Source organism: Tenacibaculum sp. SG-28 (assembly GCF_002954385.1).
Taxonomy (GTDB): Bacteria; Bacteroidota; Bacteroidia; order Flavobacteriales; family Flavobacteriaceae; genus Polaribacter.
The window spans coordinates 154,234-211,904 of sequence record NZ_MQVY01000001.1; the positions used below are offsets into that span (position 1 = coordinate 154,234).

The 57,671-nt window shown below is 35.1% G+C and carries 49 protein-coding genes, 1 tRNA gene, 6 pseudogenes and 2 riboswitches (2 of these 58 only partly in view); of the genes and pseudogenes, 39 read left to right on the plus strand and 17 right to left on the minus strand.

The genetic code is table 11. The features are described from left to right. The 7 genes from topA to BSU00_RS00730 all read left to right on the plus strand — a co-directional run. Positions 1-121 carry the final stretch of a type I DNA topoisomerase gene (gene topA / locus BSU00_RS00700; protein ID WP_105002689.1) on the plus strand. Its footprint begins 2,354 nt before the window's first position, so 121 of the gene's 2,475 nt are visible here — the last part of the coding sequence; the start codon falls outside the window, past its left edge; its stop codon occupies positions 119-121. Between the two features lie 61 nt (positions 122-182). Continuing rightward, positions 183-1,337 (plus strand): formimidoylglutamase, encoded by a 1,155-nt coding sequence (locus BSU00_RS00705; RefSeq protein WP_105002690.1) that lies wholly within the window; start codon positions 183-185, stop codon positions 1,335-1,337. Positions 1,338-1,438: 101 nt separating this feature from the next. Further along, positions 1,439-2,812 carry a gliding motility lipoprotein GldK gene (gldK, locus tag BSU00_RS00710; RefSeq protein ID WP_105002691.1) on the plus strand — a complete coding sequence of 458 codons (1,374 nt, stop codon included), beginning with the start codon at positions 1,439-1,441 and terminating at the stop codon, positions 2,810-2,812. A 57-nt stretch (positions 2,813-2,869) separates the two neighbouring features. Continuing rightward, positions 2,870-3,517 (plus strand): gliding motility protein GldL, encoded by a 648-nt coding sequence (gldL, locus tag BSU00_RS00715; RefSeq protein WP_105002692.1) that lies wholly within the window; start codon positions 2,870-2,872, stop codon positions 3,515-3,517. Positions 3,518-3,558: 41 nt separating this feature from the next. Then, complete coding sequence (gene gldM / locus BSU00_RS00720) at positions 3,559-5,103, plus strand: gliding motility protein GldM (protein ID WP_105002693.1); 1,545 nt, start codon at positions 3,559-3,561, stop codon at positions 5,101-5,103. Between the two features lie 19 nt (positions 5,104-5,122). Beyond that, entirely contained in the window at positions 5,123-5,986 is an 864-nt protein-coding gene (gldN, locus tag BSU00_RS00725; protein WP_105002694.1) for a gliding motility protein GldN, read from the plus strand. Positions 5,987-6,073: 87 nt separating this feature from the next. After that, complete coding sequence (locus tag BSU00_RS00730; RefSeq protein ID WP_105002695.1) at positions 6,074-7,117, plus strand: FAD-binding oxidoreductase; 1,044 nt, start codon at positions 6,074-6,076, stop codon at positions 7,115-7,117. Here BSU00_RS00730 and BSU00_RS00735 read toward each other — a convergent pair. After that, the gene (locus tag BSU00_RS00735; protein ID WP_105002696.1) at positions 7,104-7,508 is read right to left on the minus strand and encodes a DUF983 domain-containing protein; all 405 of its coding nucleotides are present in this window, start codon (positions 7,506-7,508) and stop codon (positions 7,104-7,106) included. The genes BSU00_RS00730 and BSU00_RS00735 overlap by 14 nt on opposite strands. A 120-nt stretch (positions 7,509-7,628) precedes the next feature. Between BSU00_RS00735 and BSU00_RS00740 the strand changes: the two are divergent. From BSU00_RS00740 to BSU00_RS00755, 4 genes and pseudogenes are all read left to right on the plus strand, one after another. Next, a pseudogene (locus BSU00_RS00740) lies at positions 7,629-9,546 on the plus strand (ABC-F family ATP-binding cassette domain-containing protein). Between the two features lie 7 nt (positions 9,547-9,553). Beyond that, positions 9,554-10,498: a 1-aminocyclopropane-1-carboxylate deaminase/D-cysteine desulfhydrase gene (locus BSU00_RS00745; protein WP_105002697.1), complete on the plus strand. Its 945-nt coding sequence runs from the start codon at positions 9,554-9,556 to the stop codon at positions 10,496-10,498. Between the two features lie 231 nt (positions 10,499-10,729). Continuing rightward, positions 10,730-11,296 carry a glucosaminidase domain-containing protein gene (locus tag BSU00_RS00750; protein ID WP_233188529.1) on the plus strand — a complete coding sequence of 189 codons (567 nt, stop codon included), beginning with the start codon at positions 10,730-10,732 and terminating at the stop codon, positions 11,294-11,296. Positions 11,297-11,327: 31 nt separating this feature from the next. Next, the gene (locus BSU00_RS00755; protein ID WP_105002698.1) at positions 11,328-11,843 is read left to right on the plus strand and encodes a gamma carbonic anhydrase family protein; all 516 of its coding nucleotides are present in this window, start codon (positions 11,328-11,330) and stop codon (positions 11,841-11,843) included. Between the two features lie 143 nt (positions 11,844-11,986). On the opposite strand, the gene BSU00_RS00760 is transcribed toward BSU00_RS00755, so the two are convergent. Then, complete coding sequence (locus tag BSU00_RS00760) at positions 11,987-12,427, minus strand: hypothetical protein (RefSeq protein ID WP_105002699.1); 441 nt, start codon at positions 12,425-12,427, stop codon at positions 11,987-11,989. A 153-nt stretch (positions 12,428-12,580) separates the two neighbouring features. On the opposite strand from BSU00_RS00760, the gene BSU00_RS00765 reads away from it, so the two are divergent. From BSU00_RS00765 to BSU00_RS00870, 21 genes and pseudogenes are all read left to right on the plus strand, one after another. After that, positions 12,581-13,558: an endonuclease/exonuclease/phosphatase family protein gene (locus BSU00_RS00765; protein WP_105002700.1), complete on the plus strand. Its 978-nt coding sequence runs from the start codon at positions 12,581-12,583 to the stop codon at positions 13,556-13,558. Positions 13,559-13,660: 102 nt separating this feature from the next. Then, a riboswitch (SAM riboswitch) is annotated at positions 13,661-13,777 on the plus strand. Positions 13,778-13,904: 127 nt separating this feature from the next. Beyond that, positions 13,905-15,197, plus strand: coding sequence for an O-acetylhomoserine aminocarboxypropyltransferase/cysteine synthase family protein (locus BSU00_RS00770; RefSeq protein ID WP_105002701.1), 1,293 nt, complete (start codon positions 13,905-13,907; stop codon positions 15,195-15,197). Positions 15,198-15,230: 33 nt separating this feature from the next. After that, a pseudogene (thrA, locus tag BSU00_RS00775) lies at positions 15,231-18,628 on the plus strand (bifunctional aspartate kinase/homoserine dehydrogenase I). 55 nt (positions 18,629-18,683) lie between these two features. Continuing rightward, positions 18,684-19,850: a PLP-dependent aspartate aminotransferase family protein gene (locus BSU00_RS00780; RefSeq protein WP_105002702.1), complete on the plus strand. Its 1,167-nt coding sequence runs from the start codon at positions 18,684-18,686 to the stop codon at positions 19,848-19,850. A gap of 27 nt (positions 19,851-19,877) precedes the next feature. Further along, positions 19,878-20,285 carry an Rrf2 family transcriptional regulator gene (locus tag BSU00_RS00785; RefSeq protein WP_105002703.1) on the plus strand — a complete coding sequence of 136 codons (408 nt, stop codon included), beginning with the start codon at positions 19,878-19,880 and terminating at the stop codon, positions 20,283-20,285. 177 nt (positions 20,286-20,462) lie between these two features. Then, positions 20,463-20,717 carry a DUF2061 domain-containing protein gene (locus BSU00_RS00790; RefSeq protein WP_105002704.1) on the plus strand — a complete coding sequence of 85 codons (255 nt, stop codon included), beginning with the start codon at positions 20,463-20,465 and terminating at the stop codon, positions 20,715-20,717. An 11-nt stretch (positions 20,718-20,728) separates the two neighbouring features. Further along, on the plus strand, positions 20,729-21,337 hold the full coding sequence (locus BSU00_RS00795; RefSeq protein WP_105002705.1) for a phosphoadenosine phosphosulfate reductase family protein: 609 nt from the start codon (positions 20,729-20,731) through the stop codon (positions 21,335-21,337). Between the two features lie 11 nt (positions 21,338-21,348). Continuing rightward, complete coding sequence (gene cysD, locus BSU00_RS00800; RefSeq protein ID WP_105003377.1) at positions 21,349-22,254, plus strand: sulfate adenylyltransferase subunit CysD; 906 nt, start codon at positions 21,349-21,351, stop codon at positions 22,252-22,254. A gap of 75 nt (positions 22,255-22,329) precedes the next feature. Further along, the gene (locus BSU00_RS00805; protein ID WP_105002706.1) at positions 22,330-23,577 is read left to right on the plus strand and encodes a sulfate adenylyltransferase subunit 1; all 1,248 of its coding nucleotides are present in this window, start codon (positions 22,330-22,332) and stop codon (positions 23,575-23,577) included. A 5-nt stretch (positions 23,578-23,582) separates the two neighbouring features. Continuing rightward, positions 23,583-23,930 (plus strand): 4Fe-4S dicluster domain-containing protein, encoded by a 348-nt coding sequence (locus BSU00_RS00810; RefSeq protein WP_105002707.1) that lies wholly within the window; start codon positions 23,583-23,585, stop codon positions 23,928-23,930. Positions 23,931-23,959: 29 nt separating this feature from the next. Continuing rightward, the gene (locus tag BSU00_RS00815) at positions 23,960-26,062 is read left to right on the plus strand and encodes a HEPN domain-containing protein (RefSeq protein ID WP_105002708.1); all 2,103 of its coding nucleotides are present in this window, start codon (positions 23,960-23,962) and stop codon (positions 26,060-26,062) included. 9 nt (positions 26,063-26,071) lie between these two features. Beyond that, positions 26,072-26,842 carry a uroporphyrinogen-III C-methyltransferase gene (gene cobA / locus BSU00_RS00820; protein WP_105002709.1) on the plus strand — a complete coding sequence of 257 codons (771 nt, stop codon included), beginning with the start codon at positions 26,072-26,074 and terminating at the stop codon, positions 26,840-26,842. Further along, entirely contained in the window at positions 26,842-27,423 is a 582-nt protein-coding gene (locus BSU00_RS00825) for a bifunctional precorrin-2 dehydrogenase/sirohydrochlorin ferrochelatase (RefSeq protein WP_105002710.1), read from the plus strand. Before cobA ends, BSU00_RS00825 begins: the two co-directional genes overlap by 1 nt. Before the next feature lie 4 nt (positions 27,424-27,427). Next, positions 27,428-28,482 (plus strand): annotated as a pseudogene (locus BSU00_RS00830) (NAD(P)/FAD-dependent oxidoreductase). Further along, positions 28,482-28,814 (plus strand): 2Fe-2S iron-sulfur cluster-binding protein, encoded by a 333-nt coding sequence (locus BSU00_RS00835; RefSeq protein WP_105002711.1) that lies wholly within the window; start codon positions 28,482-28,484, stop codon positions 28,812-28,814. The pseudogene BSU00_RS00830 and the gene BSU00_RS00835 overlap by 1 nt, the downstream one beginning before the upstream one ends. Before the next feature lie 6 nt (positions 28,815-28,820). Then, a complete protein-coding gene (gene epsC, locus BSU00_RS00840) occupies positions 28,821-29,564 on the plus strand; it encodes a serine O-acetyltransferase EpsC (RefSeq protein WP_105002712.1) in 744 nt (247 codons plus the stop codon). Between the two features lie 20 nt (positions 29,565-29,584). Next, positions 29,585-30,471: pseudogene (gene cysM, locus BSU00_RS00845) on the plus strand (cysteine synthase CysM). Between the two features lie 74 nt (positions 30,472-30,545). Next, positions 30,546-30,649: riboswitch (SAM riboswitch) on the plus strand. Positions 30,650-30,701: 52 nt separating this feature from the next. Beyond that, the gene (locus BSU00_RS00850; protein ID WP_105003378.1) at positions 30,702-31,718 is read left to right on the plus strand and encodes a homocysteine S-methyltransferase family protein; all 1,017 of its coding nucleotides are present in this window, start codon (positions 30,702-30,704) and stop codon (positions 31,716-31,718) included. A gap of 2 nt (positions 31,719-31,720) precedes the next feature. Further along, positions 31,721-34,395 (plus strand): annotated as a pseudogene (gene metH, locus BSU00_RS00855) (methionine synthase). Between the two features lie 267 nt (positions 34,396-34,662). Next, the gene (metF, locus tag BSU00_RS00860; RefSeq protein ID WP_105002713.1) at positions 34,663-35,619 is read left to right on the plus strand and encodes a methylenetetrahydrofolate reductase [NAD(P)H]; all 957 of its coding nucleotides are present in this window, start codon (positions 34,663-34,665) and stop codon (positions 35,617-35,619) included. A 400-nt stretch (positions 35,620-36,019) separates the two neighbouring features. Further along, positions 36,020-37,099 (plus strand): DUF1254 domain-containing protein, encoded by a 1,080-nt coding sequence (locus tag BSU00_RS00870; RefSeq protein WP_105002715.1) that lies wholly within the window; start codon positions 36,020-36,022, stop codon positions 37,097-37,099. A 171-nt stretch (positions 37,100-37,270) separates the two neighbouring features. On the opposite strand, the gene BSU00_RS00875 is transcribed toward BSU00_RS00870, so the two are convergent. The 3 genes from BSU00_RS00875 to BSU00_RS00885 form a co-directional block, all read right to left on the minus strand. Beyond that, on the minus strand, positions 37,271-37,690 hold the full coding sequence (locus BSU00_RS00875) for a hypothetical protein (RefSeq protein WP_105002716.1): 420 nt from the start codon (positions 37,688-37,690) through the stop codon (positions 37,271-37,273). A 233-nt stretch (positions 37,691-37,923) separates the two neighbouring features. Then, positions 37,924-37,997: transfer RNA gene (locus BSU00_RS00880), tRNA-Arg, on the minus strand. Between the two features lie 47 nt (positions 37,998-38,044). Beyond that, positions 38,045-38,272: a putative signal transducing protein gene (locus BSU00_RS00885; RefSeq protein WP_105002717.1), complete on the minus strand. Its 228-nt coding sequence runs from the start codon at positions 38,270-38,272 to the stop codon at positions 38,045-38,047. Between the two features lie 1,000 nt (positions 38,273-39,272). On the opposite strand from BSU00_RS00885, the gene BSU00_RS00900 reads away from it, so the two are divergent. Beyond that, the gene (locus tag BSU00_RS00900) at positions 39,273-40,214 is read left to right on the plus strand and encodes a calcium/sodium antiporter (RefSeq protein WP_105002720.1); all 942 of its coding nucleotides are present in this window, start codon (positions 39,273-39,275) and stop codon (positions 40,212-40,214) included. 94 nt (positions 40,215-40,308) lie between these two features. On the opposite strand, the gene BSU00_RS00905 is transcribed toward BSU00_RS00900, so the two are convergent. Beyond that, positions 40,309-41,328 (minus strand): glutamine synthetase beta-grasp domain-containing protein, encoded by a 1,020-nt coding sequence (locus BSU00_RS00905; protein WP_105003379.1) that lies wholly within the window; start codon positions 41,326-41,328, stop codon positions 40,309-40,311. A gap of 182 nt (positions 41,329-41,510) precedes the next feature. Between BSU00_RS00905 and BSU00_RS00910 the strand changes: the two are divergent. The 3 genes and pseudogenes from BSU00_RS00910 (at position 41,511) to BSU00_RS12850 (ending at position 45,393) form a co-directional block, all read left to right on the plus strand. Continuing rightward, positions 41,511-43,693, plus strand: a pseudogene (locus tag BSU00_RS00910) (glutamine synthetase III). 313 nt (positions 43,694-44,006) lie between these two features. Beyond that, positions 44,007-44,825, plus strand: a complete 819-nt coding sequence (locus BSU00_RS00915; protein ID WP_105002721.1) for an OmpA family protein — start codon at positions 44,007-44,009, stop codon at positions 44,823-44,825. 430 nt (positions 44,826-45,255) lie between these two features. Next, positions 45,256-45,393, plus strand: coding sequence for a hypothetical protein (locus BSU00_RS12850; RefSeq protein WP_158254372.1), 138 nt, complete (start codon positions 45,256-45,258; stop codon positions 45,391-45,393). A 227-nt stretch (positions 45,394-45,620) separates the two neighbouring features. On the opposite strand, the gene BSU00_RS00920 is transcribed toward BSU00_RS12850, so the two are convergent. The 10 genes from BSU00_RS00920 to BSU00_RS00960 form a co-directional block, all read right to left on the minus strand. Then, a complete protein-coding gene (locus tag BSU00_RS00920; protein WP_105002722.1) occupies positions 45,621-46,325 on the minus strand; it encodes a DUF4369 domain-containing protein in 705 nt (234 codons plus the stop codon). Positions 46,326-46,400: 75 nt separating this feature from the next. Then, entirely contained in the window at positions 46,401-47,711 is a 1,311-nt protein-coding gene (locus tag BSU00_RS00925; protein WP_105002723.1) for a DUF819 domain-containing protein, read from the minus strand. Between the two features lie 36 nt (positions 47,712-47,747). Beyond that, complete coding sequence (locus tag BSU00_RS00930; RefSeq protein ID WP_105002724.1) at positions 47,748-48,431, minus strand: DUF2490 domain-containing protein; 684 nt, start codon at positions 48,429-48,431, stop codon at positions 47,748-47,750. An 89-nt stretch (positions 48,432-48,520) separates the two neighbouring features. Continuing rightward, positions 48,521-51,694: a hypothetical protein gene (locus BSU00_RS00935; protein ID WP_105002725.1), complete on the minus strand. Its 3,174-nt coding sequence runs from the start codon at positions 51,692-51,694 to the stop codon at positions 48,521-48,523. 159 nt (positions 51,695-51,853) lie between these two features. After that, complete coding sequence (locus BSU00_RS00940) at positions 51,854-52,012, minus strand: Arc family DNA-binding protein (RefSeq protein ID WP_105002726.1); 159 nt, start codon at positions 52,010-52,012, stop codon at positions 51,854-51,856. Position 52,013: 1 nt separating this feature from the next. Next, complete coding sequence (locus tag BSU00_RS00945; RefSeq protein WP_105002727.1) at positions 52,014-52,928, minus strand: S9 family peptidase; 915 nt, start codon at positions 52,926-52,928, stop codon at positions 52,014-52,016. Beyond that, a complete protein-coding gene (locus BSU00_RS13620; RefSeq protein WP_255402249.1) occupies positions 52,921-53,049 on the minus strand; it encodes a hypothetical protein in 129 nt (42 codons plus the stop codon). The genes BSU00_RS00945 and BSU00_RS13620 overlap by 8 nt, the downstream gene beginning before the upstream one ends. 44 nt (positions 53,050-53,093) lie before the next feature. Next, entirely contained in the window at positions 53,094-53,429 is a 336-nt protein-coding gene (locus BSU00_RS12855) for a hypothetical protein (protein WP_158254373.1), read from the minus strand. A gap of 649 nt (positions 53,430-54,078) precedes the next feature. Then, positions 54,079-54,534, minus strand: coding sequence for a hypothetical protein (locus BSU00_RS00955; RefSeq protein WP_105002729.1), 456 nt, complete (start codon positions 54,532-54,534; stop codon positions 54,079-54,081). Between the two features lie 12 nt (positions 54,535-54,546). Next, a complete protein-coding gene (locus tag BSU00_RS00960) occupies positions 54,547-55,407 on the minus strand; it encodes an SPFH domain-containing protein (protein WP_105002730.1) in 861 nt (286 codons plus the stop codon). Between the two features lie 163 nt (positions 55,408-55,570). Here BSU00_RS00960 and BSU00_RS00965 point away from each other — a divergent pair, with 163 nt between their 5' ends. The 3 genes from BSU00_RS00965 (at position 55,571) to BSU00_RS00975 (ending at position 57,589) form a co-directional block, all read left to right on the plus strand. Next, complete coding sequence (locus tag BSU00_RS00965; RefSeq protein ID WP_105002731.1) at positions 55,571-56,356, plus strand: S1/P1 nuclease; 786 nt, start codon at positions 55,571-55,573, stop codon at positions 56,354-56,356. A gap of 84 nt (positions 56,357-56,440) precedes the next feature. Then, complete coding sequence (locus tag BSU00_RS00970; RefSeq protein WP_105002732.1) at positions 56,441-56,965, plus strand: TlpA disulfide reductase family protein; 525 nt, start codon at positions 56,441-56,443, stop codon at positions 56,963-56,965. Between the two features lie 6 nt (positions 56,966-56,971). Then, positions 56,972-57,589: a thioredoxin family protein gene (locus tag BSU00_RS00975; protein WP_105002733.1), complete on the plus strand. Its 618-nt coding sequence runs from the start codon at positions 56,972-56,974 to the stop codon at positions 57,587-57,589. 60 nt (positions 57,590-57,649) lie between these two features. Here BSU00_RS00975 and tsaD read toward each other — a convergent pair whose 3' ends face one another. Further along, a protein-coding gene (gene tsaD, locus BSU00_RS00980) for a tRNA (adenosine(37)-N6)-threonylcarbamoyltransferase complex transferase subunit TsaD (protein WP_105003380.1) crosses the window boundary here: on the minus strand, positions 57,650-57,671 show its end. It continues 992 nt past the right edge of the window; only the last 22 of its 1,014 coding nucleotides appear in the window; its start codon lies off the right edge, out of view; the stop codon is at positions 57,650-57,652.

Genomic DNA, 57,671 nt, shown 5'->3' on the forward strand with positions numbered 1-57,671 from the left:
GGGAAAAATTAAAGTAGAACTCCCAAAAACAACCGATATAGAAAAACTTACCCAAGAGGAGGCGGAAAAAATGATTGCAGCAAAAACACCAAAGAAAAAGGTTCGAAAAAAAAAGAAATAAAGAATTGTAACTAAAACATAGTTTTTTATATATTGCATGTTCCAAATAATCCCCTAATAAAATGAATATCGATTTCTTTTCCCCAGTAAGCGATTCGATAGTTGCGTGTATTGATGCGCAGCCATCTTCTTCATTAGGGCATGCTATCAAAATTTATTTTACCGACAGTCCCTTTCCTGATTTATCAGAAGTGCAATTAGCCATTTTAGGTGTTGAGGACGCACGCGGCGGTTCTGGTGACTCTGTCAGGGAAGGATTAGTTGATGTTCGTAAGGAACTGTATCAATTGTTTGGTGGAAATTGGAAAGCTGGTATAGCAGATTTAGGAAATATTAAAGCAGGACATACTATTGAAGATACGTATTTTGCAGTTTCTAGTGTGCTTACTTCTTTACTCAAACAAAATATTGTACCAGTAATTTTAGGGGGGAGTCAAGATATTACCTATGCCGTGTACAGAGCCTATGATGCTATGGAGCAAACCGTAAATATCGCTGCAGTAGATAGTCGTTTTGATATTGGACCCGAAGAAATGCCTCTTTCTCGATCTTTTCTGAGTAAAATCATTTTAGAAAAACCGAATAATTTATTTAACTACAGTAATATAGGTTATCAAACTTATTTGAACAGCCAAGAAGAAATTACATTGTTAGACAGCTTGTATTTTGATGCTTTCCGTTTGGGAGAGGTACAAGATATTACCCAAGTAGAGCCAATTTTACGAGATGCAGATATAGTAAGTTTAGATCTCAGTTCTATACGACAAACTGATGCTCCAGGTAATCGGAATGCTTCACCAAATGGTTTTTTTGGAAATGATGCATGTGCAATAGCAAGGTATGCTGGTATTAGTGATAAAGTTTCTTCTTTTGGTGTTTTTGAGTACTGCAGTTTTCTCGACAGTAACAAGCAAACAGCTAAACTAATAGCACAGATGCTTTGGTACTTTGTGGAAGGTTTTAATCAAAGAGCTAAAGACTATCCGTATGCAACAAAAGAAAGTTATGAAAAATACACCGTGCTGCTTGAAGATGATGATCCTTTAAATTTTTATAAAAGTGATAAGAGTGGTCGCTGGTGGATGGAAATAAATGTAATATCGAATAATAAACATAAAAGACATGCGTTAATACCATGTAGCTATCACGATTATGAGCAAGCTTTACAAAGAAAGATGCCGAATAGATGGTTCAAGGCTATGCAAAAGCTTGTGTAGAAGAATGTTGTATAAATGACATCTATTTTTTGTGACGCGAAATTGTTTTTTAATAAAAAAAATAATAGGTTTACACCTCTTTTTATAAGAAAGATTATAGTATGAAGAAAATAGCAATATTTGCATTATTAGTATCTATCCTTTATGGTTGTGGTTCCAATGGAGATAGAGGAGAATTGGTAGGAGCTCCATCAAAGCGTAAATGGTTTGCTGAAAAACCGTATGGCATGGCCAAAATACCAGGAGGTTCTTTTACCATGGGTAAGCAAGATGAAGATCCTTTAGGTGTAATGAATGCTCCCACTAAAACTGTTACTGTACAACCTTTTTACATGGATGAAACCGAGGTTACCAATAGCGAATATAAGCAGTTTGTAAACTGGGTTAGAGATTCCATTACAAGAACTAAATTGGCCAACCAAGCAGAGTTTGCTGCTTATGGAGAAGAGTCTGAAGCAGGCGCAAATGCTACAGGAATTCAATTGTACGCTTTTGCTACAAAAGATACGGTAAACGAGAGTCCTTACGATAAATACATGCGTGAAAATTATTACGAGTTAGGCGAGGGTATCGATTCCTTAAAACCTTTAAACTGGGAGGAAGAATTAATATGGGACCAGCAAGAATATCCAGATATGGATTATGTAGAGGTGATGGACTCTTTATTCATTAAAAAAGAAGAAGCGCTAAACGGTATACGAACTTTTAATACAAAGTTGTTACAATACAGATATTACTATTTCGATAACGAGAAGGCGGCACGCTCTGGTAAAGACAGAAAAGAGTTTCTTATCAATCAAGTAATTCCTATTTATCCAGATACTACTGTTTGGATAAAAGATTTTAACTACTCGTATAACGACCCAATGCATCAAGAGTATTTTGCACACAAGGCCTATGAAAATTATCCGGTAGTTGGTGTGAATTGGAACCAAGCAAAAGCATTTTGTCATTGGAGAACGCAGAATAAAAATAGATACCAAAGGTCTAAAAAGAAGTTAGGTTTAGTTCCTGCCTTTAGACTTCCAACGGAAGCAGAGTGGGAATATGCCGCACGTGGTGGATTGAATTATGCAAAGTATCCTTGGGGTGGTCCTAATACCACAAGTGATAGAGGTTGTTTCTTGGCCAATTTTAAACCAGTTCGTGGTGATTATGCTGCCGATGGTGCATTGTATACGGTTGAGGCAAATTCGTATAACGCCAACGAATACGGTTTGTACAATATGGCAGGTAATGTCGCAGAATGGACGAATACTGCCTATAACCAAATGTCATATTACATGGGCTCAACGATGAATCCAAACGTAGAAAACCGAGAAAACAGAAGAAAAATTATACGCGGCGGATCTTGGAAAGACGTAGCTTATTTTCTAGAGGTAAGTTCTAGAGATTGGGAGTACGCAGATACCGCAAGAAGTTATATTGGCTTTCGAACGGTTCAAGATTATCTAGGAACGAATAAAAGCCAATAAAGAATTAATTAAATTAATCAATAACATAAATTAAATTCCCTTAAAAAATTAAAAATTATGGCACAGTCAAAATCAACAAAGAAATTATTTAACATGGCCTATGGTCTTGGTGCAGCTATTGTAATCGTTGGAGCTTTATTTAAAATTCAGCACTATAGTATTGGATTCCTTACCGGAGGAGTTATGCTTACCATTGGAATGGCAGTAGAAGCACTTGTATTTGCAATGTCTGCATTCGAACCGGTAGAAGAAGATTTAGATTGGACAAAAGTGTATCCTGAATTAGGTGGTGGTTCTGCTCTAACAAGTAATAAAGATGCTTCTCCAGAAGAAGCGCAAAGCATGTTATCTCAAAAGTTAGACAACATCCTTAAAGAAGCGAGATTAGATGCTAATTTAATTGGTAGTTTAGGCGATAGTATTAAAAATTTCCAAGGTGCTGCAGAAGGATTAACCTCAACTGCAGAAACAGTATCTTCTACGAACCAATACAACGAACAAATGTCTATGGCGGCAGCGAAATTAGAATCTTTGAATTCTGTTTATACTACACAGGTTGAAAATGCTACCAAACAAGCAGATCTTAATTCTTCTTTAGTAGAAAACTCACAAAGATTGCAAGAACAAATGGACTCATTGGCATCAAACCTATCTTCTTTAAATGGAGTATACGGTGGAATGTTAACTGCTATGTCTAATAAATAATTAACTGTTATAGTTACTTTTAATACAAAAAAATAGAGAACATGGCAGGAGGAAAATTATCACCAAGGCAGAAGATGATTAACCTGATGTATCTAGTATTCTTAGCAATGCTAGCGATGCAAATGGATAAAAAAGTATTGTCTTCGTTTGGTTTCATGAAAGAAAAAATAGAAGATGCGAATCTAGTAGCATCCTCTAACAACAGCAACGCACTGAACAGTCTTAAAACAAAAGCTGGGGAACAACCAGAAAAGTTTGGAGAGCTCAATAAGAAAGCCCAAGAGGTAAACGCTGCTTCTAACCAACTTTTTGATTATTTAGAAAGTTTAAAGGCGAAGATGTCAGCGGATATCAAAGAGGAAGATAAAGCCAACTACGAGTCACAAAAAAGTCCAGATGTAGTAGATGAATTACTATTCAACGGAGATAAATTAACTCCAGAAGGTACTAAGTTTGTTGCAGAAATCAATACTTATAATAGCACCTTAAAGTCTATATTAGGCGATAAGGCCTCTGCGGAATTAATCACCAATATCGATAAGCGTTTTAATACCAATCCGGATATCGCAGAAGACGGTGGTCAAAAAATTGAATGGATACGCAGTAGGTACGAAGGTATGCCTTTAATTACTTCCATAGCTAACGTAAGTCAAATTCAAGGCGATGTAAAAACAACGGAAGCAGAAATTTATTCAAAGTTAGTTGGAGGTCAACTAGAATCGGAAGTTTCGATGAGCAACTACAATGGTATTGTTGCTTTAGATAAAAATGCTTTCTACCCTGGTGAAAAAGTTACCGGTTCGGTAGTTTTAGGTCGTTATGATGCTACTTTAAAACCTACACGTGTAGAGTTCAATGGTAATAAAGACTACAAAAACTTTAAAGATGGTAGTGTTGTGGTAGATATGCCTGCAGGTGCAGTAGGGGATAAGAAAATAAAAGGAACGATTTACTTCACCGAAAACGGCGAAGAAATACCAGTACCTTTTGAAAGTACGTATTCGGTAATACCAAAGCCAAACGAAGCGGTTATCTCTGCCGATAAGATGAATGTGGTATACCGCGGGTTAGACAATCCAATTACGATTTCAATGCCTGGTGTTCCAGGGAATAAAGTAACGGCGAAAGCCGCAGGTTTAAAAAGAATCAAAGGCGACAGTTACGTAATGCGTCCTGGTTCTGGAAACCAAGTAAATATTAAAGTTACCGGTATGCTAGATGGAAAACCAGTTACCTCAAGCAAGCCGTTTCGTATTAAAGATATTCCACCAGCTGTGGGAATGGTAAGAAATCAATATGGTACTGTAAAAATGCCAAAATCTAGTGTTGCAAAAATTGTAGTAGCTGCTGGTTTACCAGATTTCTTATTTGATTTAAAACTAAATGTATCTAGCTTTAAAATTAAAGTTCCAGGTCAGGTTGCAATACCTGTTACAGGTACTCGATTAAATGCTAGGGCAAAGAAAGCATTGCAAAGAGCTAGACGTAATGATGTAATCACCATTTTTGATATTAAAGCCGCAGTTTCAGGTTCTAATTACAAATTGAAAAAGGTATTACCCGTAAGTATCGAAGTTACAAACTAACAAGTAAAATAGGAATAGTATGAATTGGAAGCGTTTTTATTTGGTTGCCGTATCTCTTGTAATTACAAGCTATACAAGTGCGCAATCGAACCTTTTAAATGCTAAAAAGGTAAGTGAAGTTGGGTATAAGTCGGAGGCACAAATTGCTTCTGAAGATGATAAGCCCTTGCCTTATGGTAGAATTAGCAGCAGAGACGTATTGTGGTCTAAAGTGGTATGGGAATATATAGATCTTAACCAAAAGATAAACCTACCGTATTATTATCCTATTGATACTATTAGTGCAGGAAACAAACGAAGATCGTTGTACGATACGCTACTCAAGGGTATTCGTAACGGACAGATAACCGAAGTGTATGATGATTCTTATTTTACCACTAAAATAGGTATTGACGAGATCAAAAGCGCCACCGAAAACGAAAGAGATGATGGATATGGAAATGTAGATACCTATACCATTAACTCTAGCTTGATTAAGGGCTATATGGTAAAAGGTATTTGGTATTTTGACAAACGTCAAGGAGAGCTAAAGTATCGTATGTTTGGTATTGCGCCAATGGGACCGGATGTTCAGGTTTTAGGGGTAGACGAAATTGACGATAAAGATAATGTATATCCATTGTTTTGGGTTTTCTTCCCGGATGCCCGTGAAGTGTTACACGATTCTAAAGTTTTCAATCCTTTAAATTCGACGAATCCTATCTCTTACGATAATCTCTTAAATGCAAGAAGATTTAATGCGACCATACAAAGAGAAGAAAACTTGTATGGAGATCGAAAAATTGAAGATTATATTCGTGGTAATTCCTTGTTTCAATTGTTAGAAGCGAATAGAATTAAAGAAAGTATCCGCAACCGTGAAATGGACATGTGGAACTATTAATTCTCCTACTTTATAATAAAGAAGCGTTTGCACCTGCAAACGCTTTTTTTATGCATTACTATTTCCTTTCTTAGTACCTTTGTTGCGATGAAACAGATTGATTATATAATTGTTGGTTTGGGTTTGGCTGGTTTAGCATTTGCAGAGCAGTTACAAGCGCACAATAAAAGCTTTGTGGTTTTTGAAGACGACTCTCAAACCTCTTCTTTAGTTGCAGGTGGGGTGTATAATCCTGTCATATTGAAACGATTCACTCCAGCTTGGAACGGACACCAACAGTTGCAGTTAGCGATGCCTTTTTATGCTGCTTTAGAAGATAAATTAGCAGTCACTTTTGATACAAAGTTTTCTACAAGGAAAATTTTTACCTCTGTAAAAGATCAAAATAATTGGTTTGCTGCACTCGATAAGCCCTTTCTAGGAAATTATATGTTACCTAATATATCTACTTCCAGTATAGATGGGGTAATTGGTGAATTAGGTTTTGGAGAATTGCAAGGTACCGGACGTATTGATACCCTTTCTTTATTGGATTCCTATAAGTCTTATTTGCGAAAAGAAGGACTTTTAATTGAAAACGGTTTTGATTATGATGCTCTTAGTATTTCAGATGTAGGTCTTCACTATTTGTCATATAGTGCTAATTACATTGTTTTTAGTGAAGGTTATGGATTGAAAAGAAATCCCTTTTTTAACAATTTGCCCTTAACGGGAACCAAAGGAGAAATTATCAATATTCACGCTCCTGATTTGGCTATTGACTTTTTACTTAAGTCTTCCGTATTTGTTATGCCTTTGGGCAACCATTACTACAAGGTTGGGGCTACTTTTAATTGGACGGATAAGACCTCTACACCCACAGTAGAAGGTTTAGAAGAACTAACTAGTAAGTTAGATAAAGTGATTGCAGTACCGTATACTATCGTTAATCACTATGGTGGAATTCGTCCAACGGTAAAAGATCGTAGACCTTTGGTTGGCCTACACCCTAAATATCCAAACATGGCTGTTTTGAATGGTCTTGGTACTCGTGGTGTTATGATTGCTCCGACGGTAGCACAGCAATTATTTCAGCATATCGAAAATAAAGTAGCGCTCGATCCTGAAATTGATATTGCTAGATTTCTTTAGATTTTTTAAATTTACTTATAGCTTCCTTGTCATAACCCACGAATAGATTAATCCAAATAATTCGTGACAATCGCAAACTTACCGGTGTAAGTAATAAGGATACTATTACAATAGAAATAAAACTATGTAAAATAGATAGGTGTAAAAACACTTTACAGATGATAAATATACCTACAAACAATGCTACTGCAATTGCATAATTAACGTACATGGCCCCAAAGAAAAAAGATGGTTCCATCATGTATTTTAAATCGCATTTAGGACAGTGTTCATGGAGTTCGGTAACCTTTTTCGGATTCCATGAAATCTTATACTTAAAAAAAGCACCTTCTTGGCATCTCGGACATTTATTGTTTATAATACTGTATATTTTACTTCCCTTTCCTAACATATCTTTGTGGTATAGTCTGTAATTACTATTTCGTTTTTGTAATTTTGTGCAAAGTTCTAAGGGTAACCAATTAATTTCCTTAAAACCGTAATTACAAATTTAAGTAATTCTATACTAACTATGTTAAACGTACACAATTTAACGGTTTCCTTTATGGGAACTGATTTATTTTCGGGCATCACTTTTAAATTAAATAAAGGAGACCGAATAGGATTGATCGGTAAAAATGGAGCAGGAAAATCTACTTTATTAAAAGTGCTCTCTAAAGATATAGAAAGTAGTGGAGGTACGATGGCTTTTGACAAAGACATACGTATGGGATTTTTGCGACAAGATATTGATTTTGTACACGGAAGAACTATTCTAGAGGAGGCATACCAGGCCTTTACAGAAATTAAGGAAATTGAAGCGACACTTGATGCTATCAATACCCAACTGGCCGAAAGAACCGATTACGAATCAGAATCCTACAACCAACTCATTATTGATTTAAATGAAAAGACAGAGCGATACGAGTTATTGGGTGGTTATAACTACCAAGGAGAGACTGAAAAAATTCTACAGGGGCTAGGGTTCCAACGCGATGACTTTGACAAATTAACAGATACTTTTTCAGGTGGATGGCGAATGCGAATTGAATTAGCAAAATTATTGTTACAAAACAACGATATTTTGTTGCTAGATGAGCCAACAAATCACCTAGATATTGAATCTATTATATGGCTTGAGAATTTTTAAAAATTATTCAGGTGCAATTGTGTTGGTATCGCACGATAAGATGTTTTTAGACAATGTAACCAATCGAACTATTGAGATTTCTCTCGGACAGATTTACGATTATAAAAAGCCGTATTCTCAATTTTTAGAATTGCGAGCAGATATAAAGGAAAAGCAACTACAAGCGCAAAAAAATCAAGAGAAAGAGATTGAACAAACGCAAAAGTTAATTGAAAAGTTTAGGGCTAAAGCGAGTAAAGCATCTATGGCGCAATCGCTTATTAAAAAATTAGATAAGGTAGAGCGTATTGCCGTAGATCAAGATGACAATGCGGTGATGAATGTCCGTTTTGAAATTTCAAAAGAACCGGGTAAAATTATAGTAGAGGCTGAAGATTTAGCCAAAAGCTATGGTGACAAACAAGTATTACAAAATGTAGATTTACTAATAGAACGGAATAGTAAAATTGCTTTTGTTGGTCAGAATGGTCAAGGGAAATCTACCTTAGCTAAAATGATGGTTGGTGAAATTCCGTATGAAGGAAGTTTAAAGCTAGGGCATAACGTAGAAGTAGGATATTTTGCTCAAAATCAATCCGAATACCTTCCACCCGAAAAGACGGTTTTGGAGATTATGGAAGAGGCAGCAAACGAAACTAATAGAGTTAAAGTTCGTGATATGTTAGGGGCATTTTTATTCGGCGGTGAAGCGGTTGATAAAAAGGCCAAAGTATTATCGGGAGGAGAAAGAAATCGACTGGCGTTGTGCAAATTATTGCTTTCTCCTTTTAATGTTCTCATTATGGACGAGCCAACAAATCATTTGGATATTGCCTCTAAAAATGTTTTAAAAAAAGCACTTCAAAACTTTAATGGAACCTTGATTTTAGTCTCTCATGACCGAGAGTTTTTACAAGGTCTAACTTCCACTGTTTACGGTTTTAAAGATCGCGAAATTAAAGAGTACCTGGGGGATATAGATTATTTTTTAGAACAGCATCAATTAGAAAATTTAAGAGAGGCAGAAAAAAGAACAGTAGTTAAAGCTGGTAAAAAAGAAGCTCCTAAGGATGTTGTGAAGCTGACTAGAGAGCAGGAGAAAAAGCTCAAAAAACTAAAAAATAAATTAGGTAAAATTGAGAGTCAAATAGCTGCTCTAGAGGAGGAGATAGAGCAAATAGATATAGCACTTGCAGAGAATTACGAGGTTACTAGTTCCGAAGTAGATTTTTTTAAAAACTATAAGGCTAAAAAGGCTAAAGTAGATACACTAATGGAAGAATGGGAGGTAACGGAAGAACAGATTTCAAGCTTTAATTAATACTAAAATGATGTTTAACTGGTCTAAGCTTTCTATAAACCAACCTGTATTTTTACCGCTTTTACAAGAAAAAAATGTGTCGTTATTTGTGAAGAGGGAAGATAAAATACACCCCCATATTTCTGGAAATAAATTCAGAAAATTAAAGTACAATATAGCAGAGGCTCAAGAGCAAAATAAAAATGTCATTCTTACTTTTGGGGGTGCATACTCCAATCATATTGCAGCCACAGCTGCTTTTGGTAAATTAGCAGGTATACAAACCATTGGAGTTATTCGAGGAGAAGAGTTGGGATTAGATTTAGAGAGAACGCTACAGAAAAATAGTACCCTAGCTTTGGCGTGTAAAAACGGAATGCACTTGACCTTTATTTCTCGTACTTGTTATCGTAATAAAACTGCTACCTCTTTCTTAAAATCCTTATCCGATAGGTTTGGAGATTTTTATGTGATTCCGGAAGGTGGTACAAATGCATTAGCAGTTAAAGGTTGTGAGGAGATACTTTCGACAGACGATTCAAAATTCGATTATATTTGTACTGCAGTTGGAACAGGAGGCACCATTGCTGGTCTTATAAACGCAAAAACTACATCACAAAAAATACTTGGTTTTCCTGCATTAAAGGGCGATTTTTTAGCAAATGAAATTTTAGATTTCGTGCCAAACCAAGATGGATGGTCTTTAGAAAATACGTATCATTTTGGTGGCTATGGTAAAGTATCTGAAGAATTGATTACATTTATAAATAATTTTTTTAGAGAAACCAGCATTTTATTAGATCCGATTTATACGGGAAAGATGATGTATGGCGTTATAGATTTGATTAAAAAAGATTATTTTCCGAAAGGGAGTAAAATCCTGGCTATTCATACCGGTGGCCTACAGGGCATAGCCGGAATTAATACAAAACTGCAAAAGAGAAATTTGCCCTTAATAATTAAAGAATTATAATCGTATGAATATTAAAATATGTAGTGTCCTTTTGGTGGTTTTATATTTTTTCACAAGTTGTGGATCTTCTAAAAAAGTAACATCTACTGCGACAAGTAAAGTTACGGTAGTGGATACGGCCTCCAGATCTTCCGAGGTACCAACAGTGAAGCAAGTGGTTCCCAAGAGCACAACAACGAAAAGCCACACCGTTGCGTATATCGAAAAGTTTGCACCAATAGCTATAAAAAAATGCAAGAGTATAATATTCCTGCGAGTATTACTCTTGCACAAGGAGTTTTAGAGTCGGGTAGTGGAAGAAGCCCTTTGGCTATTCGTTCTAACAACCATTTTGGAATAAAATGTCATAAAGGATGGGAGGGGCATAGCGTTACCCATGATGATGACGAAAAGGGAGAATGTTTTAGGAAGTATAAATATCCAGAAACCTCGTATGAAGATCATTCTAAGTTTTTGATTTCTCGAAAACGATACGCTAGTTTATTTCAGTTAAAAAATACAGATTATAAAGGTTGGGCATATGGCTTAAAAAAGGCCGGATATGCAACAGATAAAAAATATCCTCAAAAGTTAATTTCAATAATTAACAAGTATAATTTAACCCAATACGACAAAATGAAAACAGCTGAAAAGGTTTCTTTTGTTCCTAGAAAATCAATTGGTAATTATTACAAGGTGCAAAAAGGAGATACTTTATATTCTATTTCTAAAAAATTTAACATATCAGTGGAGAAATTAAAAGAAGTAAACGGTCTTAAAGGAAACACCATACAAATAGGACAGCATTTATTGCTTTAATTTTAATCCCTCTTAAATAGAGTTAAATACAATGCCTATAATTCAGCCGGTGCGAGGAAAAGCACCACAAATTCCAGAGGACTGTTTTGTTGCAGATAATGCTACCATAGTAGGCGATGTTTGCCTTGGAAAAGAGTGTAGTATTTGGTTTAATGCAGTTCTGCGCGGTGATGTTCATTATCTAAAGATTGGAAATAAAGTCAATATTCAAGATGGTGCAGTCATTCATGCAACCTATAAAAAATCACCAACTACTATAGGGGATAATGTATCTATCGGTCATAATGCTATTGTGCACGGATGCACAATTCACGACAATGTTTTAATCGGTATGGGTAGTATTGTTATGGACGATTGCGTGGTTGAGTCGAATTCGATTATCGCTGCTGGCGCTGTGGTAACTAAAAATACTAGAGTTGAAAGTGGAAGTATTTATGCAGGAGTGCCTGCAAAAAAGGTGAAAGATATTTCTAAAGAATTGCTTGTAGATGAAATTGAACGAATAGCAACCAATTACGTAACCTATTCTAGTTGGTTTAAAGATTAGAGGTTCTATTGGTATGTATTACTATTTAATTCTCAATCAGAAAAGTAAAATTTAAAAGCTCGGAGGTTACTCCGAGCTTTAATTAAAACTAATCAAATAACTAATTAACCTTAAGGCCAATTAGTCCATCACTACTAATTATCTTACTTATCTTTATTTTGTAACTTTTTTCTTCTTTTCATTTTTCCTTTCTTACGCAATTGATGCATTTTTTTTGCTGCTGTCTTTTCAAATTTCGCATACTGCTCGTCTTTCAAAATGCGTTTCATCTCTCTTTTAAAAGCAATTTGCTGGTCTAGTTTCGCATTCATAGCTAGATATCGTTCTTCCGAGTTAAGCCTCTTTTTATTGGCTTTCAGTTCTTTTCTTCGTGCTATCATTTTATTCCTTGCAGCCATTCGTTGCGAAATTATCGGCTTAATTTTTTCCTGCTGCGCATCAGAAAGATCGAGGTTTAAAGTCATTTTTTTTACTGCCAATTCAGTCTGCTGCGCCAAAGTCATTTTATTTTTAGAATAGTCCTGTGCAGCAATTGAGCTGGTTAAACCAATAGCTACTATCCATAAACCAATTACGTTTTTCATCTCTTTTAAAATATTTTAGTTACAATTATAAGACCATATAGCTCTAAAAAGGTTTAAATTTGAGCTTGTTTTTAACATAGTTTTAAGTTTTTGTTTTTTGTGAATTTACACAGTTTAAGACTATAGGTGTCTAATTATTAAATCTTTACAGGTATGAAGAGTTTCGTTGCATATTTTTTGAAATTTTTACTTTTGGTAGCATTACTATTTGTTGTTTTCTATTTCTGGGCTTCTGCACCTAATTTGTCTAAAGATGAGTATACTAGCGTAATACGTCAAGAGTATTCCAATGCTACATCTAACGACTCCATCCTAACAATTGTTACCTATAATATTGGTTACTTAAGCGGAATGACTAATAATAGAGCTGTAGACAAACCAAAAGAATTGTTTACCAATAATTTGCAAACAGTAAAAGAAAATTTCAGAGCATACAATCCTGATATTATTGCATTTCAAGAGATTGACTACGGTGCGGCACGGTCTTATGAAATTAATCAAGAGCAAGAAATTGCAACCTTAGGATACAATTATATCGCCAAAGGAATTAATTGGGATGAACGTTATTTACCATTTCCATATTGGCCACCCAGGATGCATTTTGGGAAAGTAATTTCAGGGCAATCTGTACTCAGTAAATTTCCCGTAAAAGAATACCAACGAATTGTTTTAGAAAGGGTAGACGATACTCCTTTTTACAGAGATGCTTTTTATTTAGATCGTTTACTCCAAATAGTAACTCTTGATATTGCGGGAAGAGACCTCGTGGTAATGAATGTACACTTGGAAGCATTTGATATTCCAACACGACGAAAGCAACTACAAAAAGTAATGGATGTTTTTACAAAGATTGCTCGAGAAAAACCAACCATACTGCTTGGCGACTTCAATAGTGACCCACGATATGAAAATGCAGCCATTCAACAATTATTGCAAAATACAGCGGTAGGCATTGCCGCATTTTCGGAAGATTCGTATGCAATGACCTTCGATACGCAACGGCCTATGGAACGTTTAGACTATATTTTTTACACAAAAAAGGATATAAAATACATAGAAGGGGAAGTTTTAACACAATTTGGTCAGGCCTCTGATCACCTGCCCGTAGCGATGAAATTTTCCTGGAAATAAATGTCATTGCACATAGTTTTTTAAAAAAAGTAAAATTTGTTAGGTTATTAAAATTTAATTTTGAAATATTTGTACTCGTAAAAGTTCAATTACTTATTGACGATGTTATCAAGAAAGGTGGAGGGATTAGACCCTGTGAAACCTTAGCAACCCTTTGCAATTGCAAAGAAGGTGCTAAATTCTACCCAAGTACATATATTACTTTAGGATAGATAACGAAAAGATTTTTCTCGTTTCAAGAGAATTATCTACCATTTCTTTTTAACATTTTTCTGATAAGCTACATCCTTTGGGGTGTCTTTTGACTTTTAATTTAATTTTAAATTAACTTAAAAAAACAAGAAAAATGAGTGCACAAAAATTCGCAACAAACGCATTACACGCAGGACACGATGTAAAACAAACCGGAGGTACACGAGCGGTACCAATTTACCAAACTACTTCCTATGTTTTTGATAATTCGGAGCATGCAGCAAATTTATTTTCTCTAAAAGAGTTAGGGTTTATTTATACCCGTTTAAACAATCCTACCAATCAGGTTTTACAGGAGCGTCTTGCTGCTTTAGAGGGAGGAATTGGCGCCGTTGTATTTGCTTCAGGAACGGCAGCAATCGCAACGGGGCTACTTACTTTATTAAAAGCAGGAGATCACATAGTAGCTTCTAGTAGTTTATACGGAGGAACCTATAATCTATTGAATGTTACCCTACCTAGGCTTGGAATTACCACTACCTTTGTAGATGCCAATGACCCGGAAAACTTTGAAAAAGCAGTACAAGAAAATACTCGTGCTTTTTTTGTGGAGTCTCTTGGGAATCCAAAGCTCGATGTTTTAGATCTTGAAAATATTTCAAAGAAAGCTAAACTTGCAAAAGTTCCATTTATCGTAGACAACACAGTAGCAACTCCAGCCTTACTCAACCCGATTGCACACGGCGCAAATATTGTAATTCATTCACTAACGAAATACATCGGTGGGCAAGGAAATTCCCTAGGAGGGGTTATTGTAGATGCGGGAACTTTTGACTGGTCTAATGGAAAATTTCCAGAATTTACAGAACCATCTGCAGGATACCATGGCTTGGTTTACCACGAGGCTTTAGGAGCAGCCTCTTATACGTTTAAACTTATCTTAGAAGGTTTACGCGATTTTGGAGGGGCTTTGAGCCCAACCAACGCTTTTCAAATTTTACAAGGTTTAGAAACACTTGATGTACGAATAAAAAAGCACAGTGAAAATGCATTAGCATTGGCACAATGGTTAGAGCAGCAAGAGGAAGTTGCTTGGGTAAATTATCCTGGGTTAGAGAGCAGTAAGTATAAAAGTTTAGCAGATAAGTATTTGCTAAAGGGAAAAAGTGGAATTGTCACTTTCGGTGCAAAAGGTGGATATGAGGCTGCCAAAGTCATAGCTGATAATACTTCTTTATTTTCCTTACTGGCAAATATTGGAGATACGAAATCTTTAATAATTCACCCGGCAAGTACAACACACCAACAGTTAGATGGAGACGCGCAAAAAAGTTCTGGAGTAACTGAAGATTTAATTCGCTTATCGGTAGGGTTAGAGAATATTGATGATTTAAAGTCGGACTTAATTACTGCTTTTTCCAAAATTCCAAAAGAAACATTAGTGTAAAAAAATCGTATTCTAAAAAGTACTTCTCTTTTCATGAAGCAATTGCAACATATAGAAATTAAAAATTATACTACGGAGAGTGGAACTCTATATTCTAATCTATCTTTAAGTTATCAGTTGTTTGGTAAGAAGCTGGGTTCTGCTCCTGTGGTATTGATTAATCATGCGCTTACAGGGAATAGTAATGTAGCAGGAGAAGATGGATGGTGGAACGATTTGATAGGATCGAATAAGGTTATAGATACCAATGCATATTCCGTTTTATGCTTTAATATACCTGGGAATGGATATGATAATTTTGTTATCGATACCTATAAAAACTTCATTGCTCGTGACATCGCTAAACTCTTCTTAATAGGGTTAAAAAAGCTACAAGTTGCTAAGTTATTTGCTCTAATCGGAGGTTCTTTAGGTGGTGGTATAGCATGGGAAATGGCAGTTTTAGCACCGCAAATAACATCCCATTTAATCCCCATAGCCACCGATTGGAAATCAACCGATTGGTTGTTAGCCAATTGTCAAATTCAGGAACAGTTTTTATTAAACTCTAGTAATCCTGTACACGATGCAAGGATGCACGCTATGTTGTGCTACAGAACACCTGCTTCTTTTAAAAAGCGTTTTCAAAGAACTATAAACGAAGAGTCAAAGCTTTTTAATGTGGAAAGTTGGTTGTTGCACCACGGTAAAAAGTTACAAGAACGCTATCAGCTTGCCTCGTATAAATTGATGAATCAATTATTACGATCTATCGATGTAACGAGAGGAAACGGTAATGTGGCAGTTTTAGAAACTATTCAGGCGAACATCCATATAATAGGTGTAGATTCTGATTTATTCTTTACTGCTGAGGAAAATCGAGAGACCTACAAAGATCTGGCCACTGTGCATGCGAATGTAACCTATAACGAAATTAATTCAGAACATGGACATGACGCCTTTTTGATAGAATACGAACAATTAAAAAAGATAATAGAACCAATATTTCAAGAGCAATTAAAAACGAAACGAATGAAAGTAGTAAAGTTTGGCGGAAAATCGTTATCCAATGATGGTATTCATGCGGTAATTTCCATCATAGAAAAGAAAGTAATAGAAGGAGAAAAATTAGCGATTGTGGTTTCTGCAAGAGGTAATGCAACCGATATGCTTGAGGAAATACTCGAAAAAGCGGCGCAAAATGAAGCCTATATAGAACAGTTAGAGGCTTTTAAATATGAACAAACACAGATAACCCCTTTATTAGATTTCTCTGAGGAGTTTACCCGATTGGAAGAATTGTTTGCAGGCGTAAATTTGCTTGGAGATTACAGCGCAAAAACTAAAGATGAGGTCTTAGCACACGGAGAGTTGCTATCTATAAAAACAGTAACCGATTTATTAGAGCAGAAGGGAATTAATGCAAACGCTACCGATGCAAGATATTTATTGAAGACCGATGCTACTTTTGGAAATGCCCAGCCGATACTAGATTTGTCGCAAGAAAAAGTTACTGCCTATTTCAATAAATACAATGGTACTACAGTGAATGTAGTTAGCGGTTTTATCGCATCTACCGAAAATGACGAAACCACAACTTTAGGAAGAAATGGCAGTAACTATACCGCTTCTTTATTAGCAAACTATTTGGATGCAGAAGAACTTCAAAATTATACGCACGTCGATGGTATTTTTACTGCGAACCCGGATTTGGTAACCGATGCGAAAAAAATCGAGGTATTGTCGTACTCTGAGGCCAACGAGTTAGCGAATTTTGGGGCAACTATTTTACATGCTAAAACCATTATTCCGCTATTGGAGAAAAATATAAATCTGAGAATTTTAAATACGTTCAATCCGGGAGATAAAGGAACCTTAATTACAGCGAAAAGTGATGCCAAAGGAATTAAATCCTTATCCGTTTTAGACAAGGTAGCTTTATTAAATTTTGAAGGTAGAGGGCTCTTGGGTAAAGTTGGAGTAGATGCTAGAATTTTTAAAGCCTTGAGTCTTGCAGGTATCAGTGTAAGTATTATTTCACAAGGTTCTTCAGAACGTGGAATTGGTTTGGTAGTGGAAAAAGATCAAGCTACGAATGCGGTTTTGGCTTTAGAAAAAGAATTTGAGCAAGATTTTTATACGAAAGATGTAAATAAAATAACTATAGAAGAAGATGTTGCAGTGATCTCTATAATAGGACAAGATTTAAGTGAATTTCATCATCCTTACAACGCATTAATAAAGAATCAAATAATACCTTATTGTTTAATAATACCATATCGGGTAAGAATGTTTGTTTAGTGGTTAAGAAAGCGCATTTGCACAAAGCTATTAATGTAATTCACGGACAAGTTTTTGGTATTGCCAAAAAGGTTAATATAGCTATTTTTGGTAAAGGACTTGTTGGAGCTACTCTAATAAAACAAATACTCGACAATACAAATGCAATTTTAGAAAAGCGTAAAATCCAACTCCAGATTTTTGCGATTGCTGGTAAAAATCAACTAGCACTTCATAAAAACGGTCTGGATAGTTCTTGGAAAGAGCAGCTAGAAAATTACAGCGATACTAGTACTGTTGCCGATACTGTTATTGCCTTTGCTAAAGCACACCACTTGGAGAATTTAATAGCAGTAGACAACACAGCCAGTATTGATTTTATTACTGCTTACAGTAAATTGATTGCCTCTGGTTTTGACTTAGTATCTTCTAATAAAATAGCCAATACTACTTCCTTTAGTTTTTATAAAGACCTACGCAACAAACTTGCGTATTTCAATAAAAATTACTTGTATGAAACCAATGTAGGCGCTGGGTTACCACTTATTGATACCATTAAACTTTTGCACGCATCTGGAGAGAATATTACCCGAATTCGCGGGGTTTTTTCAGGTTCCTTAAGTTATATATTTAATCGTTTTTCGGCTACAGATGTTCCTTTTTCTCAGGTGTTGCAGGAGGCGATAGAAAAGGGGTATACCGAACCAGATCCAAGAGAAGACCTATGCGGAAATGACGTCGCTAGAAAACTACTCATTTTAGCAAGAGAATTAGATTTAGAAAATGAGTTCGAAGATATTCATATTGAAAATTTAATTCCGGAAGCGCTGCGCAAAGGAACTGCTGCAGAATTTTTAAATGCTTTACCTATTTTAAATCAAACTTTCGAAGAACAGAAAAGTAGCCAAAAGCCAAAGCACGTTTTGCGATACATCGGTGATTTGTATGGAGATTTACAACAAACAAAAGGGGAAATGGCAGTACAACTTGTTTCTGTTCCTGAAAACTCTCCATTGGGAAGCTTACAGGGTTCCGATGCTATTTTTGAAATATACACGGAGTCTTATGGCGCACAACCCATTGTCATTCAAGGGGCAGGAGCAGGAGCAAAGGTAACCGCTAGAGGCGTATTTGGCGATATTCTTCGGCTTGTAACATCGACCAATTACTAGTGTATTAGCACTACCCATTTTTATAAAAAACTTTATTGAAATACGATATTTTAACATGACAAATCAATTTGAAACAAATGCCATACGAACGCAAACCGAAAGAACTCAGTTTTCGGAGCATTCCACTCCTTTATACCTAACTTCTAGTTTTGTATTCGATGACGCAGAAGACATGCGAGCTTCTTTTGCAGAGGAAAAACAGAAAAACTTATACAGCAGATTTTCCAATCCTAACACAAGTGAATTTGTAGAAAAGCTGGTACAAATGGAAAAAGCAGAAGTAGGATATGCTTTTGCTACAGGTATGGCGGCTGTTTTTTCTTCTTTTGGTGCCTTATTGAATGCAGGAGATCATATTGTAGCATGTCGCTCTGTTTTTGGATCAACTCATAGCTTATTCACTAAATATTTTCCAAAATGGAATATTGAAACAAGTTATTTTAAGGTAGACGAACCAGAGAGTATTGAAGGCCTTATACAACCAAATACTAAAATTTTATACGCAGAAACTCCTACTAATCCAGCGGTAGATGTAATTGATCTTGCACTACTCGGAGAAATTGCTAAGAAACATAATTTATTGTTGCTTATCGACAATTGCTTTGCATCGCCATACTTACAAAATCCAATAGATTTTGGAGCTGATTTAGTGATTCATTCAGCTACAAAACTAATAGATGGTCAGGGAAGAGTTCTTGGAGGTGCGGTTGTGGGCAATGCAGACTTGATTCGAGAAATTTATCTTTTCTCGAGAAATACAGGTCCGGCAATGTCTCCTTTTAATGCATGGGTACTTTCTAAAAGTTTAGAGACTCTGGCGGTTCGTGTAGATAGGCATTGCGAAAATGCACTGCAGGTGGCAAAATTTTTAGAAGATCACCCAAAGGTCACTACAGTTAAATATCCTTTTTTAGAATCGCATCCCCAGTACGAGATTGCTAAAAGGCAAATGCGATTAGGAGGAAATATCGTGGCTTTTCAAATAGAAGGTGGTGTCGAAGCAGGTAGAAAATTTTTGAATGCGATACGAATGTGTTCCTTATCTGCAAATTTAGGAGATTCAAGAACTATTGTAACGCACCCTGCTTCTACAACACATAGTAAACTAAGTATTTCTGACAGAAATGAAGTAGGAATAACCGATGGTTTAGTGCGTTGTTCCGTTGGACTAGAAAGTATAAAAGATATCCTTTTTGATTTAAATCAAGCGCTAAATGCATAACATATAAATAAAGTGTATTTTTGTGATATGCTTTCTAAAAAAACGAAATACGGAATTAAAGCCCTAACGTTTATCGCTAAACAAGAAAAGGGAACTAAAGTACAAATAGCAACTATTTCCGAAGAAGAAAATATTTCCCATAAATTTTTAGAAAGTATATTACTTACACTTCGAAAAGCGGGTTTACTAGCCTCTAAAAAAGGCAAAGGTGGTGGTTATTACCTGCTAAAAGAAGCTGCGGAAATCAAAATGACGGATGTCATCAGAACTTTGGAGGGACCAATTGCAATGGTGCCATGTGTAAGTTTAAATTTTTATGAAAAATGCGACGATTGCCCGGATGAAGAAGCGTGTTCCGTACATAAATTAATGATTCAAGTACGAGATAATACGTTACAAGTTTTGCGCAATACCACACTGTCAGATTTAGTGTAGCGCTTGCATAAAATATTATCTCAGGAATTTGATTTCTTGGTGTACACAGTCTTAGTTTTTAATTTTTAGCAAATTTAAATTTATTGTTAAATTTTTAATTATTTCTTGTAGAAGTAAAAAGAGAAAGTATATTTGCACATTAATAACCTAGTAACCCGATAGGGTAAAGCTATTAAAATGATAATTGAACAATTTATAGAAAATAAAAAAACTAATCCCGCAAGTAATTCCCATGAAAAACCTCTGCGAAGTCTTTTAAAATCCATTAGCTGGCGTATCGTTGGTACCATAGATACTATTTTAATCGCCTGGATAATAACAGGACATCTAAACACGGCTTTTTCCATTGGAGCAATTGAGCTGGTAACTAAAATGCTTTTGTATTTTTTTCACGAAAGAGTTTGGAATGCTGTTAAATGGGGTAAAAAATAAATACAAGAACAATGAATATAGATGAAATTAACCAACAGCTTCAACATAAGTCTCCTCGTGAAATAGTTGCGTGGGCATTGCAGCTCGGAAAGAAGTCGGTAGTAACAACGAACTTTAGGCCATATGAAAGTGCAATTTTACATCTGGTAACCAAACAAAAGAAAGATATCCCTGTATTGTGGTGTGATACTGGATATAATACACCACAAACGTATAAGCATGCAGAGTTACTAATTGAAAGTTTAGCCCTTAACATACATCTTTATGTACCGAAGCAATCTGTAGCGCATCGCAATGTAGTCCTTGGTCTTCCAGCAGTTGATGACATAAATCACAGTTTGTTTACAGAGCAAGTGAAGTTAGAACCCTTCCAAAGAGCCATGAAGGAACACACGCCAGAGGTTTGGTTTACCAATTTAAGAAAAGGACAAACTGCTTTTAGAGATACCATTAATGTGGTTTCTATAAGTAAGGATGGAGTTTTAAAAGTTAGTCCATTTTACCACTATACGGATGACCAGTTAGAAGCGTATACTACGGTACATAAATTACCAAATGAGTTTAGCTATTTCGATCCTACCAAAGTGGCAAATAATAGAGAATGTGGTTTACATATATAAAAAATTTAATTATGAATACAAATAGTATACATGTTGGTGCTTTAGAGAGTGAAGCAATTTTTATTCTACGTGAAGTAGTAGCGCAATTTGAAAAACCTGTACTTCTATTTTCTGGAGGTAAAGACAGTATTACATTGGTTCGATTAGCGCAAAAAGCATTTTACCCCGCAAAGATTCCGTTTCCGTTATTGCATATTGATACTGGTCATAATTTTCCGGAAACTATAGCCTTTCGAGACCGCTTAGTGGAGGATTTAGAGGTAACCTTACTGGTTCGTAAAGTACAAGATACTATTGATGCAGGTAAAGTTCAAGAGGAAAAAGGAAAGTATGCGAGTAGAAACATGTTGCAAACCGAAACGCTTTTAGATGCAATCGAGGAATTTGGTTTTGATGCTTGTATTGGTGGGGCGAGAAGAGATGAAGAAAAAGCACGGGCTAAAGAGCGTATTTTTTCCGTAAGAGATGATTTCGGACAATGGGATGAAAAAAATCAAAGACCAGAGTTATTCGATATGTTAAATGGAAGAATTGATTTAGGACAAAATGTAAGAGTATTTCCAATTTCAAATTGGACAGAGCTCGATGTTTGGTCCTACATTCAACAAGAACAAATCGAAATACCATCGATTTATTTTGCTCACCCAAGAGACACATTCATTAGAGATGGTCTTATTTGGTCTGTGAATGATGAGGTTGTTTTTCGAGACGAAGAAGAACTTGTAGAAAACCGAATGGTTCGCTTTAGGACGGTAGGGGATATGAGTTGTACAGCTGCTGTCTTGTCTGATGCTACTGATATTGCAACTGTTGTAGATGAAATTCGAATGTCTAGCCTATCCGAACGAGGCGCAAGAATAGATGATAAAAGATCGGAGGCTGCAATGGAGAAACGAAAGCAACAGGGGTATTTTTAAGATACCAATTATCAAAAAATAAAAACTAATACCTGTTTGGTAGGCCAACAGCCGAATAGGAAATAAAATTCTAAAATGAACGTACTAAAAATAGCAACAGCAGGGAGTGTTGATGACGGAAAGAGCACACTAATAGGACGTATTTTATACGATACAAAATCTTTAACTGAAGACAAACTCGATGCCATAGCAGCAAAGAGTAAGCAACGCGGATTTGATTATTTAGATTTTTCTCTTGCAACCGATGGTTTGGTCGCGGAAAGAGAACAAGGAATTACAATTGATGTTGCTCATATTTATTTTTCAACCCCAAAAACCAGTTTTATAATAGCAGATACTCCGGGCCATATTGAGTACACGAGAAACATGGTTACAGGGGCATCTAATTCGCAAGTTTCTATCGTATTGGTAGATGCTAGAAACGGGGTAGTAGAGCAAACCTATCGCCATTTTTTCATCAATAATTTACTGCGTGTAAAAGATATTATAATTGCCGTAAATAAGATGGATTTGGTAGATTATTCAGAGGAAAAGTTTAATCAAATTAAAGGAGAAATTGAATATCTGGCTGCAAAAAGTGGCTATCAAAATCAAAGGATAACATTTATACCTATTGCAGCGTTGCACGGAGATAATGTGGTGAATAGAGCAGCACATATCGATTGGTATACCGGAAAGAGTTTATTGGAGTATTTGGAAGACATTGAAACAGTAGAACAATCCGAATCGACAACAGCTCGTTTCCCGATACAAACTGTAATTCGTCCTAAGACAGATGAATATCACGATTTTAGAGGATATGCCGGCAAATTATATGGAGGAGATTTAAAGATTGGTGATAGGGTCACTATACTACCGTCTAATATCACTTCTACTATTAAAAATATTCACTTTTTTAACCAAACGTACGCCATAGCAAAGAGGGGAAGTGCTATTGCAATTACGTTAGAAGATAACGTGAATATAAGTAGAGGTGATATGGTAGTAAAACAGGGAGAAGAGCCAAGACAAGTGCGAGAGTTGGAAGCTACTATTTGTTGGATGGATAAAGCACCTTTAAAAGCCTCTCAAAAATATTTTATTCGGCATGGCGTTAACGACGCTCAAGTAAAAGTTTCTGCTATATCCGCCATTATTCCAACGGATTTTTCCGAAGCTACAAAGGATCCTAAGCAACTGGAATTGAATGAAATTGGGGCGGTTAGTTTGAAAGTAAGTAAACCATTATTTATTGATAGTTACTCTGAAAATAAAGAGAATGGAGCCTTTATCCTTATTAATCCAAAAAACAATACCACTGCTGGAGTGGGGTTTGTAAACTAATCGAAATGGCAATAATTATTACAGATGAATGTATTAACTGTGGAGCTTGTGAACCCGAATGCCCTAACACAGCCATATATGAAGGAGCAGAGGATTGGACGTACAGTGAAGGAACTGAATTATCGGGGACTGTAAAGTTTACCGATGGAAATATTTTGGATACAAACGCATTAAACAAACCATTATCAGATGATTATTACTTTATAGTTCCTGATAAGTGTACCGAATGCAAAGGTTTTCACGAAGAACCCCAATGTGCCGCAGTTTGTCCGGTCGATTGTTGTGTACAAGACGACGATAGGGTAGAGACAGAAGCAGAATTAATACAAAAACAAAAATTTTTACATGGATGAACAAATTGTTCATTAAATAATAATGTAGTATGCAAAGTTTTAGAACAGAAATCGAAAATCCTGTTGTAGAAAAAGATATTCTAGAATTGGAACGAAAAATACGCTTGTTTAAAGAAGGAAAAGTAGATGAAGAACGCTTCAGAAGTCTCCGTTTAGCCAGAGGTGTCTACGGACAACGTCAACTCGGAGTACAAATGATTCGAATTAAATTGCCCTATGGTAGAGTAACAAGTGAACAACTACATCGAATCGCGAATGTTTCCGATGAATATTCAAGAGGAAGATTACATATTACTACCCGACAAGATATTCAAATTCATCACGTAAGTTTGGATAGAACCCCCGAATTATGGGCGCAACTTGAAAAGGATGATATAACACTTCGTGAGGCTTGCGGAAATGCAGTTCGAAACGTGACGGCCTCAGAAACGGCTGGTATAGATGTAAACGAGCCTTTTGATGTAACGCCATATGCACATGCAACTTTTGAGTTCTTTCTTCGAAATCCGATTTGTCAGGAAATGGGTAGGAAATTTAAAATTTCTTTCTCAGCAACAGAAGAAGACACAGCGCTCAGTTTTATGCATGACCTTGGTTTTATAGCTGCTGTTAAAAAGGTAAATGATACCTGGGTGAGAGGATTTAAAGTAATGCTGGCTGGAGGTTTAGGTTCCCAGCCACGTCAGGCGGATGTAATGTATGAATTTCTTGAGGAGGATTTGTTACTCCCAACGATAGAAGGAGTTCTTCGCGTTTTTGATCGTTATGGTGAGCGTTCTAAACGAGCAAAAGCAAGGCTTAAATTTCTTCTTAAAGAAATAAAAGTTGCGGGTTTTTTGGCTCTGGTAGAGAAAGAGCGAAAAGCACTTCGTTACCAAACTTATCTCGTTGACGTTTCTCGATTTGAGGAAGAAGTTTCCTTTGAAACAGAACAAGCTCCAATCTTGCAAATACAAGATGAAAAAGCTTTTCAAAAGTGGAGAAATAGCAATGTAATTCCACAAAAACAAGAGGGATTGTTTGCTATCGGAATAAAAGTAAAATTAGGCGATTTTTATACCGATAAAGCTAGAATATTAGCAGATTTAATTCGGAAGTACGCGGCTAATGAATTGCGATTTACCTTACGTCAGAATATTTTAATTCGCCATGTTAGGGAGGCATTTTTACCAGTTTTTTACCAAGAACTTTCCAAGTTAGGTTTTACGGAATTAGGGTATAATAGCACGGCAGATATTACTGCTTGTCCTGGAACAGATACTTGTAATTTGGGAATCGCAAGTAGTACAGGAATTGCCGCTGAATTAGAGCGTATCATTCAAAAAGAATACCCGCAATATGTAAATAATAAAAATCTAACGATTAAAATTAGCGGATGTATGAATGCTTGCGGACAGCACAATATGGCTCATATTGGTTTTCAGGGCATGTCTATTAAGGTTGGTGCACTTTTAGCACCTGCATTACAAGTTTTAATTGGTGGAGGTAGCTTGGGGAATGGGGCAGGAAGATTCTCGGATAAATTAGTTAAAATACCAAGTAAAAGAGGACCAGAAGCCTTACGAATTTTACTCGACGACTTTTCAACTAATAAAAAAGAATCGGATAGTTTTCTAAATTATTACGATACTAAAGGGAAAGGATATTTTTATGAAATATTAAAGCATTTATCAGATACGACCACACTTACATCAGACGATTTTATCGATTGGGGTCATGATGAAAATTATGTAAAAGCGATTGGCGTTGGAGAATGTGCGGGAGTTGTGATTGATTTGGTGGCGACCTTACTTTTTGAAAGTGAAGAAAAGTTAGAAAATGCCCAGCAAGCTTATAATGATAGATTATGGTCAGATAGCATTTACCATTCGTATACGGCAATTTTGAACACCGCTAAAGCTATACTAACCTCTGAAGGAGCAAAAACAAATACTCAAGCCATAATAGTAACGAATTTTCAGGAGCTCTTTACAGCGACTGGAAAAATAGTTTTATCGGAGTCGTTTTCAAAATTAGTGTATCAGATAAATCAGAATAGACCTTCTGAAGCCTTTGCAAAAAAATACCTAGCAGAGGCAAAGGAATTTTACCAAATAGTTGATGCGTATAGAAAAGCAGTAGTTGAAAATTAAACAAATAGAATGATGAAAAAGCAACCCAAATTAACTGTGGTTGGAGCTGGGCCTGGCGATACAGACTTAATAACGTTAAAAGCGATAAAAGTACTGAAACAAGCGGATGTAGTTTTATACGATGCTCTTGTAAACCCAAAACTTCTAAATTTTGTGAACCCTTTAGCAGAGCTAATTTTTGTTGGAAAACGTAAAGGCTGTTATCGCTACCAACAAGAGCAAATAAACGAATTGATCGTGCAACGTGGTTTAACGCACGGCCATGTTGTTCGGTTGAAAGGAGGAGATCCATTTATTTTTGGTCGTGGAGCAGAAGAAATGCAGTATGCAGCGGCACATGAATTAGAGGTGGCGGTAGTTCCCGGAATATCCTCCTCTCTAGCGGTTCCTGCATATCAAAATATTCCCTTGACCAAAAGAGGTAGCGCAGAGAGTTTTTGGGTCATTACGGGTACTACAAAAGAGCACCAACTATCTAATGATGTAGCCCTGGCAGCCAAATCAAATGCGACGGTGGTAATTTTAATGGGGATGGGAAAATTAGCAGAGATTGTTCGTCTTTTTCAAAGAGAAGGAAAGGATACACTTCCGGTTGCCATTATCCAAAATGGCACGACTCCGGAAGAAAAAATAGGTGTAGGAACAGTGAATACCATTACAACAATAGTACAAAAGAAAGGACTCAGTAATCCGGCAATTATTGTTCTTGGATCGGTAGTGTCACATCGCCAGGAATTACTGCAACTGCAAAGAGAAATTACTTTAAAAGCCGTGGTGTGATGATAGAAGAAAGAAATGAATTATATCCTATATTTTTAAAAGTTAATGCTTTAGAAGTATTAATTGTGGGTGGCGGCTATGTTGCTGCGGAAAAATTAACGTTCATACTGAAGTCTAGTCCGAACGCAAAGGTTACTATGGTAGCACCTTTTTTTAGAGAAGTAACTTTAGCCCTCGCCAGAGAGGCATCTGTAACCTTGCTGAAAGATAGTTATAACATAACGTATTTAAAGGGTAAAAATATTGTCATTGCTACCACCGATAAGGAGACTATTAATATTAGTGTTTACAACGATTGTAAAGCGAATAATATACTTGTTAATGTAGCAGATAATCCACCATATTGTGATTTTTATATGGGTGGTATTATTACGAAGGGACATGTGAAAATAGCGATTTCGACCAATGGAAAATCTCCAACTACAGCGAAACGATTACGTCAATTTTTTGAAGAAGTATTACCGGAGGATATTAACCAATTGGTACAGAATTTAAACGAATTTAGAAAATTGATAAAAGGAGATTTTGAAAAGAAAGTAAAAACATTAAATAAACTCACGGAAAGTTTAGTCAAACTGTAAAAAAATGATACAAACCGATATACTAATTATAGGTGCAGGACCAACAGGGTTGTTTACGGTATTCGAAGCTGGGTTATTGAAGTTGCGTTGCCATCTAATAGACGCACTTCCACAACCAGGTGGGCAGTGCTCTGAAATATATCCCAAAAAACCTATTTACGATATCCCAGCATATCCTGAAATTTTAGCTGGGGATTTAACTAAAAATTTACTGGAACAAATAAAGCAATTTGAACCCGGTTTCACCCTTGGAGAAAGAGCAGATACCATCGAGAAACTATCGGATGGAACTTTTATCGTAACGACCAATAAAGGAACGAAGCACCATGCACCGGTAGTGGCTATTGCTGGAGGATTGGGAAGTTTTGAGCCACGAAAACCAAAATTAGAAGACCTAACTAGATTTGAAGATAATGCGTTGCCTATATGATAAAAGATCCGGAGATATATAGGAATAAAAATGTGGTTATCGCTGGTGGTGGAGATTCTGCTCTAGATTGGTCTATTTACCTTACCGATGTTGCTAAGTCCGTGACACTCATTCACAGAAGAAATGAATTTCGAGGTGCTTTAGATTCTGTAGAAAAAGTACAAGAACTTAAAAACCTTGGGAAAATATCTTTAATTACACCAGCAGAGGTAATAGCATTAGTAGGTGAAACTAAACTTACCGGTATAATTGTTGAAAAGAAAGAGGAGTCTCCTAAATTACTAGACACCGATCATTTTATTCCTTTATTTGGTTTAGCACCAAAGTTAGGTCCCATAGCTAATTGGGGCTTAGAAATTGAAAAAAATGCAATTAAAGTAAACAATGCCTTAGACTATCAAACCAATATACCAGGAGTATATGCTATTGGTGATGTGAATACCTACCCCGGTAAATTGAAATTAATATTATGTGGTTTTCACGAAGCTACATTGATGTGTCAGAGTGCCTATCAAAAAATATACCCCAATAAAAAATATGTAATGAAGTATACCACCGTAGGTGGAGTAGAAGGATTTGATGGTTCTAAAAAAGAAGCGCCAAAACCAGTGGTAAAAGCTATTGAATAATGGAACAAGATGTAGTACTTAAAATAAAAGACAGAGCGGGTGTAACCCATAAGATTCTTGCGCCAACGGATATGGCAATGAATCTCATGGAGGTTATACGATCGTTCGAATTAGCACCTGAAGGAACCATCGGTATTTGTGGGGGAATGGCAATGTGTGCATCTTGTCAGTGTTATGTAACCTCGATACATGAGTTGCCAGAAAAAAGCGAGGAGGAGGATGCTATGCTAGCAGAAGCATTCGATGTGAAAGTCAATAGTAGATTAGGATGTCAAATACAAATTACGCCTTTATTACAGGGATTAGAAGTAGAATTAGCTCCAGAAAGTTAAGTAAATATGAAATTTAAAAATTTTGATTTGTCTTTAAAAGACGATGTAGCGAGTTTTACCAGCGCGCTTTTAAACCATTTATTTAAAAGTGCTATTGCTAGTGATACTGCTACTCTAGAAAAGCAATTTGTTTCGATTCTTGAAATTTTAGAGGTCTCAAATAGAGGAGGTATTTGGACTGCATATAAGAGAGAGCTTTATACGATTCGAATGATGCTAGATAAGGATGCCAAAGCTTTTCTGAATTCCGATCCTGCTTGTAAAAGTTTGCAAGAAGTATATCTTGCGTATCCGGGGTTTCATGCCATTGCTATTTATAGATTGAGTCATTTTTTATACCAAAAAAGTATTCCGATTTTACCGAGAATGATGAGTGAATATGCCCATAGTACTACCGGAGCAGATATCCATCCTGGCGCTGTAATTGGTACCTCATTTTTTATAGATCACGCTACAGGAATTGTTATTGGAGAAACTACCGTAATTGAAAATAATGTAAAAATATTTCAAGGAGTAACTCTGGGGGGAATTCAAGTTAAAAAAGAACTAGCAACAGTAAAAAGACATCCTACTATAAAAAGTAATGTTACAATTTACGCGAATGCAACCATATTGGGGGGAGACGTGGTTATTGGAAAAGATTGCATTATTGGAGCCAATGTATGTATTGTAAACTCTATCGAGCGAGGAACTATTGTTACCTGTGAATATGAAAATAAATTAACTCTGAGAAAATCTTATGCCGTATGACTTTGATGAAAACACAAACAATGAAAACTAAAACCATAACCGATAGCATAGGAAACACTCCATTAGTGGAGATTTCCTCTATATTTCAAAAAAAGGATGTAAAAATTTTATTAAAACTTGAAGGCAATAATCCTGGTGGTAGTGTAAAAGATCGCGCTGCATTTCATATGATAGCCTCTGCCATAGCTAGGAAAAATATTAAAAAAGGAGACTATTTAGTAGAAGCTACCAGTGGAAATACAGGGATAGCTTTAGCGTTAATGGCTAAGGTTCTCGGTGTTAATATGGTTTTAGTAATGCCAGAAAACGCAACCGTAGAACGCATTAAAACGATGCGGTCTTATGGTGCGGAAGTAATTTTAACCTCTGCCGATAAAGGTATAGAGGGTTCACGGGATAAAGCAATGGAACTTCGTTATAAAAAAGGCTACTTTATGCTCAATCAATTTGAAAATAACGATAACTGGAAAGCGCATTACCAAACAACAGGCCCCGAAATATGGAACGATACAGCTGGTCAGGTTACGCATTTTGTTTCCGCTATGGGTACCACTGGAACAATCATGGGTGTATCTAGTTTTTTAAAAGAAAAAAATAGTGCCATTCAAATAATAGGAGCACAACCATCCGAGGGTTCTAGAATTCCCGGTATTCGAAGATGGTCTCCCGAGTATATTCCTAAAATTTTGATCGTAATAAAGTAGATCAAATAGAAGAGGTAAGCAAAGAGCAAGCGATTCATGCCACCAGAAAATTAGCGAATGAGGAAGGGATACTTGCAGGAATGAGTAGTGGAGGTGCTTTACATATCGCTATTGAACTTGCCAAGAAAATCGATAAAGGTGTGATTGTAGCAATTGTTTGTGATCGAGGAGATCGATATTTGTCTTCTGAATTATATGCCTAAAATAAAATATATGCAAAGTATTGTAGGTTAATAAAAAATACAATATGTTTGCCACTTAGTTCATTAACTTCGTATAGTTATCAAGAAAGGTGGAGGGATTAGACCCTTTGAAACCTTAGCAACCCTTTGCGAAAGCAAAGAAGGTGCTACATTCTACTGTAATGCAGAGAGATAACGAAAAGATTATTACCTTCTCTTTTCCTGATAACTACACGTATAATTTATCAGGAATGCATACCATTTTTAAAGAAATACAAAAAAGAATATTAGTACTAGACGGTGCCATGGGAACCATGCTCCAAGAGTACAAATTTACCGAGGAAGATTTTAGAGGAGATCGATTTAAAGATTTTCCTATTGCCCTTCAAGGAAACAATGATTTACTCTCCATAACACAACCAGAAGCAGTAAAGGAAGTACACCGAAAATACTTCGCTGCAGGGGCTGATATTGTAGAAACCAATACCTTTTCAGGAACTACGATTGCCATGGCTGATTATCAAATGGAAGATTTGGTATATGAACTTAACTACACTGCCGCAAAATTAGCAAAAGAGGCAGCGGATGAATTTACCCAAAAAGAGCCACATAAGCCAAGATTTGTAGCTGGTTCAATTGGTCCTACCAACAGAACTGCGAGTATGTCACCTGATGTTAATGATCCTGGCTATCGTGCAGTTACTTTTGAGGAACTACGCGTTGCTTATAAGCAACAAATTGAAGCACTCTTAGATGGTGGTGCTGATATTTTATTGGTGGAGACAATTTTTGATACACTTAATGCAAAAGCGGCATTATTTGCTATTGAGGAGGTGAAAGATGCGCGTAATATTACTATTCCTGTTATGGTTTCTGGTACTATTACAGATGCCTCAGGAAGAACACTTTCTGGGCAAACAGCAGAAGCATTTTTAATCTCGATTTCTCATATACCACTTTTATCTGTAGGTTTTAATTGTGCACTTGGTGCTAATTTATTACAACCACATCTCGAAGCTATCGCGTTTAAAACTCCGTTTGCTGTATCTGCGCATCCAAATGCAGGTTTGCCAAATGCATTCGGGGAATATGATGAAACTCCTGAGGAGACAGCCACACAGATTGAAGAATATCTCAAAAAAGGTCTGATTAATATTATAGGAGGGTGCTGCGGAACTACTCCAAAACACATTCAAGCTATTGCTGAAGTTACCAAAAAATACGAACCAAGAAAACTAGAAACTAGTTCAAAATCTGTCAAAATTTAGAAATGATTAGTCAAAATAGATATATGAAATTGAGTGGTTTGGAACCATTACTAATTACTCCTGAAAGTAATTTTATTAATGTTGGTGAACGAACAAATGTTGCCGGTTCTCGCAAGTTTTTGAGGTTGATAAAAGAAGAAAAATACGAGGAAGCATTAGCCATTGCACGACACCAAGTAGATGGAGGTGCTCAAATTATTGATATCAATATGGACGACGGTTTGATCGATGGAAAAAAGGCTATGGTTCGTTTTTTAAATTTAATCGCTGCAGAACCAGATATTGCTCGAGTTCCCATAATGATTGATAGTTCTAAATGGGAGATTATAGAAGCTGGATTACAAGTTGTACAAGGGAAGGCGGTGGTGAACTCTATTTCTCTAAAAGAGGGAGAGGAGAACTTTATATGGGAGGCAACCCAAATTAAAAGGTATGGCGCTGCAGTAGTGGTTATGGCTTTTGATGAGGTAGGACAAGCAGATACGTTTCAAAGAAGGATTGAAATAGCAGAGCGTTCGTACCGAATACTAGTAGATAAAGTAAAGTTTCCATCGGAAGATATAATTTTCGATTTGAATATTTTTCCGGTTGCGACCGGTATGGAAGAACATCGAAGAAATGCAATTGATTTTATAGAGGCTACTCGATGGGTGCGTCAAAATTTACCTAATGTAAGTGTAAGTGGTGGAGTAAGTAATGTGTCCTTCTCATTTCGTGGAAACAATACTGTAAGAGAGGCAATGCACTCTGTATTTTTGTACTATGCGATCCAAGCAGGTATGAATATTGGAATCGTCAACCCGGCGATGCTAGAAGTTTACGATGATATTCCTCCGGCTTTATTAGAACATATTGAAGATGTAATATTAGATAGAAGAGACGATGCAACAGAACGCTTACTAGATTTCGCAGAAACCGTAAAAGGAAAGAAAAAAGAGGAGGATGGAAAAGCTCTTGCATGGAGAGAATTACCACTACAAGAACGAATTACACATGCTCTTGTTAAAGGAATAGATACCTATATTATAGAGGATGCAGAGGAAGCAAGGCTAAGTGTGTCTGCTCCTATAGCGGTTATAGAAGGTCATTTAATGATTGGTATGAATGTAGTAGGTGACTTATTTGGAGTAGGGAAAATGTTTTTACCACAAGTAGTGAAGTCTGCACGAGTAATGAAGAAAGCTGTAGGCTATTTAAATCCATTTATAGAGGCTACAAAAAGTGCATCGCAAAAGGCTTTGGGAAGAATTTTGATGGCTACCGTAAAAGGCGACGTTCACGATATTGGAAAAAATATAGTGAGTGTGGTTTTAGGATGTAACAATTATGAGATAATTGATCTAGGGGTAATGGTTCCTCCGGAAAAAATTATTGCCACTGCAAAGGAACAGAATGTAGATGCTATTGGCTCAGTGGTTTAATCACTCCCTCTTTAGATGAGATGGTTTATTTAGCAAAAGAGATGCAAAGACAAAATTTTAAGATCCCGCTATTGATTGGCGGAGCAACTACCTCAAAAGCACATACGGCTGTAAAAATAGATACCCAGTATAGAAACGCAGTAGTTCATGTAAACGATGCATCTCGAGCTGTTACTGTTGTAGGAGATTTATTAAATAAAAATACTCAGAAAGAATATGTTGGAAAACTTAAAAAAGATTATGAAACGTTTCGCGATAAGTTTTTAAAACGAGGTAAACAAAAACAATACATTACATTAGAAGCGGCAAGAGAACGTCGTTTTAAAATTGATTGGAATACGTCAAAAATACATAAACCAAAGGAGCTTGGTATTCAAAAATTAGAGCAAGTAAGCTTAAAAGAATTGGTCCCTTTTTTTGATTGGAGTCCTTTTTTTAGGTCTTGGGATTTACACGGAAAATTTCCTGAGATTTTAGAGGATGATGTCGTTGGAGAACAAGCCTCTAGTTTATACAGAGATGCACAAATTATACTACAAGAAATAGTAGATCATAAGCTATTGAAAGCCAAGTCAATTTTTGGGTTATTTGAGGCAAACAGTACTAAGGAAGACGATATAATTGTAAAAAGGAAAGGAAAAGCGATAGCAGTTTTTAGAACACTTCGACAGCAATTAAAAAAGAGAGAAGACAAGCCTAGTATTGCTTTGTCGGATTTTATTACCCCTGAAAACCTCGGAACAACAGATTACATAGGCGCTTTCTGTACTGCTATTTTTGGAGCCGATGTACTGGCACAAAAGTTTAAAGACACAGATGACGATTATAACGCGATTATGGTACAAGCGATTGCAGATCGATTTGCAGAAGCATTTGCGGAGTACCTACACCATAGAATACGAACCAAACATTGGGGGTATGCTGTGGATGAAAATCTCTCTAATGCCGCTTTAATTTCAGAAAGTTATACTGGTATTCGACCAGCACCAGGATATCCTGCTTGCCCTGATCATCTCGAAAAAGAGACCATATGGGAATTATTGGAAGTAGAAAAACAGATCGGTGTAACATTAACCGAAAGTTTAGCAATGTGGCCTGCTGCAGCTGTGTCGGGGTACTATTTCGCCAATGAAGAAGCCAAGTATTTTGGGCTAGGTAAAATAACCGATGATCAAGTTAGAGATTATGCAAATAGAAAAAATATTTCCTTGGAGAAAGCAAGAAAATGGCTGCATCCGAATATTACAGAAATTTAACACTAGAAATGAAGACATGTACATAGAATTAATGCCTAGTAGCGGTAAAATAGTACACAACTATCCTGTAACTAAAAAGGAGATTGCTAGGCAAGTTACTAAAGAATATTATTGAAAAAAATGTCAAATATTAAAAATTCAATCTGAAAGTGAAGATTGTGTTTTGATGAATTATAGGGATGCGATAGGGATGCATTGGAAGAATACAATGAGTTTTCAAACTAAGAGAAACGAATAATTTAAAACGAATTAGCCGAACATAAACTAATGAAAGTTACCGAACATTTAGAGAAAGCAAAGGGGAGTACTTTGTTTTCCTTCGAAATAGTACCGCCACAAAAGGGGCAAAATATTCAAGAGTTATACGATAATATTGATCCCCTTATGGAGTTTAAGCCTCCTTTTATCGATGTAACCACATCTAGGGAAGAGTATGTTTATATTCCCAAAGAAAATGGTTTATTGGATAAAAAAATAACCCGCATGCGTCCTGGAACTGTTGGGATATGTGCTTCGTTAAAATACAAATATAATGTAGATGCCATCCCACATGTTTTATGTGGAGGATTTACTAAAGAAGAGACAGAATATGTCTTGGTAGATTGTCATTATTTAGGTTTGGATAATGTGATGGCGCTTCGAGGTGATGCCAGAAAAGACCAACAATACTTTGAAGCTTCCAATGGGGGAAACAGGTATGCTACCGATTTGGTAAAGCAAATTAACGATTTAAATAAAGGAAAGTATTTACATGAAATCATAGAGACTCCCTATAAGGCCAACTTTTGTGTTGGGGTTGCGGGCTACCCAGAGAAGCACCTTGAATCCCCTAGTTTAGAGAGTGACTTAAAGCGACTAAAGGAAAAGGTAGCAGCAGGAGCAGACTATGTTGTAACGCAAATGTTTTTTGACAATCAGAAGTATTTTAACTTTGTTAAAAAAGCACGGGAGATGGGTATCGATGTTCCTATCATTCCGGGAATTAAGCCAATAGCGGTTAAAAGACACTTGCAAGTTTTACCACAGATTTTCAGATTAGATCTTCCACAAGATTTAGTGAATGCAATTGAAGCTTGTAGGCACAATAAAGAAATACGGCAGGTGGGAATAGAATGGGCTATTCAGCAAAGTAAGGAACTCATTGAAGCTGGGGTTCCAGTAGTGCATTATTATTCTATGGGGAAATCGAGTAATATCAAAGCTATAGCCAAAGAATTGTTTTAAGTATGCATCATTTTAGGCAATGTGTCTCTTGGCAGGAAAATAATTGAAACAGGGCTTTTACGTATGGCTAGAAACAAAAACTTCGATAAGAATATTTAAAATACCTAACACGAGGTTTAGTATAACAAAAATATCGTGTCTACATTGCGTATAGCTTTCTGTACTATTGCATCTTTTTCTAAAACTAAGCCAATGTAAAATAGGGTGTGTTTGAAAAAGTACTTGTCCACGTTGCATTCTCGCATGTTTAAGTACCTCAAGAAGTAATTGTACCATACTAATTTATCCTTAGTTTTTATAAATCTGGTTATTAACTTGTTAAAGCAAAAAGATCTTTGTATTTTTAGTATAAACAAAATATTTTTTCGCCTTAAATATGTACATTATAATTTAATACCCAATGAAGAAAATCTTTATACTTATAGCGGTATTTACCGTAACACTATTTTCCTGTAAAACGGAAAAAAATGCAGCACCAAATACAGGGCCAGAATCGAAGTCTATTACAAAGGTTACCTCAGGTAACGCCATAACTCCATTAACGGATGAAAATTTTGCACTTGCAGAGACGCAAATGATTTTTGCAAAATACGTAAAAGATATTGCTAAAGTAACCCAAACCAATGGTGTTGGTGTCTTTATGCATAATAAAAAGGCTGCAAATCCTAAAGATACCACTGTAGTGCGTATTAATTTTGATACAAAATACTCTATTGCCATTTTAGATTTAAAAGAAGATGCCATATTAACGATGCCGGAAACGAACGGGCGCTATCAGAGTGCATGGTTTATTACCGAAGAACATTATAATCCAATGGCAATAAACGCTCCAGGGACTTATAAAATTAGTCAAGATAATATAGGAGCACGATATGTCATGTTAGTGGTTCGAACACAAGTCAATATGGAAGATCCAAATGATCTTACTACAGTATCCGAATTACAAGACCAATTACGATTAAAGCAAAAAGATAGAGGAGTATATGAGGTAAGCAATAGATGGGACAGAGAAAAAGTTTTGGAAATGCGAAAAAAATACCAGGCATTAACGATCCAAAAAAATATTACCTCCGATAAGATGTTTGGGAAAAAGGGAGAAACAACGCTAGAAAATCACAATGCTGGGGTTTCAACAGGTTGGGGTGGTATGACGCCGCAACAAGCAGTATATCCAAATTTTAAGCCCAAAAACTCTAAACCTGCTATGCTAGTTTTAAAAGAGGTGCCGGTAGATGCGTTTTGGTCGATAACCGTTTATGACGCTGGAGGATTTGTGAATGGCGAAAAATTTAATATTAATAGTTCTTTCGCGAAACCTAATGATAAAGGTGAATTTATCATACATTTTGGTGGGGATACTTCTGCCGATAATTATCTCGATATTTTTGATGGATGGAATTTTATTCTGCGAATGTACGAACCAACAGATGCTTATTTTAATGGTACGTGGCAGGTTCCAGAATTAATACAGGCAGAATAGTTTTGCGAGTAAATGCAATATTTTACACTAGTTAGAATACATAAAAAACACCTGGTTTTAGGTGTTTTTATGTATAGATTCTTTACAGAAAGATAAAAGAGTGAGTGAAATTAAACAAGTATTGGGTACTCCCTCTGTTGCAATTAAATACTTTTTCGAACCAAGGAATTCTTATTTAGTTCTCTTTTTTCCCATTACGTCTACTTTACCTCTTTTGGTCACTACCATGTTTCCAACAGAGTCGTAATCAATCTCTATTTTCTTTACTTTTACATCTCCTTTTGGAATAGAAAACGGATACGATGACATACCTTTGGTGAGTACTCCTGTTCCTTTTGGCTTAAATTCTTTGGAAGTTCCGTCCGATAAGAAAACTCGAACTTTTTTAATTTTTAAAGTTCCTTGGGTGCATCGAAATTTAATCTTATCTAAATTTTGACTTTTACTCCAAAGATCTATCTTGTCTGTCTCTGCTTTGTATGATGCTGTTTTTGAGGTGATAACAAACCAGTTTTCGTCTTTGTCTTGTGCAGAAACATCATGCGTAATACAGGCAACTAAGAAAAGGGTAATAAACCATAATTTTTTCATGTTAATTAGCTATTTTATTTATTAATATATGATACCCCTAATATAGGATTAATTTTTTTACTATGTTTTTCTTTACCGAGAGAATTTTAAGAACTTGTATAGTTTATTGCTTGGTAGCTACTTGCTTTTGTGATTCCAAGAAATACACTGAATAAGGAAAGTTACCTTTAAAAAAATAGAACAAAAAAACGTACAAAAAATTGTACGTTTTTTAAGATTGTAAGTATTATTTGTGACCTCGGCAGGATTCAAACCTGCAACCTCTTGAGCCGTAATCAAGTGCACTATTCAGTTATGCTACGAGGCCATTGATTTGCGGGTGCAAATATAGAGGTAAATTTCTTTTTTGAAAAATTATTTTTCAATTTCTTTTTTAAAATTTTCTATTATTTCTTTAGATTGTTCAATATCAGTGTTAAAAATATGCAGTTCTACAGCATCTCCTGTAGTACCAAATCCAGCAAGTCTTCCTGATTCTTTTTCGTTTTTAACATGAAAAGGAATATTTGCTTGTTCTAAAAGATAACAAAGCCTGTTAACTAAAATAGATGAACCGGTAAAAACTCTAGTATATTCGTCCATAAATAGTGAATTTAATTATTTTATTGAATTAATAGTTGTAAATGCTTTCCAACCAATAATAGCCAATTGAAATTTGGAAGCTTTTGATATGTCCAACTTTTTTTTTGTGTATGAAGGAAGGATAACCTTATTTAAAATACTTATAAATTTAAATATATATATTTTCATTAAGATAAGAATTAATTATCAAAGTAACGAAAAAAAATAAGCAAAACTAATATAATTTTTGCGTCTATATTTTCATTTCATTTGTTTTTGTTCTTTCGTATATTTTTTAAAACTATACATTCCTCCTTTTTTCTTTATTCGTACTTCTATTGTTTTACCTAAATAGTTAGAGTAATTTACTTATAATTAGTATAGCAAATTCGATAATAAAATTGACAACTTCTAGTAGTATTGCAAACATTTTTTCCTTTGTTTTAAGTTAGTTAGTAGTGATTTTTGTTCAATATATATCAAAGGGAATCGTACTGCCAAACCTTTAGGTACTTATTAATGTGATTGTGTTTTAATTATAAGTCTTTATAATGTTTTATGTTTTAAAATGTAATAAATATTCCTACGTTATTGTTGTTCTTTTTAATTTTATTATTGAAAAATGTTATTTATTGTAATTAAATAAAGGAGGTTTTTTGTGTTGTTTGGTTTCGTAAAGGCTTTTTGGTTTTTGAATGGGGGTGATTTAAGTGATTTGATTTTTTTTACTAGTTATTTGCACCTACTTTTTTTTCTAAATTTTAATTTGGTTTTTTTTTTTGAGATTTATGGTTGTGTATGCCAGATAAGTTTTTTCTTTTTTTTTTTGATGGGTTTTTTTACAATCCTAGGGTTAAGATTACTTATTTACCTTCAGTAAAGAAGATTGATATTTAGAATGGTATTAATAGGATATCTATTACTTGTTTATAGCATTTCTCCTTTGATTACATTAAAATTTAGGTAACTTTTTAATTTGCTTACCAAAGTTTTATCTTCGCAATTAATTAAATAGTAACAAATGAATATTGCCTATATTATAATAGGACTAGTTTTACTAGTTGTTGGAGGGGATTGGTTGTTAAAGTCAGCAGTAGGGATTTCTTTAAAACTACAGATTCCTAAAATTGTTATCGGTTTAACTGTAGTATCTTTTGCAACTTCTTTGCCGGAATTAATTGTAAGTGTAAAATCCGCTTTGGATGGTGCCACTGGTTTAGCGGTTGGAAATGTAATCGGTTCTAATATTGCTAATATCGCTTTGGTACTTGCAATAACTATTATTTTATCTCCTATAAAGGTGGAGCGTAGTTTTTATAAAACCGATTGGCCGGTAATGATGATAGCTTCTTTTCTCTTATACTTTTTCGTGTATGACGATAAAACTATAGTATTTTACGAAGGTGTTCTGCTCTTCGTGTTATTAATCGTTTTTTTGGTGTATTTACTTCGTTTTCAAAATAATGTTACTGTAGAGGAAGTTTCCGAAAAGGAGGAGGAGATGCCTATGTATAAAATCGTTTTATTTTTATTGTTTGGGGGTGTTGGTTTGTGGGCTGGTTCGGAGTTGTTAATTGAGGGAGCAAAGTCACTAGCCACAGATTTAGGGGTAAGTGATGCCGTTATTGGAGTTACTGTGGTTTCGGTTGGTACAAGTATTCCTGAGTTGGCAGCTTCTATTATTGCAGTGTTAAAAAAAGAGAAGTCTATTTCTTTAGGGAACTTAATTGGATCTAATATATTTAATATTTTAGCTGTATTGGGTATTACTGGGATGATTACTCCTATAAAAATGTTACCGGAATCCTACAATCTAATAGAAAACGATATTTTTTGGATGCTGGCAATTTCCTTCCTTTTATTACCAATGGTTTTTATACCTAAAAAAATGCATTTAGAAAGAAGAGATGGTGTCGTATTACTAATTGCATATATTACCTTTATATACCTTGCCATATCTTGAGGAACTAAAAAAACATAGACCGCTATTAACGGTCTATATTTCAGTTACAAATTTTATACATTACGATACTTACATCTAGTGTTTAGTATCTTGGTTATTTACTTAATACGGCAGCAGATTTTACAGTACTAACAATAATTCCTGCTACTTTGTATGGGTCTGCATTAGATGCAGGTCTTCTGTCTTCTAGCCAGCCTTTCCAGCCTTTTTCTACGGTTATGATCGGGATACGAATAGAGGCACCTCTGTCTGAAATACCATAGCTGAAGTCATGAATAGATGCAGTTTCATGTAAGCCAGTTAATCGTTGGTCGTTGTATTGTCCGTACACTTCAATATGTTCTTTTGTTACCGGACGGAATGCCTCACATACTTGTTCGTAGATTTCTCTACTTCCACAAGTTCTTAATAGTGTGTTAGAGAAGTTAGCATGCATACCAGATCCATTCCAGTCTCCTTTCACAGGTTTAGGATGGTATTCAATATAGTATCCATATTTTTCTGTTAATCGGTCTAAAAGGTATCGTGCAACCCATATTTCATCACCGGCTTTTTTAGCACCTTTCGCAAACAATTGAAATTCCCATTGTCCGGACGCCACCTCTTGGTTTATTCCTTCAAAATTTAAACCTGCAGCAATACATAAATCTGCATGTTCTTCTACAAAATCTCTACCATGTGTATTTTTTCCGCCAACAGAACAATAGTACATTCCTTGTGGTCCTGGATATCCTCCGATTGGAAATCCTAAAGGTAATTGCGTATGCGTATCCATAATAAAATACTCTTGTTCGAATCCAAACCAAAAGTCATTATCATCATCATCGATAGTAGCACGAGCATTTGTTGGATGCGGTGTTCCATCGGCACTTAAAACCTCCGTCATTACCAAAAATCCATTTTCACGAGCTGGGTCTGGATATATAGCTACTGGTTTTAGAAGACAGTCAGAATCTCCTCCGGAAGCTTGTTTGGTAGATGATCCGTCGAAAGACCAGATCGGACAATCTTCTAATTTACCACTAAAGTCTTCTACCACTTTAGTTTTACTTCTCATGTTTTGAGTTGGATAATAGCCGTCAAGCCATATATACTCTAATTTAGATCTACTCATGATATTTTTATTTTTAATATTTTGTTGTATTGCTTGGTACAAAAATCAAAAAATTTTAATTCACCCCCAAATTTTTTAGGGTTAATTTTTAATTTTTATTACAATTTTAGTTTTGAGGGTTATTTTTTAGGGGGTATATATGATTATTGTTATTTTTGTTTAAATTTTTTAAAATTATTTATATGTCTGCTTTTCGTTTTAATGCTTTGCAAGAAACCCTGAATAGGAATATGGCTGCTATTGAAGAAACAAAAAAACGTTCTGCACTTTTTGGAACTAATGTTTTTAATGAAAATACCATGCGACAATACATGACCAAAGAGGCCTACATAAGTGTAATTAATGCGGTTGAATTTGGCGAGAAAATTGATCGAAAAATAGCAGATCAAATTGCAGTAAGTATGAAAGATTGGGCTCTGTCTAAGGGTGCTACACATTATACCCATTGGTTTCAGCCCTTAACAGGGGCAACGGCAGAAAAGCATGATGCATTCTTTGATATAACCGATGGAGGGGCAGCAATCGAACGTTTCGATGGAAGCCAATTGGTGCAACAAGAGCCAGACGCCTCTTCCTTTCCTCATGGAGGTATTCGAAATATGTTTGAAGCACGCGGGTATACTGCTTGGGATCCAACCTCTCCTGCATTTGTATATGGTACAACGCTATGTATTCCGACAGTGTTTGTTTCTTACACCGGTGATGCATTAGATAATAAGGCACCTTTGCTCCGAGCCCTACAAGCTGTAGATGAAGCGGCAACCGCAGTGTGTAAATATTTTGACAAAAATGTTGCCAAGGTAACTGCTACATTAGGATGGGAGCAAGAATATTTTCTCATCGATAAAGCATTAGCCGCGACAAGACCAGATATCATGATGACGGGTAGAACACTCCTTGGTCATTCATCCGCAAAAGGACAACAATTAGACGATCACTATTTTGGTACCATACCAATACGTGTGATGAACTTCATGCGTGATTTAGAACAAGAATGCATGCTTTTGGGTATCCCTGTAAAAACAAGGCATAATGAGGTGGCTCCGAATCAGTTTGAACTTGCTCCGATTTTTGAAGAGGCAAATTTAGCAGTAGATCATAACTCATTACTTATGGATGTGATGGAGAAGGTAGCGCAAAGACATCACTTTAAAGTTCTTTTTCATGAGAAACCTTTTGAAGGAATTAATGGTTCCGGAAAGCATAATAATTGGAGTTTATTGTCTAATACGGGTACTAATTTATTGAGCCTGGTAAAACTCCGATGAAAAATTTACAATTCCTTACCTTTTTTGTTAACACCATAAAAGCAGTACACGATTATGAAGAGTTAATTCGTGCTTCTATTGTAAGCGCTAGTAACGATTATAGATTAGGAGCTAATGAAGCACCTCCAGCAATTATTTCGGTATTTATAGGTTCACAACTTTCCGCAGTTTTAGACGAATTAGAAAACGTAACCAAAGGGAAGTTATCTCCCCAGGAAAAAACAGATTTAAAGCTCAATATTGTGGGAAAGATTCCGGAGATTCTAGTAGATAATACCGATAGAAACCGTACCTCTCCATTTGCATTTACCGGGAATAAATTTGAGCTAAGAGCGGTTGGTTCTTCGGCAAATTGCGCTGGGCCAATGACGGTGTTGAATACCATTATCGCTAAACAATTAAAGGATTTTAAAAAGGAGGTTGACGCATTAATTGCGTCGAAAAACCTCAAGAAAGACGAGGCTATTTTTAATATTTTACGAGAGTATATCAAAGCCTCTAAAAAGATTCGATTTGAAGGAGATGGGTATGGAGATCTATGGGAAAAAGAGGCTAAGAAAAGAGGATTGAGTAATTTTAAAAACACGCCAGAAGCTCTAAAGGCTAATATTTCTCCTGATGCAATTGCCGTATATGAAGAGATGAAGGTTATGAATAAGGTGGAAATAGAGGCGCGTCATGACATTGCGTTAGAGGCGTATACAAATTGTGTTCAAATTGAAAGCAGGGTTTTAGCAGATGTAGCAAGAAATCATATTATACCCACTGCAATTCAATACCAAAATACTTTAATTGAAAATGTTAAAGGTTTAAAAGAGATTTTTGAGGAACATTATGAAGGTTATGCCAAAGAGCAAATAGCATTAATTAAGAAAATTTCCAAGCATATAGCAGAAATCAATTCTAAAATTGAAGAAATGACTGGCGAACGTAAAGCTGCAAATAAATTACAGGGTTATAAAAATGCGACTGCATACTGTAAAAAAGTAAAACCGTATTTGGAAGAAATCCGGTACCATGCCGATAAGCTTGAATTATTGGTAGATGATAATCTATGGCCATTGACCAAATATCGAGAATTGTTATTTACTCGATAATATTTTGACTTATTTTTAACTACTTGCAAAAAGGTATATCTAGAGCTATGTTTACCCATTTTTTTAGGGAAAAGTTTTGTTGCATATAAAATTTTGGCATGATTTATGCCATGATTTTTTATGAATTGAAATCTTGTTGTTATTATCTAACTTATTGTTTTGTAGTTTCTTTTATTTTGCTAATAAGTTTATTTAAACTGAAGTATAGCGAATTGTAGATCTTTTATCCTATAAGTAATGTTAGCAGGTATTCTTTACCGCCCCCTCTTCCCCTGATTTATAATCCATATTCACTATTTAAAATTTGATAAATATGAAAGTTGTACATTTATTTTTATGTTGTATTTGTTGTTTAGGAGAATTGTTTGCCTCTGATCCAATAAAGTTTTCCATATATTTTGATACTGATTCTTCGAGTATTGTTTTGCAGCAACAGGAGAGTTTAAAGAAAATTATACACGATATTGCTGCTAATAGTATTCAAGAAATACAAATTGAGGCCTTTTGTGATGATAGAGGGAGAGCAGTTTATAATCAAAAACTTTCTTTGGCCAGAGCTAAATCGATAAAAAATATTTTGTTATCGAATTGGAATATAGATAGTACTGTAATAAAAATGTCGGGTAAAGGAGAGGTCTCTCTGGAAAACTCCTCTGTACTTACCGTCCAAAAACAACGTTATGAAAATCGCAGAGCCGATGTTAGTATTTACATCACCAATGCGAAAGACAATCAAAAAGTAGATGATTTAGAACTTCATACATTAGACGAAGGAGCTGTTTTTACTTTCCACCATATTTTATTCGAAGGAGGGAAATCGACACTATTACAAGAATCAAAAGCTTCCTTATTGGCGTTACTACATAATATGCAACGAAACCCCACTTATCAAATTCAAATTATAGGTCACATACATTTAACTGATGAAAAAAGAAAAACAATATTCGATACGAAAGACATAGTTACAGGTAATATGCTTTCTGAAGAACGATCTCATGTGGTATACCGATATCTTATTGAGAACGGTATAGCAGCCAATAGGTTGTCATACTTGGGGAAAGGTGGGTCTGAGCCTCTTCGAAAAGACCCTAAATACGATCGAAGGGTAGAATTTAAAGTAGTAAAAAAGTAAAATATTATTTAAAGTATATAATTTTTTTAAGAAAATAATTAACAATTGTTTATAAAAATTAATCTCACTATAGCAAGTGTATTTATGCGGTTTTTTGAAAATTTTTAAATTATTCTATGCTATTTTTTCTTTTTAAGTTCTTGTTTTAAAGCGAAGTAAGTTTGTTATTTTTATAAAAGTTAACTATTTTAGTTGTGGAGAGATTACAAAATAAATATGTTTTTAAGAAAATAAATTTCTTAATATTTGATCTTCTAATAGTTTTTTAGAAATGTAATTTTTCCAAATAGGGGAAAAGTAAATACATCCAATTTCAAATTTTTTTTAACCCCTTATGAAGGTTTGAGGGAGGTATTAGGTTCTGTATTAAATTGCAGGTTATTGTTTTTTAAAAACAATTTAACTCGTTGTAAAAATTAAGTAACCGATTATGATTAAAGTAAAAAGTAGTTACCAACCATTAGAAAGAAGACACGACAATGTGTATGAGTGGTTGGATTATTTAAGGGAAGAATTAAAACACGCACGAATTACCGGTTTTAATGGAATGAAAAAATTTCGGGTATAAAAATAAGCAAACCCTAAAAATTTAAAAGCCACTTTGATTTATTGCAACTAAAAGTTAGAATAATCAAGTGGTTTTATTTTTTTGAAAAAATTAAAGATGACATGATAGCAGATACAAATAAATCAGATTGATATTTTGATATTTCGTTGTAAAAAAAATCTATTTTTAACTATTAAATAAAAAAACTACTTTAAAAAAGTAGTTTTATATTGGTGAAAAGTATTGGTTTACTTTTTTTCTACCGCTTTTATTTTATCAATAAACTCTTGCAATCTTACTCCGTATACCGATTTTTTCACACGATCGGTCAAACTGTTATTTACGGTGTCTAATAACTGAATATTGGCATCGTATAATTTTGTTAAAGCTATGTATGGCGCAGCTTCTGTATTTGCATTTCCAATTGCAAAATTTGTGGCAAATAATAATTTGCGACGTGTCATTTTTTTATAATCTGCTGCTACCTCTTTTAAAGCCACTGTATCATTTTGCTGTTTTGCTTCTAATTCTTTTTTAATGAGTTCTAGGTTCTGATTGGTAAATCTGTTTTCTACTTTTTGAAATTTATCCAGTACTTCTTGATTTTTTGAACCAGTAATTTCAGGTTTGTATCCAAACTCCTCTAATTTGTCATTAATCGTTATTTCTCCTTTTTCCCCAAAAAACAGCAATCTTTTATCTTCGGTATTTCCGTTAAAGGTTAAGTAATACATTACCGGTGATGTAACATTGTCGGTAAGTGTAAAGGTGTCCTTTCCTAATAAAGATACAGAGTCTACAGTTACAAGTAAAGTATCTTTCATTTTTTGAAGGTATAGTGTCCCTTTTTTTAGTCCTTTAATTTGTCCTTTCACAATCATGTTTCTTTCATTTTCAGAAGAACAAGCAAGGAAAAACATTGTTGTTAGTAGGGTATAAAACACTTTTTTCATATGACTATCTTGAGATTTTAAGCGTAATGCTGGGGGTTTTATTGTATTTTAAGATTGCAAATATGCAGATTTATATTATAAAGTAGCTGCTATTTCCATTAAAATTGTACAAATAATTGCTCCAACCGTACCAACAGCATACCCAAATACTGCCAAAAGTACGCCAACAGTTGCAAGTGAAGGATGGAATGCTGAGGCTACAATCGGTGCTGATGCAGCTCCTCCTACATTCGCTTGACTTCCTACGGCAAGAAAGAAATATGGTGCTTTGATTATTTTGGCTACAAAAATTAACAGTCCTGCATGAATTGTCATCCAAACCAAACCAATTGCGATTAGTCCTTTGTTGTCAAAAATTAAGGTTAAATCCATTTTCATTCCAATAGTAGCTACAAGTATATATATAAAAACACTTCCTAATTTGCTAGCTCCAGCACCCTCGTAGTTTCGTGCTTTGGTGAAAGATAAAACAATAGCAATTACAGTTGCTATACTAATCAACCAAAAGAAGCTGGAGCCAAGAAATGAAAATATGTTTTTTGTTGTTTCGGATTCGATTCCATTCACGAGACTACCAAAGCCTGCACTTAGTTGTTTTCCCAGAAGATGACCTAAACCAACAGTTCCAAAAGCAATGGCAAGCATAATCATGGTATCGGTTAGTGTAGGATTTCGGTGTACACTAGAGGAAAATTGTGTCACCTTTTCTTTTAGTTCTTCGATGGCAGTTGTATCTGCTTTTAACCATTTGTTTATTTTTTCTTTCTTTCCTATTCCTATCAGAATTATAGCCATCCATATGTTTGCTATTACAATATCTACAAAAACCATTCCTCCATATTTAGAAGGATTGTATTGGTAGATCTCCAGCATTGCAGTTTGGTTTGCGCCTCCACCAATCCAGCTTCCAGCTAAAGTGGATAGCCCTCTCCATACGGCATCAAAACCAGCCCCTCCTACCGTTTCTGGGGAGAAGATTGAGATGATTAAAATTGCTAAAGGACCACCGATAATAATACCTATCGTTCCGGTAAAGAACATTATTAAGGCTTTGGAGCCTAGATTAAATACCGCTTTCAAATCGATACTTAATGTCATTAATACCAAAGCCGCTGGAAGTAAAAATCTACTAGCTACATAATAAAGTTGTGATTTGCCAATGACGAGGTCTCCAGATGAGGTTGTTATTTCCCAAGGTTCGGCGGATATAACTCCGAGAGTGGTGAAAATTGCTGGAATTAAATAGGCCATGAAAAGGCCTGGTACTATTTTATAAAATTTATGCCAAAATCCTGTTTTTCTTGATTCTGTATAGAATACAAATCCTAGCGATATCATAAGTATACCAAATACAATAGCATCATTTGTAAATAGGGGTGCGTCCATAACTTTTATTTCGTTTCCGGTTAATTTATGAAAAAATTAGTTGTTTTTTCTATGGTCTGTTGTGATAACGATGCCTATTTGAAGTCGGTCAAAGTTGGCATTGTTTTGCGCAATGTTCATGTAGCCTGCTTTTACTTTCACTTCCTTAGATAGTTTGTATGCTAGCCCGGCACCAAGCCAATTTTGTGCAAACGTGTCGCCTTGAAAATTAAGAAATACTTCATCAAAAATATAGGTAGACCATTTGCTGCTTAACGGGTAACTTGCTGTAAGCTGGTAACGAATCCAATGTTGGGTATCCGTTTCAAAAAATCGATGTTCAAGTCTAAAACGATGGTTTAATTTTAGTTTTTCTGCTAGGTGATCAATAATGAAATCCTCGTAAATTCGGTGCTCACCAAAAGTACCACCTTCTTGTTTGTAGGTAGCATCAGTATCCAAATAGGCATATCCAGCGGTTACACTTAGTGTTTTGTTAATTTTATAATTAGCCCCAAAACGAAGTAATGATTGTTGTAATTCGCTAACAGGTTCAAACATTCTAAAATGTGCTAAAGATTTTATGCTCCAGTTTTCTGAAAGGGTATGACTGCCACCGTACATATACCAGGTGCCTAATTTTTTTTCTGGATTTTGTTGTGCCGTAATACCGGTACTGCAAGCTAAAAGTAAAATATAAATAATTTTAGAGGCATGCTTTTGGAAATGTACTCTTGTCATTAGTTTTAATTTTTAATTTGGTGAAATCCAGCTTAAATATGTTCGAAAGCGAAAAATAGTTGTACCAGATTTTAGAAAGTCGCTCTTAATTAGAACGTTTTTGTTTTTTTAAAAGGTGAGATTTTTATACTTTGCATAGTAGCTTTGTAGGATTTCCAGTCGTTTTCGAAAAATGTATTCGTATTTCCTACTGCCTTTTCCAATGCACTTTGAAATTGTTGTATTAAAACTTTTTCCGTTTTAGTCTGTTTTCCAAATCTACTTCCAACATAATACTTTGCAGTGCGCAGACGTTGGTTAACGGAAACTTCAGGATTTCTGGTGATTCCTTGTCTCTTATCTACTTTTCCAAGGTATTCATCTAGTAGTTTGTCTATCTTACTTACGATACTGTCTGACTTTTGAATTGCAATCTCATAAGCTTCCTTATCTTTTTTAGTAAGTTGATCTTTATAATCTTGGGCTATAATTCTACTTTCTACAAGTTGTCGAACCGCATCTGTTATTGTTTCTTGTTGTTTTTCTAGCATTTTAGATACCTGATATTTCTCCTCGATTGCCGCTTCTGATATGCGAAGTCTTGGGTCGAATTTAACCGTAATTTCTGTAGAAGAAGTTTGTTCTTTGTAGTTGGCTGTAATTTTGAAAGTACCTGGCTTTACCGAAACTCCTGATGGTTCTCTTTTTAATTTTCTAATTTTTCTTCCTGCTCTTGCAACTCCTTTTTCGTCCATATACCATGTTAGCAAATGAAGTCCATTTTCTTTTGGTGCTTTAAATTTTAAAGTTCGAATTAATGTAGATCCACTGTAGATGTCGAATTGAATAGAATCTTTTTCCTTTTTTTTGTTATTACCTGTTTTTTCACTGGAAAGAGATGCTTGATTTGTTTCTTGCTTTTTAAAATAATAAGCAATTCGTGCTCCTTGTTTTCTGTTTTCTCCGTTAAACATGGCGTCTCCTCCAAATCTACTCCCAGAGGGTTGTTGATAAGCTGCTTGGTAAGCAGTAGGAGTAGGGAATAGTTGTACGTTATTGTTTAGAATCTTACTGTTTTTCGCAATTTCCCGTAATGGTCTTAAATCATCTAGTATCCATGCAGCTCTACCAAAAGTTCCGATAATTAAATCGTGTTCTCTCGGATGAATGACTAGGTCTTTAACTGGTACTGTAGGGAATCCGTTGGTCCATTTCGTCCATTTTTTTCCCGCGTCTATCGATACGTATAATCCATCATCCGTGCCAAGGAATAATAAATTGGCGTGAATTGGGTCTTCTACGATTGAGAGTGCATAACTTTTTACATCATTTTTATCTACAATTCTCTCCCAAGTTTTGCCATAATTTTTCGTTCTATATGCATAGGGTTCATAATTAAATCTTCTATAGTCATTCGCTACCAATAGAGCTTCTCCTTTGTTCTTATTTGAGGCTTTTATTTGTGTAATCCAACTATTTTCTGGTAATCCTTTGATGGTCTTGGATACATTTTTCCAGTTTGCTCCACCATCTTTCGTGAAGTGTACCTGACCATCATCGGTAGCGACCCATAACATATTTTTTTCGATAGGCGATGGTTCAATTACTAAAATGGTACAATGGTTTTCGGCACCTGTTGCATCCATAGTAAGCCCCCCACTTTCTGATTGTTTTTGTTTTTCTTTATTATTTGTTGTTAAATCTGGAGATACAATTTCCCATGTGAGTCCTTTATCCGTAGATTTATGTACAAATTGACTACCGAAATAGATAGTTGCATTATCAAATGGGTCTATGTTTATTGCCGAGTTCCAATTGAATCGAAGTTTAACATTAGCATCTGGATGTACAGGTCTTACCGTATAGTTATTCCCTGTTTTGTAATCGTAGCGCGATACAAACCCTTGTTGGCTCATAGACCATCCATATCGCGAATCATCTTTGTCTGGGACCACATCAAATCCGTCTCCAAAACTTATTTCTTGCCAATATGAATTTCGAATACCTTGATCTTTCCAAACGTAAGCTGGTCCTCTCCAGGAACCATTGTCCTGCATTCCACCGTAAACATTATATGGAAACTCATTGTCTGTATTTATATGATAAAATTGTGCTACGGGAAGATTGCCAATAAATCGCCAAGATTTACCTTTGTCACGCGTGATATTTAAACCTCCATCATTTCCGTCAATCATAAACGAACCATCTTTTGGGTGTATCCACCAGGCATGATGATCGGGGTGTACTCCATTAGAAACGCCATAAGCAGGCATTAGTTCTTTAAAATTTTTTCCGCCATCGTCGGAAACGTTTACATAGGTGAAGATCGTGTATACTCGATTTTCATTTTGTGGGTCTACATAAATTTCAGAGTAATAGAAAGGTCGGTTTCCTATGCCGCTTTTTTGGTTGATCATTTTCCATGTAAAACCGCCATCTAAACTTTTGTAAAGCGCATTTTTTTTAGCCTCTACCAAAGCATAAATAACATCCGGATTACTCGGTGCAATAGCAACGCCAATTCTTCCTAGTTCCCCTCTGGGGAATCCCTCTTTATCCGTGATTTTTTTCCAATTTTCTCCTCCATCATGTGTAATGTACATGCCACTTCCTTGTCCTCCAGATTTGAAAAACCATGGGTCTCTTTTGTGTTCCCACATCGCTGCAATAAGTTTGTTGGGGTTTGTAGGGTCCATTACTAAGTCTGCAGCCCCCGTCCTTATATTGTTGAAAAGTATTTGTTTCCAATTCTTTCCGCCATCGGTTGTTTTGTAAACCCCTCTTTCTTTATGTTCCCCCCATGGAGATCCAATAGCTGCTACATAAACGATATCAGGGTTTGTAGGATCGATGACAACTCTATGGATATGTCTTGTCTTTTCTAAGCCCATTGATTTCCATGTTTTTCCAGCGTCTAAAGATTTGAAAATACCATAGCCTCCATTTAAACTATTTCTAGGATTGCCTTCTCCTGTTCCAACCCAAATTACACTGGGATTAGATTGCTGAATTGCCACTGCTCCTATTGAAGCGGTTACTTCTTTTTCAAAAATTGGTTCCCATTTAATGCCTCCTGAAGTAGATTTCCATACGCCACCGGATGCAGTCCCAGCATAGATTATATCGGTGTTTTTTTCTACAACATCGATACTTGTTACGCGACCACTCATTCCTCCAGGACCTATGTTTCTTGGTTGCATATTTTTAACTAAGTCCATCGAAAATTCTTGAGAGAAAGAAGTTAAAGTCAAGAATATAAACAAAAAAGCAAGTACTTGTCTCATTTAATTTTAAAGTTTAATCCTGGTAAAATTATGAATTTAACTTGTTAAAAAAATGTTAAGTTGTTCTGTGCCACTTCACACTTTAGTTTACTTAATCATAACTATTCAAAAGGTGTAAAGTAGTCCAGTAGTCTCAATTTAAATTAGATTGCGTATGAATCATTCTTTTTTGGGTGCTCTTCCTGAATTTTTTAAAGCCTGCATGAGCATCCATTCAATTTGTCCATTGGTAGAGCGAAATTCATCATTTGCCCATTTTTCAATAGACTTTAACATATTTTCATTAATACGCAATGCAAATGCTTTCTTTTTTGCCATGTTACTCTATTGTGAATTTATATATGGAACTAACGAGTTCCTTCGAGATTTCAAAATCTTTTGATAGGTACGATTGTAAATTATCCGCATCATTTTCTATATTTTTAAGAACGTGATTCATGTTTTTTATAATTAATAATTTACTGTTTGCTTTAGTTTTATGCAGTTTTTCAGCATCGGATATTGTCACTTGTAAATCTTTATCGCCATTTATGATTAATGTTGGTATTTTAACTTTTTTAATTTCTTCAAGAGGATCTAATTTTACCCATGACAATAAAAATGCTTGATTATTTTTGGCGAATAAGGAGAGTAATAGTGGATTAACTTCTTTTATACTACCCGTTTTTCTGAGTTCCTCAAGGTGATTTTTTGTTGCTTTTCCCAATGCTATATTTTGCTTGGAAATTTGCTTAACTAGTGTTTTGTCTATCGTTTCTCCAACCCCAGCCAAAGAAATGTACTTGTCTACATTAGCGAGAGCCATCATCGCGACTAAAGATCCTTGGCTATGACCTACAAGAATTATTTTTGAAAACCGATTGTCATTTTTAAAATGATTTACCACACTATTTACATCAGCTACAAGGTCTGAAATATCTAAGCCCTTTTCCATAATCAGTTTGCTATTAGCAGGGGTTACAATTCTTTTGTCATAACTAAAAAAGGCAATGTTATTTTTTGTAGTTATCGCCTCCCTAAATTGTTTGATATACTGAGATTGATTTCCATCTCTAGTAACTCCTCCTGAACCGTGGACCCATATTATTAAAGGGCTACTATTTGATGTATACGTTAACGTTCCAGGTAATTGAATGGTGTTGTTATAGATGGTAATCTCCTCTTTTTTAATCTGTGCGATAGAGCTTATTATGCTGGAAGTAAATACTATTAATGATATTGAAAATTTAAACATCCTTTAAAAATTTTAATTTGTATTGTTCGAGTATGATTTCAGCTTCTTTCTTTTTTTGTGTCCCTATTAATAATTTTTTTCCATCCTTTAATTCAAGTTGTATGCCTATGTCTCCTGCCACATTAATAGCTTTTCCTTTTGCGGTGCTCCAAAAAGCACCACCTTTTAATCCCCAACCACCATATTCTCCGATTGGATCATAGTTTCTAACAAAGGCGTTTGCAATATGGCTCCATCTAATAGTTCTGTAAGAAAGGTGAAAAGGAAAAATTTATAATGAATTCCAAATACATCAATTCTTGTAGAAAGTTTAAAAAAAAATACTGGTGAAATAGTAACAATCATAATGGAAATTAAAGTCAAAAATGCCGTGGTTGTGAATTTCGAATTTTCTTTTAGAAATTCGTATAACATAAGTACCAAAGGTATGATCACACTTATAACCATTACTACAATAAACCATGTTTGTGTAAATCTTTGTTGTTCTTTAAAAACTTTCATTATATATTTTTTTTCTCTCTCTAAGATAACATTATTCCAGCCGTAGGGGATACTTTTAAAGTTCCACCCTTCTCTTGCATGCTAGTTAAGAAGGTCTTCTAAATTTTCTGTTCTATTTCTGAGTCCTAATTTTAATGGCACTACTTTATTTTCTTTAATATATTACTCTAAATGTTTAATTGTTATTCTTGAGTTTCTCTTTTTAATATGATCTAAAAAAGATTCGAGTTTACAATTTTTCTTTTTTAATTGGACTGATTTCATCCTACCATTATTTTTATAAAAAGTAATCTCTATTTTATTGTCTTCATCTATATCTTTTTCATTTTCTTCATTTTCAATTTCTATTTTAATTAAATCATTAATTTCAATAGTATTTCTCCAATTTTTTTAAAATATAATTATGAGTAATGAGTAAATTAAATAGCTTAATACAATTAAAAGAATCCAAAATTTTATATTTTCATATATCCCAATAATATTTTCATAATTATTAAGTTTTTTTAAGAATGAAAAAATTAAAGCTATGCTTGCTACTATTTTCATAAATTCTCTAAAATATTTTTTAATAGAATATTTAATTTATAAAATAGAATCATTGATAATTAATTCTCCATCTGTTAATTGAAAATATTTTAAGGCTTCCATTTTAATTTAAGTATTCAATTTTAATTCTTGAGTTTCTTTTCTTTAGGGATTCAATAAATGGATTAATTTGATTTTCGAGATTTCTAAAATTTAAAGCTATCTCTTTTTTATCTGAAAATGTTAACGTTAATTCTGTTTCAAATTCATTTTTAGATAACTCAATTGATTCAATTTCATTAATAATTAAGTTCTTTTTAGATTTTTTTTTAAAAATTAAATAAAACAAAGCTATAATTATGGTAATAATACCAAGAATTCTCAATCCGAAGTCAAAAAAACTAAATAGTTTCTCAAAGTATTTCACATTCTTTAAATTATGATGTATAGTTATAATTAAGAATCCTAAAAATATACCAAGCAATCCTCCTCGATTTTTTACTTCTTGTTTAAACTCGTCAATATACAATTGAGAGTTGTCTAAATTTATGTATCCATTAACTAGAACAAACCTTTCCATTTTTACTTTTTATTAATGACTTAAAGTTCCTGTATTTAACACCGGAGAAGCTTCTTTATCTCCACAAAGAATTACCAATAAGTTGCTTACCATGGCAGCTTTACGCTCTTCATCTAACTCTACGATTTCTTTTTTGCTTAATTCCTCTAATGCCATATCTACCATATCAACAGCACCTTGAACAATTTTATGCCTTGCAGCAACAATAGCAGTTGCTTGTTGTCTTTTTAACATGGCACTTGCAATTTCTTGTGCATATGCCAAGTAACCAATTCTAGCTTCAAGCACTTCTATACCTGCTATAGAAAGACGTTCTTCTATTTCTTTCTCGAGCGCATCGCTTACATCGTTAATGCTCGATCGTAAAGTGATGTCTTCTTCATGTCCTTCGTCAGCGAAGTTATCGTAAGGATACATACTAGCTAGCTTTCTAACTGCGGCGTCTGTTTGAACACGAACAAAATTCTCGTAATTATCAACATCAAATGCTGCTTTGTAGGTTTCAGTAACTCTCCAAACAAGAATTGTACTAATCATTACCGGGTTTCCTAGTTTGTCGTTTACCTTGAGTCGCTCACTGTCAAAGTTGCTAGCTCTTAAGGAAATGGTTTTTTTCTTGTATAATGGATTTGCCCAGTACAAACCATTTTGCTTTACAGTTCCAACGTATTTTCCAAACAAAAGAATCACCTTAGAAGAGTTTGGGTTTACCAGTATGAAGCCAAACATTAGTATGAATCCAAGAAGGGTACCAAATAAATAGATAGGGGTGTTTTTTAGGATGGATAGCACTATTCCTGCGAAAAAAAGAGCGATTACAAAAAACAACATGAGGTAGCCATTTGTTGGCTTGAAAATTTTTTCTGATTTCATTGTATAATTAATTAATATCATTATGATATCATAAATATATTATTTTTATTTCAATTTACCAAATCTATTTCAATTCGCAAGGCCTACGTATTTTGTATTAATTTAACAGAGAATTTAGTTGTTACGTTTCAAACTATGCTTAATTTAGCGAAAATTACAGCACATGAAAACCACAAGACTAGTATTTTTAACCTTGTTTTTAGGTATTCCACTTTCTCTATTTTCTATAGATCTAGACTGGGGGGCAACGGGGCATCGCGTTACGGGAAAGATTGCAGAAAAGCACCTAACGAATAAAGCTAAGAAAAAAATAGAGAAATTGTTAGCGGGTGAAAGTTTAGCGTTTGTCTCCACCTTTGCAGATGAGATTAAGGCCGACAAAAAGTATAAAATGTATTCGGTGTGGCACTATGTGAATATGGCACTAGATGAAACTTATGAGGGGTCTGTTAAAAACCCAACAGGAGATATTGTTACAGGTATTTCTAATTGTATTAATGTTTTAAAAGATGAAAATAGCGATGCGGAAAAGAAGCGCTTTCATCTAAAAATGTTGGTGCATTTAATGGGAGATTTACACCAGCCAATGCATATTGGTCAAAGAGAAGATAAAGGAGGTAATACCATTCAGGTACAGTGGCATGGAAAAGGGTCTAATTTGCACAGAGTTTGGGATTCGAATATTATAAACGAATGGGGAATGAGTTATGTAGAGTTATCGAATAATGCGAAAAGATTATCAGCATCACAAGTTAAAGAAATTCAAAAAGGGAATGTTCTAGAGTGGATGAGAGACACACATGAACTCACAAAAGAGGTGTACGCTTCCGCAAAAAAAGGAGATAATTTACGTTATGGGTATTCGTATAAATTTTTACCAATAGTAAGAGAGCAATTGCAAAAAGGTGGTTTGCGTTTGGCAAAACTATTGAACGAAATTTTTTCTTGAATACGTATGTTATTCCTAAAAAATACGACAACAATAAAAGTGTACATTTAAAGTTGTATCTATTGTAATGTAAAAGTCGAATTTATGAATAAGCGAATTCATTTTATTTTAACCATCCTATTGCTAGCTATTTCTTGTCAACAGAAAAAAGACGCTACAAAAAATACGATTGTTGAGAATACCAAAGAGATTGAGGTTGTCACTTTAGATTATAAGGCGTTAAAACCCTACTTGTCGAGAAAAGACGATAAAACATATGTGGTTAACTTTTGGGCTACCTGGTGTGTTCCTTGTGTAAAAGAGCTTCCTGCTTTTGAGAAGTTGTATGCCAATTATAAAGATAACAACGTGGAGGTATTGTTGGTTAGTCTTGATTTTCCGAAACAAGTTGAGGAGAGTCTGATTCCTTTCATGCGAAAACATAATTTGCAAGCAACCGTACTACATTTTGTCGATAATGACGAACAGTTTTGGATTAAAGACATTGCAGAATCTTGGACGGGTTCTATTCCAGCAACTCTAATTTACAATACAAAAGAGAGAAAGTTCTTCGAGCATACATTCAACTACGAGGAACTTCAAAAAGAATTACAAACCTTTTTAAATTAAAAACTCATGAGAAAATTTTATTCTATCATTACCCTAGTTCTTGTTTTATTTTTAGCAGCTTTTACGACCGACAAAACCAAAGGATATAAGGTCGGTGATGTTGCAACAGATTTTAGTCTTAAAAATGTAGATGGTTCGATGGTGTCTCTCGCAGACTTTTCCGATGCAAAAGGATTTATCGTCATTTTTACCTGTAACATGTGTCCTTATTCTGTTGCAAATGAAGATCGTATTATTGCTTTGGATACAAAATATAAATCTAAAGGATACCCTGTGATTGCAATTAATCCTAACGATCCTGCTGTTGTAGCAGGGGATAGTTTTGCAGGAATGCAAAAAAGAGCTAAACAGAAAGGTTTTACCTTTCCCTACTTATTTGATGAAGAGCAAAAAGTATATCCTGCTTATGGGGCAACGAAGACCCCACACGTCTATGTTCTCAATAAAGAGGCGGGTAAATTAATCGTTTCGTATATTGGGGCGATTGACGATAGCTCGAGAGATGAAAATAATGTAAAAGAACGTTTTGTTGAAAAAGCAGTGGATGCTTTAATAGCAGGAGAAAAGCCTGCGGTTACCTATACTAGAGCTATAGGATGCTCTATTAAGGATAAAAGAAAATAAAATACCGTATTTTTATTGTTAAAAGTGGTCTCGTTATTACAGAGGCCGCTTTTTTTATTGTTACTCTGTTACTTTTAATCGC

Excerpts from the sequence above, each read along its gene's own strand:
- BSU00_RS12855 (WP_158254373.1), bottom strand. The coding sequence starts at position 53,429 with ATGAAAGTTTTTAAAGAACAACAAAGATTTACACAAACATGGTTTATT.
- BSU00_RS00805 (WP_105002706.1), top strand. The coding sequence starts at position 22,330 with ATGAACGTACTAAAAATAGCAACAGCAGGGAGTGTTGATGACGGAAAG.
- BSU00_RS00900 (WP_105002720.1), top strand. The coding sequence starts at position 39,273 with ATGAATATTGCCTATATTATAATAGGACTAGTTTTACTAGTTGTTGGA.
- BSU00_RS00850 (WP_105003378.1), top strand. The coding sequence starts at position 30,702 with ATGCATACCATTTTTAAAGAAATACAAAAAAGAATATTAGTACTAGAC.
- BSU00_RS00735 (WP_105002696.1), bottom strand. The coding sequence starts at position 7,508 with ATGTTAGGAAAGGGAAGTAAAATATACAGTATTATAAACAATAAATGT.
- BSU00_RS00965 (WP_105002731.1), top strand. The coding sequence starts at position 55,571 with ATGAAAACCACAAGACTAGTATTTTTAACCTTGTTTTTAGGTATTCCA.
- BSU00_RS00730 (WP_105002695.1), top strand. The coding sequence starts at position 6,074 with ATGAAACAGATTGATTATATAATTGTTGGTTTGGGTTTGGCTGGTTTA.
- BSU00_RS00960 (WP_105002730.1), bottom strand. The coding sequence starts at position 55,407 with ATGAAATCAGAAAAAATTTTCAAGCCAACAAATGGCTACCTCATGTTG.
- BSU00_RS00970 (WP_105002732.1), top strand. The coding sequence starts at position 56,441 with ATGAATAAGCGAATTCATTTTATTTTAACCATCCTATTGCTAGCTATT.
- BSU00_RS00835 (WP_105002711.1), top strand. The coding sequence starts at position 28,482 with ATGGAACAAGATGTAGTACTTAAAATAAAAGACAGAGCGGGTGTAACC.
- BSU00_RS00745 (WP_105002697.1), top strand. The coding sequence starts at position 9,554 with ATGATGTTTAACTGGTCTAAGCTTTCTATAAACCAACCTGTATTTTTA.
- BSU00_RS00755 (WP_105002698.1), top strand. The coding sequence starts at position 11,328 with ATGCCTATAATTCAGCCGGTGCGAGGAAAAGCACCACAAATTCCAGAG.
- BSU00_RS00760 (WP_105002699.1), bottom strand. The coding sequence starts at position 12,427 with ATGAAAAACGTAATTGGTTTATGGATAGTAGCTATTGGTTTAACCAGC.
- BSU00_RS00930 (WP_105002724.1), bottom strand. The coding sequence starts at position 48,431 with ATGACAAGAGTACATTTCCAAAAGCATGCCTCTAAAATTATTTATATT.
- BSU00_RS00795 (WP_105002705.1), top strand. The coding sequence starts at position 20,729 with ATGAATATAGATGAAATTAACCAACAGCTTCAACATAAGTCTCCTCGT.
- BSU00_RS00935 (WP_105002725.1), bottom strand. The coding sequence starts at position 51,694 with ATGAGACAAGTACTTGCTTTTTTGTTTATATTCTTGACTTTAACTTCT.
- BSU00_RS00780 (WP_105002702.1), top strand. The coding sequence starts at position 18,684 with ATGACAAATCAATTTGAAACAAATGCCATACGAACGCAAACCGAAAGA.
- BSU00_RS00705 (WP_105002690.1), top strand. The coding sequence starts at position 183 with ATGAATATCGATTTCTTTTCCCCAGTAAGCGATTCGATAGTTGCGTGT.
- BSU00_RS00905 (WP_105003379.1), bottom strand. The coding sequence starts at position 41,328 with ATGAGTAGATCTAAATTAGAGTATATATGGCTTGACGGCTATTATCCA.
- BSU00_RS00815 (WP_105002708.1), top strand. The coding sequence starts at position 23,960 with ATGCAAAGTTTTAGAACAGAAATCGAAAATCCTGTTGTAGAAAAAGAT.
- BSU00_RS00875 (WP_105002716.1), bottom strand. The coding sequence starts at position 37,690 with ATGAAAAAATTATGGTTTATTACCCTTTTCTTAGTTGCCTGTATTACG.
- BSU00_RS00975 (WP_105002733.1), top strand. The coding sequence starts at position 56,972 with ATGAGAAAATTTTATTCTATCATTACCCTAGTTCTTGTTTTATTTTTA.
- BSU00_RS00825 (WP_105002710.1), top strand. The coding sequence starts at position 26,842 with ATGATAGAAGAAAGAAATGAATTATATCCTATATTTTTAAAAGTTAAT.
- BSU00_RS00770 (WP_105002701.1), top strand. The coding sequence starts at position 13,905 with ATGAGTGCACAAAAATTCGCAACAAACGCATTACACGCAGGACACGAT.
- BSU00_RS00920 (WP_105002722.1), bottom strand. The coding sequence starts at position 46,325 with ATGAAAAAAGTGTTTTATACCCTACTAACAACAATGTTTTTCCTTGCT.
- epsC (WP_105002712.1), top strand. The coding sequence starts at position 28,821 with ATGAAATTTAAAAATTTTGATTTGTCTTTAAAAGACGATGTAGCGAGT.
- BSU00_RS00955 (WP_105002729.1), bottom strand. The coding sequence starts at position 54,534 with ATGGAAAGGTTTGTTCTAGTTAATGGATACATAAATTTAGACAACTCT.
- metF (WP_105002713.1), top strand. The coding sequence starts at position 34,663 with ATGAAAGTTACCGAACATTTAGAGAAAGCAAAGGGGAGTACTTTGTTT.
- BSU00_RS00810 (WP_105002707.1), top strand. The coding sequence starts at position 23,583 with ATGGCAATAATTATTACAGATGAATGTATTAACTGTGGAGCTTGTGAA.
- BSU00_RS12850 (WP_158254372.1), top strand. The coding sequence starts at position 45,256 with ATGATTAAAGTAAAAAGTAGTTACCAACCATTAGAAAGAAGACACGAC.
- BSU00_RS00925 (WP_105002723.1), bottom strand. The coding sequence starts at position 47,711 with ATGGACGCACCCCTATTTACAAATGATGCTATTGTATTTGGTATACTT.
- BSU00_RS00785 (WP_105002703.1), top strand. The coding sequence starts at position 19,878 with ATGCTTTCTAAAAAAACGAAATACGGAATTAAAGCCCTAACGTTTATC.
- gldK (WP_105002691.1), top strand. The coding sequence starts at position 1,439 with ATGAAGAAAATAGCAATATTTGCATTATTAGTATCTATCCTTTATGGT.
- cysD (WP_105003377.1), top strand. The coding sequence starts at position 21,349 with ATGAATACAAATAGTATACATGTTGGTGCTTTAGAGAGTGAAGCAATT.
- BSU00_RS00915 (WP_105002721.1), top strand. The coding sequence starts at position 44,007 with ATGAAAGTTGTACATTTATTTTTATGTTGTATTTGTTGTTTAGGAGAA.
- BSU00_RS00750 (WP_233188529.1), top strand. The coding sequence starts at position 10,730 with ATGCAAGAGTATAATATTCCTGCGAGTATTACTCTTGCACAAGGAGTT.
- BSU00_RS00870 (WP_105002715.1), top strand. The coding sequence starts at position 36,020 with ATGAAGAAAATCTTTATACTTATAGCGGTATTTACCGTAACACTATTT.
- BSU00_RS00885 (WP_105002717.1), bottom strand. The coding sequence starts at position 38,272 with ATGGACGAATATACTAGAGTTTTTACCGGTTCATCTATTTTAGTTAAC.
- BSU00_RS00940 (WP_105002726.1), bottom strand. The coding sequence starts at position 52,012 with ATGGCAAAAAAGAAAGCATTTGCATTGCGTATTAATGAAAATATGTTA.
- BSU00_RS00790 (WP_105002704.1), top strand. The coding sequence starts at position 20,463 with ATGATAATTGAACAATTTATAGAAAATAAAAAAACTAATCCCGCAAGT.
- BSU00_RS00765 (WP_105002700.1), top strand. The coding sequence starts at position 12,581 with ATGAAGAGTTTCGTTGCATATTTTTTGAAATTTTTACTTTTGGTAGCA.
- gldM (WP_105002693.1), top strand. The coding sequence starts at position 3,559 with ATGGCAGGAGGAAAATTATCACCAAGGCAGAAGATGATTAACCTGATG.
- BSU00_RS00945 (WP_105002727.1), bottom strand. The coding sequence starts at position 52,928 with ATGTTTAAATTTTCAATATCATTAATAGTATTTACTTCCAGCATAATA.
- cobA (WP_105002709.1), top strand. The coding sequence starts at position 26,072 with ATGATGAAAAAGCAACCCAAATTAACTGTGGTTGGAGCTGGGCCTGGC.
- gldN (WP_105002694.1), top strand. The coding sequence starts at position 5,123 with ATGAATTGGAAGCGTTTTTATTTGGTTGCCGTATCTCTTGTAATTACA.
- gldL (WP_105002692.1), top strand. The coding sequence starts at position 2,870 with ATGGCACAGTCAAAATCAACAAAGAAATTATTTAACATGGCCTATGGT.